The 57,671-nt window shown below is 33.6% G+C and carries 57 protein-coding genes (2 of these 57 cut by a window edge); 23 read left to right on the top strand and 34 right to left on the bottom strand.

The genetic code is table 11. The annotated features are described in order from the left end of the window. The 8 genes from porD to QLS97_RS12475 form a co-directional block, all read left to right on the top strand. On the top strand, positions 1 to 756 hold the 3' portion of the coding sequence (porD, locus tag QLS97_RS12510; RefSeq protein WP_282717089.1) for a type IX secretion system protein PorD. 129 nt of this gene lie to the left of the window's left edge; the window shows 756 of its 885 coding nt (coding positions 130-885); its start codon lies beyond the left edge, outside the window; its stop codon occupies positions 754 to 756. 54 nt (positions 757 to 810) lie between these two features. Then, positions 811 to 2,463: a DNA repair protein RecN gene (gene recN / locus QLS97_RS12505; protein WP_282717088.1), complete on the top strand. Its 1,653-nt coding sequence runs from the start codon at positions 811 to 813 to the stop codon at positions 2,461 to 2,463. 95 nt (positions 2,464 to 2,558) lie between these two features. Further along, on the top strand, positions 2,559 to 3,749 hold the full coding sequence (gene fabV / locus QLS97_RS12500) for an enoyl-ACP reductase FabV (RefSeq protein WP_282717087.1): 1,191 nt from the start codon (positions 2,559 to 2,561) through the stop codon (positions 3,747 to 3,749). Between the two features lie 117 nt (positions 3,750 to 3,866). Continuing rightward, positions 3,867 to 4,676: an enoyl-ACP reductase FabI gene (locus tag QLS97_RS12495; protein ID WP_282717234.1), complete on the top strand. Its 810-nt coding sequence runs from the start codon at positions 3,867 to 3,869 to the stop codon at positions 4,674 to 4,676. 120 nt (positions 4,677 to 4,796) lie between these two features. After that, positions 4,797 to 5,798 (top strand): glycosyltransferase family 2 protein, encoded by a 1,002-nt coding sequence (locus QLS97_RS12490; protein ID WP_282717086.1) that lies wholly within the window; start codon positions 4,797 to 4,799, stop codon positions 5,796 to 5,798. A 1-nt stretch (position 5,799) separates the two neighbouring features. Continuing rightward, entirely contained in the window at positions 5,800 to 6,396 is a 597-nt protein-coding gene (gene coaE, locus QLS97_RS12485) for a dephospho-CoA kinase (RefSeq protein WP_282717083.1), read from the top strand. A gap of 59 nt (positions 6,397 to 6,455) precedes the next feature. Continuing rightward, positions 6,456 to 8,039, top strand: a complete 1,584-nt coding sequence (locus QLS97_RS12480) for a sensor histidine kinase (RefSeq protein WP_282717081.1) — start codon at positions 6,456 to 6,458, stop codon at positions 8,037 to 8,039. Between the two features lie 3 nt (positions 8,040 to 8,042). Further along, the gene (locus QLS97_RS12475) at positions 8,043 to 8,759 is read left to right on the top strand and encodes a response regulator transcription factor (protein WP_282717080.1); all 717 of its coding nucleotides are present in this window, start codon (positions 8,043 to 8,045) and stop codon (positions 8,757 to 8,759) included. Positions 8,760 to 8,810: 51 nt separating this feature from the next. Here the strand turns inward: QLS97_RS12475 and QLS97_RS12470 are convergent, their stop codons facing one another. The 8 genes from QLS97_RS12470 to QLS97_RS12435 all read right to left on the bottom strand — a co-directional run bounded on the left by QLS97_RS12470 (position 8,811) and on the right by QLS97_RS12435 (position 16,908). Then, positions 8,811 to 9,551 (bottom strand): acyl-[acyl-carrier-protein] thioesterase, encoded by a 741-nt coding sequence (locus tag QLS97_RS12470; protein WP_282717078.1) that lies wholly within the window; start codon positions 9,549 to 9,551, stop codon positions 8,811 to 8,813. 40 nt (positions 9,552 to 9,591) lie between these two features. Further along, the gene (gene miaA / locus QLS97_RS12465) at positions 9,592 to 10,512 is read right to left on the bottom strand and encodes a tRNA (adenosine(37)-N6)-dimethylallyltransferase MiaA (RefSeq protein ID WP_282717076.1); all 921 of its coding nucleotides are present in this window, start codon (positions 10,510 to 10,512) and stop codon (positions 9,592 to 9,594) included. A gap of 161 nt (positions 10,513 to 10,673) precedes the next feature. After that, positions 10,674 to 11,504, bottom strand: coding sequence for an ion transporter (locus tag QLS97_RS12460; RefSeq protein ID WP_282717075.1), 831 nt, complete (start codon positions 11,502 to 11,504; stop codon positions 10,674 to 10,676). 27 nt (positions 11,505 to 11,531) lie between these two features. Then, positions 11,532 to 12,893: an exonuclease domain-containing protein gene (locus QLS97_RS12455; protein WP_282717074.1), complete on the bottom strand. Its 1,362-nt coding sequence runs from the start codon at positions 12,891 to 12,893 to the stop codon at positions 11,532 to 11,534. A 96-nt stretch (positions 12,894 to 12,989) separates the two neighbouring features. After that, positions 12,990 to 13,640: a YggS family pyridoxal phosphate-dependent enzyme gene (locus QLS97_RS12450; RefSeq protein ID WP_282717073.1), complete on the bottom strand. Its 651-nt coding sequence runs from the start codon at positions 13,638 to 13,640 to the stop codon at positions 12,990 to 12,992. Between the two features lie 31 nt (positions 13,641 to 13,671). Beyond that, a complete protein-coding gene (locus tag QLS97_RS12445; protein WP_282717071.1) occupies positions 13,672 to 14,892 on the bottom strand; it encodes a DUF1015 domain-containing protein in 1,221 nt (406 codons plus the stop codon). 80 nt (positions 14,893 to 14,972) lie between these two features. Further along, positions 14,973 to 15,860, bottom strand: a complete 888-nt coding sequence (locus QLS97_RS12440) for a 3-hydroxyacyl-CoA dehydrogenase family protein (protein ID WP_282717069.1) — start codon at positions 15,858 to 15,860, stop codon at positions 14,973 to 14,975. Between the two features lie 82 nt (positions 15,861 to 15,942). Next, positions 15,943 to 16,908 carry a Gfo/Idh/MocA family protein gene (locus QLS97_RS12435; protein ID WP_282717068.1) on the bottom strand — a complete coding sequence of 322 codons (966 nt, stop codon included), beginning with the start codon at positions 16,906 to 16,908 and terminating at the stop codon, positions 15,943 to 15,945. A 144-nt stretch (positions 16,909 to 17,052) separates the two neighbouring features. Between QLS97_RS12435 and QLS97_RS12430 the strand changes: the two genes are divergently transcribed. After that, a complete protein-coding gene (locus QLS97_RS12430; RefSeq protein ID WP_282717067.1) occupies positions 17,053 to 17,694 on the top strand; it encodes a protein-L-isoaspartate(D-aspartate) O-methyltransferase in 642 nt (213 codons plus the stop codon). A 38-nt stretch (positions 17,695 to 17,732) separates the two neighbouring features. Here the strand turns inward: QLS97_RS12430 and QLS97_RS12425 are convergent, their stop codons facing one another. Both QLS97_RS12425 and smpB read right to left on the bottom strand, forming a co-directional pair. After that, entirely contained in the window at positions 17,733 to 18,782 is a 1,050-nt protein-coding gene (locus QLS97_RS12425; RefSeq protein ID WP_282717066.1) for a Fic family protein, read from the bottom strand. An 81-nt stretch (positions 18,783 to 18,863) separates the two neighbouring features. Then, positions 18,864 to 19,316: an SsrA-binding protein SmpB gene (gene smpB, locus QLS97_RS12420; RefSeq protein WP_282717065.1), complete on the bottom strand. Its 453-nt coding sequence runs from the start codon at positions 19,314 to 19,316 to the stop codon at positions 18,864 to 18,866. 143 nt (positions 19,317 to 19,459) lie between these two features. On the opposite strand from smpB, the gene QLS97_RS12415 reads away from it, so the two are divergent. After that, a complete protein-coding gene (locus QLS97_RS12415) occupies positions 19,460 to 20,143 on the top strand; it encodes an OmpW/AlkL family protein (protein WP_282717063.1) in 684 nt (227 codons plus the stop codon). Positions 20,144 to 20,240: 97 nt separating this feature from the next. Here QLS97_RS12415 and QLS97_RS12410 read toward each other — a convergent pair whose 3' ends face one another. Beyond that, positions 20,241 to 20,723: a phosphoglycerate mutase family protein gene (locus QLS97_RS12410; RefSeq protein ID WP_282717062.1), complete on the bottom strand. Its 483-nt coding sequence runs from the start codon at positions 20,721 to 20,723 to the stop codon at positions 20,241 to 20,243. 48 nt (positions 20,724 to 20,771) lie between these two features. Here QLS97_RS12410 and QLS97_RS12405 point away from each other — a divergent pair, with 48 nt between their 5' ends. Beyond that, the gene (locus tag QLS97_RS12405) at positions 20,772 to 21,002 is read left to right on the top strand and encodes a VF530 family protein (protein WP_282717061.1); all 231 of its coding nucleotides are present in this window, start codon (positions 20,772 to 20,774) and stop codon (positions 21,000 to 21,002) included. 3 nt (positions 21,003 to 21,005) lie between these two features. On the opposite strand, the gene QLS97_RS12400 is transcribed toward QLS97_RS12405, so the two are convergent. The 3 genes from QLS97_RS12400 to QLS97_RS12390 form a co-directional block, all read right to left on the bottom strand. Then, a complete protein-coding gene (locus QLS97_RS12400) occupies positions 21,006 to 21,557 on the bottom strand; it encodes a DUF3575 domain-containing protein (RefSeq protein WP_282717060.1) in 552 nt (183 codons plus the stop codon). Positions 21,558 to 21,702: 145 nt separating this feature from the next. Then, positions 21,703 to 22,251 (bottom strand): GNAT family N-acetyltransferase, encoded by a 549-nt coding sequence (locus QLS97_RS12395; RefSeq protein WP_282717059.1) that lies wholly within the window; start codon positions 22,249 to 22,251, stop codon positions 21,703 to 21,705. A gap of 15 nt (positions 22,252 to 22,266) precedes the next feature. After that, the gene (locus QLS97_RS12390; RefSeq protein ID WP_282717056.1) at positions 22,267 to 23,118 is read right to left on the bottom strand and encodes an aldose 1-epimerase family protein; all 852 of its coding nucleotides are present in this window, start codon (positions 23,116 to 23,118) and stop codon (positions 22,267 to 22,269) included. A 172-nt stretch (positions 23,119 to 23,290) separates the two neighbouring features. Between QLS97_RS12390 and QLS97_RS12385 the strand changes: the two genes are divergently transcribed. Then, complete coding sequence (locus QLS97_RS12385) at positions 23,291 to 25,558, top strand: M1 family metallopeptidase (protein WP_282717055.1); 2,268 nt, start codon at positions 23,291 to 23,293, stop codon at positions 25,556 to 25,558. Positions 25,559 to 25,640: 82 nt separating this feature from the next. Here the strand turns inward: QLS97_RS12385 and QLS97_RS12380 are convergent, their stop codons facing one another. Then, positions 25,641 to 26,681, bottom strand: a complete 1,041-nt coding sequence (locus QLS97_RS12380; RefSeq protein ID WP_282717053.1) for an agmatine deiminase family protein — start codon at positions 26,679 to 26,681, stop codon at positions 25,641 to 25,643. A 185-nt stretch (positions 26,682 to 26,866) separates the two neighbouring features. Between QLS97_RS12380 and QLS97_RS12375 the strand changes: the two genes are divergently transcribed. Further along, complete coding sequence (locus QLS97_RS12375) at positions 26,867 to 28,393, top strand: choice-of-anchor I family protein (protein ID WP_282717052.1); 1,527 nt, start codon at positions 26,867 to 26,869, stop codon at positions 28,391 to 28,393. 78 nt (positions 28,394 to 28,471) lie between these two features. On the opposite strand, the gene QLS97_RS12370 is transcribed toward QLS97_RS12375, so the two are convergent. After that, entirely contained in the window at positions 28,472 to 29,359 is an 888-nt protein-coding gene (locus QLS97_RS12370; RefSeq protein ID WP_282717050.1) for a carbon-nitrogen hydrolase, read from the bottom strand. Positions 29,360 to 29,670: 311 nt separating this feature from the next. Between QLS97_RS12370 and QLS97_RS12365 the strand changes: the two genes are divergently transcribed. Continuing rightward, a complete protein-coding gene (locus tag QLS97_RS12365; protein ID WP_282717048.1) occupies positions 29,671 to 29,952 on the top strand; it encodes a hypothetical protein in 282 nt (93 codons plus the stop codon). A gap of 70 nt (positions 29,953 to 30,022) precedes the next feature. On the opposite strand, the gene QLS97_RS12360 is transcribed toward QLS97_RS12365, so the two are convergent. The 5 genes from QLS97_RS12360 to QLS97_RS12340 all read right to left on the bottom strand — a co-directional run bounded on the left by QLS97_RS12360 (position 30,023) and on the right by QLS97_RS12340 (position 34,017). Further along, positions 30,023 to 30,463 (bottom strand): putative quinol monooxygenase, encoded by a 441-nt coding sequence (locus QLS97_RS12360; protein ID WP_282717046.1) that lies wholly within the window; start codon positions 30,461 to 30,463, stop codon positions 30,023 to 30,025. 152 nt (positions 30,464 to 30,615) lie between these two features. Further along, positions 30,616 to 30,990 (bottom strand): hypothetical protein, encoded by a 375-nt coding sequence (locus QLS97_RS12355; RefSeq protein WP_282717045.1) that lies wholly within the window; start codon positions 30,988 to 30,990, stop codon positions 30,616 to 30,618. Between the two features lie 170 nt (positions 30,991 to 31,160). Beyond that, entirely contained in the window at positions 31,161 to 31,808 is a 648-nt protein-coding gene (locus QLS97_RS12350) for a hypothetical protein (protein WP_282717044.1), read from the bottom strand. Positions 31,809 to 32,014: 206 nt separating this feature from the next. Beyond that, on the bottom strand, positions 32,015 to 32,671 hold the full coding sequence (locus QLS97_RS12345; RefSeq protein WP_282717043.1) for a hypothetical protein: 657 nt from the start codon (positions 32,669 to 32,671) through the stop codon (positions 32,015 to 32,017). 476 nt (positions 32,672 to 33,147) lie between these two features. Beyond that, positions 33,148 to 34,017 carry a DUF808 domain-containing protein gene (locus tag QLS97_RS12340; RefSeq protein WP_282717041.1) on the bottom strand — a complete coding sequence of 290 codons (870 nt, stop codon included), beginning with the start codon at positions 34,015 to 34,017 and terminating at the stop codon, positions 33,148 to 33,150. A gap of 202 nt (positions 34,018 to 34,219) precedes the next feature. On the opposite strand from QLS97_RS12340, the gene QLS97_RS12335 reads away from it, so the two are divergent. Continuing rightward, the gene (locus QLS97_RS12335) at positions 34,220 to 34,687 is read left to right on the top strand and encodes an OsmC family protein (RefSeq protein ID WP_282717040.1); all 468 of its coding nucleotides are present in this window, start codon (positions 34,220 to 34,222) and stop codon (positions 34,685 to 34,687) included. A gap of 144 nt (positions 34,688 to 34,831) precedes the next feature. On the opposite strand, the gene clpB is transcribed toward QLS97_RS12335, so the two are convergent. After that, positions 34,832 to 37,435, bottom strand: a complete 2,604-nt coding sequence (gene clpB, locus QLS97_RS12330; protein ID WP_282717039.1) for an ATP-dependent chaperone ClpB — start codon at positions 37,433 to 37,435, stop codon at positions 34,832 to 34,834. Positions 37,436 to 37,580: 145 nt separating this feature from the next. Between clpB and ytxJ the strand changes: the two genes are divergently transcribed. After that, complete coding sequence (ytxJ, locus tag QLS97_RS12325) at positions 37,581 to 37,970, top strand: bacillithiol system redox-active protein YtxJ (RefSeq protein WP_282717038.1); 390 nt, start codon at positions 37,581 to 37,583, stop codon at positions 37,968 to 37,970. Positions 37,971 to 38,055: 85 nt separating this feature from the next. On the opposite strand, the gene argH is transcribed toward ytxJ, so the two are convergent. From argH to fahA, 12 genes are all read right to left on the bottom strand, one after another. Next, positions 38,056 to 39,336, bottom strand: coding sequence for an argininosuccinate lyase (argH, locus tag QLS97_RS12320; RefSeq protein ID WP_282717037.1), 1,281 nt, complete (start codon positions 39,334 to 39,336; stop codon positions 38,056 to 38,058). A 49-nt stretch (positions 39,337 to 39,385) separates the two neighbouring features. Then, the gene (locus QLS97_RS12315; RefSeq protein WP_282717035.1) at positions 39,386 to 40,456 is read right to left on the bottom strand and encodes a M20 family metallo-hydrolase; all 1,071 of its coding nucleotides are present in this window, start codon (positions 40,454 to 40,456) and stop codon (positions 39,386 to 39,388) included. Then, entirely contained in the window at positions 40,453 to 41,238 is a 786-nt protein-coding gene (argB, locus tag QLS97_RS12310) for an acetylglutamate kinase (RefSeq protein WP_282717034.1), read from the bottom strand. The genes QLS97_RS12315 and argB overlap by 4 nt, the downstream gene beginning before the upstream one ends. Beyond that, entirely contained in the window at positions 41,228 to 42,175 is a 948-nt protein-coding gene (locus QLS97_RS12305; RefSeq protein WP_282717033.1) for an N-acetylornithine carbamoyltransferase, read from the bottom strand. Before QLS97_RS12305 ends, argB begins: the two co-directional genes overlap by 11 nt. Positions 42,176 to 42,260: 85 nt before the next feature. Further along, a complete protein-coding gene (gene proB, locus QLS97_RS12300; protein WP_282717031.1) occupies positions 42,261 to 43,031 on the bottom strand; it encodes a glutamate 5-kinase in 771 nt (256 codons plus the stop codon). Further along, positions 43,015 to 44,211 (bottom strand): glutamate-5-semialdehyde dehydrogenase, encoded by a 1,197-nt coding sequence (locus QLS97_RS12295; RefSeq protein ID WP_282717030.1) that lies wholly within the window; start codon positions 44,209 to 44,211, stop codon positions 43,015 to 43,017. The genes proB and QLS97_RS12295 overlap by 17 nt, the downstream gene beginning before the upstream one ends. Positions 44,212 to 44,296: 85 nt before the next feature. Beyond that, positions 44,297 to 45,433 carry an aspartate aminotransferase family protein gene (locus QLS97_RS12290; protein WP_282717029.1) on the bottom strand — a complete coding sequence of 379 codons (1,137 nt, stop codon included), beginning with the start codon at positions 45,431 to 45,433 and terminating at the stop codon, positions 44,297 to 44,299. A 75-nt stretch (positions 45,434 to 45,508) separates the two neighbouring features. Beyond that, positions 45,509 to 46,486 (bottom strand): N-acetyl-gamma-glutamyl-phosphate reductase, encoded by a 978-nt coding sequence (gene argC, locus QLS97_RS12285; RefSeq protein ID WP_282717027.1) that lies wholly within the window; start codon positions 46,484 to 46,486, stop codon positions 45,509 to 45,511. Continuing rightward, a complete protein-coding gene (locus QLS97_RS12280; RefSeq protein WP_039110645.1) occupies positions 46,479 to 47,672 on the bottom strand; it encodes an argininosuccinate synthase in 1,194 nt (397 codons plus the stop codon). Before QLS97_RS12280 ends, argC begins: the two co-directional genes overlap by 8 nt. 4 nt (positions 47,673 to 47,676) lie before the next feature. Beyond that, on the bottom strand, positions 47,677 to 48,294 hold the full coding sequence (locus QLS97_RS12275; RefSeq protein WP_282717025.1) for a GNAT family N-acetyltransferase: 618 nt from the start codon (positions 48,292 to 48,294) through the stop codon (positions 47,677 to 47,679). A 469-nt stretch (positions 48,295 to 48,763) separates the two neighbouring features. Next, positions 48,764 to 49,948, bottom strand: a complete 1,185-nt coding sequence (locus QLS97_RS12270; RefSeq protein WP_282717023.1) for a hypothetical protein — start codon at positions 49,946 to 49,948, stop codon at positions 48,764 to 48,766. Between the two features lie 155 nt (positions 49,949 to 50,103). Further along, a complete protein-coding gene (fahA, locus tag QLS97_RS12265) occupies positions 50,104 to 51,387 on the bottom strand; it encodes a fumarylacetoacetase (protein ID WP_282717021.1) in 1,284 nt (427 codons plus the stop codon). A gap of 108 nt (positions 51,388 to 51,495) precedes the next feature. On the opposite strand from fahA, the gene glyA reads away from it, so the two are divergent. From glyA to QLS97_RS12230, 7 genes are all read left to right on the top strand, one after another. Continuing rightward, positions 51,496 to 52,770, top strand: a complete 1,275-nt coding sequence (glyA, locus tag QLS97_RS12260) for a serine hydroxymethyltransferase (protein ID WP_282717019.1) — start codon at positions 51,496 to 51,498, stop codon at positions 52,768 to 52,770. Between the two features lie 129 nt (positions 52,771 to 52,899). Next, complete coding sequence (locus QLS97_RS12255; RefSeq protein ID WP_282717017.1) at positions 52,900 to 53,493, top strand: MiaE family protein; 594 nt, start codon at positions 52,900 to 52,902, stop codon at positions 53,491 to 53,493. A 198-nt stretch (positions 53,494 to 53,691) separates the two neighbouring features. Then, entirely contained in the window at positions 53,692 to 54,252 is a 561-nt protein-coding gene (locus QLS97_RS12250) for a helix-turn-helix domain-containing protein (protein ID WP_282717015.1), read from the top strand. 30 nt (positions 54,253 to 54,282) lie between these two features. Beyond that, on the top strand, positions 54,283 to 54,735 hold the full coding sequence (locus tag QLS97_RS12245; protein WP_233206883.1) for a response regulator: 453 nt from the start codon (positions 54,283 to 54,285) through the stop codon (positions 54,733 to 54,735). A 10-nt stretch (positions 54,736 to 54,745) separates the two neighbouring features. After that, positions 54,746 to 56,542 carry an ATP-binding protein gene (locus QLS97_RS12240; protein WP_282717014.1) on the top strand — a complete coding sequence of 599 codons (1,797 nt, stop codon included), beginning with the start codon at positions 54,746 to 54,748 and terminating at the stop codon, positions 56,540 to 56,542. A 27-nt stretch (positions 56,543 to 56,569) separates the two neighbouring features. After that, the gene (locus QLS97_RS12235; RefSeq protein ID WP_282717012.1) at positions 56,570 to 57,067 is read left to right on the top strand and encodes a GNAT family N-acetyltransferase; all 498 of its coding nucleotides are present in this window, start codon (positions 56,570 to 56,572) and stop codon (positions 57,065 to 57,067) included. 135 nt (positions 57,068 to 57,202) lie between these two features. Further along, on the top strand, positions 57,203 to 57,671 hold the 5' portion of the coding sequence (locus tag QLS97_RS12230) for an efflux RND transporter periplasmic adaptor subunit (RefSeq protein ID WP_282717011.1). It continues 626 nt past the right edge of the window; the window shows 469 of its 1,095 coding nt (coding positions 1-469); its start codon is at positions 57,203 to 57,205; its stop codon lies off the right edge, out of view.

The following is a 57,671-nucleotide window of genomic DNA, read 5'->3' as shown; positions in this document are numbered from 1 at the left end:
CAAACTTCCATAAGTGAGTTTGTAAATAAAACGGATTGGACGGGACAAGCGGTAAAGCAAAACGAAAAAATTAATTGTTCGATGTACATAACCGTTTCTTCGAATAACTCAGATCAATTTACGGCAACTATTCAAGTGCAATCTTCAAGACCTATTTTTAATTCCTCTTATTCATCACCAGTATTAAATTATAATGATAAAGACTTTAATTTTAGATATACTGAGTTTGAAAATTTAATTTTTAGTCCAACTACATTCGATTCTAATTTAGTTTCTGTTCTGGCTTTTTACAGTTATATGATTTTAGGAATGGATGCAGATACTTTTGTTTCTGAATCGGGAAATTCTTATTTTGAAACAGCTCAAAACATTTCAAATGTCGCTCAACAAGGAGGTTCTAAAGGTTGGAGTCAAGCTGATGGAAACCAAAATCGTTACTTTTTAATAAACGATATTTTATCTCCAGCATTCAAACAAGTACGACAAACCATGCTTGATTATCATGTAGGTTTAGACTTAATGAATCAGGATTTAAAAGCGTCTAAAGAAAAAATAAAAGTATCACTAATCGATTTGGCCAAACTAAATGCTTCCAGACCCAACGCATTTTTAACCCGTGTCTTTTTCGATGCTAAATCAGATGAAATCGTTTCTGTATTTTCTGGTGGACCCAGCATTACAATCTCAGATTTAGTAGATAATCTGAATAAAATTTCTCCTTTGAATTCAAGTAAATGGATGCTGATAAAATACTAATTGATTTCCAATTTTTAGATTAATCCAGCTTCACATCACAAAACAATATAGTAAATGATAACGTCACTTTCGATAAAAAACTATGCCTTAATAGAAAAATTGTCTATCGATTTTTCAAAAGGTTTCTCAACAATCACAGGAGAAACGGGTGCAGGAAAATCAATAATTCTAGGAGCATTAGGACTGGTTTTAGGAAAAAGAGCCGATTTAACTTCTTTAAAAAATAAGGAAGAAAAGTGTGTCATTGAAGCTCATTTTGAAATTTCTAAGTATAATTTACTTCCTTTTTTTGAGGCAAATGATTTAGATTATGAAAATGATACCATAATTAGGCGTGAAATACTTCCTTCGGGAAAATCCAGGGCTTTTATAAATGATAGTCCTGTAAATCTTCAGGAATTGCAGGAATTGAGCTTGTTCTTGATAGATATTCATTCACAACAGCAAACCCAAGAACTTTCAGATGAAAATGTACAGTTTGATATTATTGATGCAATTGCCAATAATAAAGAAACAATTCTGGAATATCAGTCGCTTTTAAAAAGCTATAAATCGGATAAATCCAAATTGAATTCGCTGCTAAAAAGACAAAGCGAATCTAAGAAAGAGCAGGAATACAATACTTTTTTATTGGATGAATTAGTTGCGGCTCAATTAAAAGCTGGTGAACAAGAATCTCTTGAGGCTGATTTTGAAAAATTGAATAATGTTGAGATTATAAAAGAATCTATCGATAGATCTTTGGCTATAACCAATGAAGAACAAATTGGTGTTATGCATAATTTGAATGAAATCAAGGTTTCATTACAAAAAATCGCCTCTTTTTCGACTGAATATCAATCTTTATTAGATAGGATTACAAGTGTAACGATTGAGTTTGATGATATTTCGGATGAAATGAATCGCTGTTCCGAAAAACTGATTAATGATCCGGAACAATTGGATTTAATCAGTCAAAAGCTTCAGGTGATTTTTAATTTACAAAAGAAACATCAGGTTTCCTCTGTGGATGAATTATTGGAAATTCAAGCTAATCTGGAAAATTCAGTTTTAGAATTAGGCAATATGGAAGAAGAAATTGCGGCACTGACGATTTCTATTGAACAAAAAACAATTGAATTAGATGCTTTTTCGACCACAATTCATACTAATAGATTGGATTCGATTCCAGTTTTATCTCAAAAATTGATTACCATTTTAGAAACTTTGGGAATGCCAAATGTTCGTTTCAATATTGATGTTAATACTACTGAAACCTATTTTCAAAATGGAAAAGATGAGCTTCAGTTTTTGTTTTCTGCCAATAAAGGAACAGATTTCGGTTTATTGAAAAAAGTGGCTTCCGGCGGAGAAATGTCAAGGATTATGCTTGCTGTTAAGGCGATATTGGCACAATATTCAAAATTGCCAACCTTGATTTTTGATGAAATTGACACTGGTGTTTCCGGAGAAATTGCCATCAGAATGGGGGAAATTATGAAGGAAATGAGCCAGGAAATGCAAATTTTTGCCATTACCCATTTACCTCAAATCGCAGCAAAAGGAAATGCACATTTCAAAGTATTTAAATCGACTGTTGGTGAGGACACACAATCTGAATTGAAGTTATTAAATGGAGAAGAAAGAGTTGTCGAAATTGCCCAAATGTTATCTGGAACAGTTGTTTCTGATTCGGCCTTAAATCACGCTAAAGCCTTGCTGAACTAATTATTTACTTTATATTTGTTTCCTTTAAAAATAAGACTTTTGCATCGGCAATAAAACGATTACACGAATAAATAAAAAAACGAATAACCAAGAGTATGATTATAGAACCTAGAATGAGAGGATTTATTTGTACGACATCTCACCCAAAAGGATGCGAACAAAATGTTAAAAATCAAATAGAATATATTAAATCAAAAGGACCTATAAATGGGGCTAAAAAAGTATTAGTAATTGGAGCTTCAACTGGTTTTGGTTTAGCTTCCAGAATTACAAGTGCTTTTGGTTCTAATGCAGGAACTATTGGCGTATTTTTTGAAAAACCTCCAACAGAAGGTAAAACAGCTTCACCAGGTTGGTATAATTCTGCAGCTTTTGAAAATGAAGCTCATGCTGCTGGTTTATATGCAAAAAGTATCAATGGAGATGCTTTTTCGAATGAAGTAAAACAACAAACATTAGATCTTATAAAAGCTGATTTAGGGCAAGTGGACCTAGTAATCTATAGTTTAGCTTCTCCTGTTCGTATGCATCCGGTTACCGGTGTTTTGCATCGTTCTGTATTGAAACCTATCGGAAGTACTTTTACCAATAAAACAGTTGATTTTCATTCTGGTAAAGTTTCAGAAATTTCAATTGAACCTTGTAATGAAGAAGAAATAGCAAATACTGTTGCCGTAATGGGCGGTGAAGATTGGGCGATGTGGATTGATGCTTTAAAAGCTCAAAATCTACTGGCTCCTGGCGCTACAACTGTTGCTTATTCTTATATTGGACCATCATTGACTGAAGCGGTTTATAGAAAAGGAACGATAGGTCGTGCAAAAGATCATCTTGAAGCGACTGCATTTGCTATCACTGACAGTTTAGCTAACATAGATGGGAAAGCATTTGTTTCTGTTAATAAAGCATTGGTAACACAAGCAAGTTCTGCAATTCCTGTTATTCCATTGTATATTTCTTTATTGTATAAAATAATGAAAGAAGAAGGAATTCACGAAGGTTGTATCGAACAAATTCAACGTTTGTACCAAGAAAGATTATATACTGGAAATAAAGTTCCAGTTGATGAGAAAGGAAGAATCCGTATTGACGATTTAGAAATGCGTCCTGATGTTCAAGAAAAAGTAGCTAAATTGTGGATTGAAGCTGTAACTGAAAATTTATCTGAAATAGGAGATTTAGAAGGATACAGAAAAGATTTCTACAATTTATTTGGCTTTGACGTAGAAGGAGTTGATTATAAAGCAGATGCAAACGAAGTGGTAAACATCGAAAGTATTGCTTAATCTAATACTAAATTAAATATTTAGTTTCTGTAATGCATCTTAATTTCACAATGGTTTTATTCATTTAGAAATTAAGGTGCATTATTTTTTTTTAAAGAACAGAATTAAATTACTTGTATCATGTATAACTTATTAAAAGGAAAACGAGGAATCATTTTTGGCGCTTTGGATGAAAATTCAATTGCATGGAAAACAGCAGAAAGAGTGTTTGAAGAAGGAGGAACTTTTGTACTTACGAATGCTCCGGCTTCTATACGAATGGGAACGATTGATGAGCTGGCGCAAAAAACTAACTCTCAAATCATACCTGCAGATGCTACATCTGTGGTTGATTTAGAAAATTTGGTAGATCAAGCCATGGAAATTTTAGGCGGTAAAATAGATTTTGTTCTACACTCCATCGGAATGTCAGTAAATGTTCGAAAAGGCAATCATTATGCCAATCAGAATTACGATTATACCGAGAAAGGCTGGAATGTTTCGGCAGTTTCTTTTCATAAAGTAATGCAGGTTTTGTATAAAAAAGATGCCATGAACGAATGGGGAAGTATTGTTGCGCTATCTTATATGGCAGCACAACGCGTGTTTCCAGATTATAACGACATGGCAGATAATAAAGCGTTTTTAGAATCTATTGCACGAAGTTTTGGTTATTTCTTTGGTAGAGATAAAAAAGTAAGAGTCAATACTATTTCTCAATCTCCAACGCCTACAACTGCTGGACAAGGTGTAAAAGGATTTGGCGGATTTATAAATTTTGCCGAGAAAATGTCTCCTTTAGGAAATGCATCTGCTTTAGATTGTGCTAATTATACCCTGACACTATTTTCTGATTTGACCAGAAAAGTAACTTTGCAAAACTTATTGCATGATGGTGGTTTCTCAAACATGGGAGTAAGTCAGGAAGTGATGGAGATGTTTGAATAAAAAGCAGCAAATTATTTATAAAACCATCAATTAATAGTTCATGGTTTTTTTATGGATAAAGATTATATTTGTTAAAATTTTTTGAGTCTAAAAAACATCTTTAATACACATTCTTAACTTATGTTATTTTCCCTAATTATACCAGTTTACAATCGTCCGGATGAAGTTGATGAACTTTTAGAGAGCTTATCTCAATCGGATTATAATCAACAGTTTGAAGTTGTAATTATTGAAGACGGATCTTCTTTACGATGTGATGATGTAGTGCGTAAATATGAAGGTAAATTACACATGTCCTATCATTATAAGGAAAATTCAGGTCCAGGAGATTCCAGAAATTATGGCATGAGAAAGGCCAAAGGAGATTATTTTATCATTTTCGATTCGGATTGTATTATTCCAAAAGAGTATTTATCAGAGGTTGATAAAGCTTTGAAACAAAATTATGTAGATTGTTTTGGAGGACCGGATAAGGCTTTAGATAGTTTTTCGGATATACAAAAAGCAATAAATTTTGCAATGACTTCGTTTCTGACCACTGGCGGAATTAGAGGCGGTTCGGAAAAAATAGATAAGTTTCAGCCAAGAAGTTTTAACATGGGATTATCTCGTAAAGCTTTTGAAGCATCAAAAGGTTTTGGAAATATTCATCCCGGTGAAGATCCGGATTTGTCAATTCGTTTGTGGAATCTAGGTTTTGAAACCAAACTTTTCGCCAATGCATTTGTGTATCACAAGAGAAGAATTGATTGGGGTAAATTTTCTATTCAGGTAAATAAATTTGGAAAGGCAAGACCAATTCTGAATAGTTGGTATCCAAAATACAACAAACTTACTTTTTTCTTTCCTTCGGTATTCATAATTGGATTTTTCATTTCATTTTTATTGATGCTGTTTTTTAATTTTGATTTATTGCTTCAATTGTATTTTGTTTACTTTTTGGTACTGTTTTTGGTGTCTTCCTATCAAAATAAGAGCTTGAAAATTGGGTATTTATCATTGATAGCCGTTTGGAAACAATTTTATGGTTACGGAACGGGTTTTATAATATCTTTTTATAAAATTATCATTTTGAAACAAAATCCTCAAGAAGCTTTCCCTGAATTATTTTTTAAAGTTTAATATGACAAAAATAATTGGTTTAACTGGCGGTATTGGAAGTGGGAAAACCACCATTGCAAATTATTTTAAATCATTTGGTATTCCGGTATACATTGCTGATGACGAAGCCAGAAAAATCATGCAATCTTCAGAAATTACTGATGCTATTAAAAATGTATTTGGTGATACAGTTTTTGAAAATGAGAAGTTGAACCGAGAAAAATTAGCCAAAATTGTTTTTAATAACCCTGAAAAATTAGAAAAACTTAATAAAATTGTTCATCCTGCAGTAAAAAAACATTTTGAACAATGGCTTTTGCAACATACTGCAGCTCCTTATGTTATTTATGAGGCTGCTATTTTATTTGAAAGTGGTAGTTATAAAAATTGCGATTTGATTATAACTGTCACAGCACCAGTAGAATCAAGGATTCAGAGAGTTATTGAGCGTGATAAAACAACACGAGAACTTGTTTTAAAAAGAATAAATGCACAATGGACTGATGAACAACGCATCTCAAAAAGCGATTTCATCATAGAAAATACTTCTATTGAAACTACAAAATTAGAAGTTGTTAAAATTCTTAAAATTTTAAAGATTAGACAAAAAGCCCTATAGGTGTTAATGTTTGGTTAATCTATTATTTAATATATTGTTAAAATACTAAATTTGTTTCGATGAATAAACTTTTTTTTAAATTACTTGTTTTATTGATGAGCCTGTCCTTAATAGGGATAATTCTTGTTCAAGTGTATTGGTTTAATACTTCGTTCAAAAATAATGATGAGCAGTTTAAATTTCATGTGAAACAAGTAATTGGTAATGTAGCAGATAAGATTCAAAAGCAAGAAACATATAGTTTTTATGATAAAATAAATCATTATAAAGACAGTACAGGAAAAGTGCCTGAAAAGGATGATATCTTAGAGTTTTATTATGTTCAAAAAAATCCAAGAACAAATAAAACCATCATATATTCTAATAGTATAATTTCTGAAGATTATAATATTTCACCAACGTTCTTTGATAAAAAATTTGATAGTGAAAAATTTAAAAGCTTTAGTTCCAAACGGGTAACTGAAGTTTATAATAATAATTCGATGGATAAATCAGGAGTGAGTCAAAGTTTGATTCCTGATATTAGAATTGAAAAATCAGGAAATCTTGATATTTTAGATAACGCTCTTTTTGAAATTTCAGCTAAGGATGTTTTGTCAGCAATGCCACTTGAAGAACGCGTTTCCAGTGATGTCTTACAGAAACTAATTAAAAAAGAATTAGGAGAATATGGTATTGAAACAAGGTTTGAGTTTGGTATTTACAGCAATAATTTAGCGACCAAAATTAAATCAAATGCCTTTAAATATGATAAAGATGCCACTTATTCAATTCCAATTTTTACAGATAATGAAGGGAATAGTAAATACCAATTGTTGGTTACTTTTCCACTTAAAAAGAAATTTTTATTGTCAGAACTCGTTAGTGTAACAATTCTTTCTATTGTTTTTACACTGATTATTTTAATAGCGTATACAAGTGCATTGAATCAACTAATTCGTCAACGCCAAATTTCTGAAATCAAAAACGATTTCATTAATAATATGACGCACGAGTTTAAAACTCCAATTGCAACTATAAATTTAGCTTTGGATGCAATTAGAAATCCAAAAATAATAGATGATAAAGAGAAGGTTTTGCGATACCTTCAAATGATTAAGGATGAAAATAAACGCATGCATGCACAAGTTGAAAATGTGTTGCGAATCTCTAAATTAGAAAAGAGAGAATTAGATATTACCAAAGAATCGAATAATATTCATGAAATTATTGAAGATGCAATAGATCATGTGAATTTGATTTTAGAAGACAGGCAAGGAACAATTACTTGCCATTTTAAAGCCATTAGAACCACAGTTTTAATCAATGATGTTCATTTTACCAATGTCATTGTGAATATTTTAGAAAACGCAATAAAATACTCACCTAATGTTCCGGAAATTGAAATTTTTACTGAAAATATCAAAGATATGGTCATTATCAAAGTAAAAGATAGTGGTTTGGGAATGAGTAAAATAGCTCAAAAAAGAATTTTTGAAAAATTCTACAGAGAGCATACCGGAGACATTCATAATGTTAAAGGACACGGTTTAGGTTTAGCCTACGTAAAAAGAATTGTTGACGACCATAACGGTCAAGTATATGTAGAAAGTGAAAAGGGAAAAGGGAGTACCTTCATAATAAAATTACCATTAATAAATTAGAATATGGAAAATGTAAATAAAAAAATACTTCTAGTCGAAGATGACCTTAATTTTGGTGCAGTTTTGAAAGATTATTTAATGCTAAATGATTTTGATGTTACTTTGGCCAAAAACGGAATGGAAGGATTCGAAAAATTCAAAAAGGATACTTATGATTTATGTATTCTGGATGTAATGATGCCTTACAAAGATGGTTATACTTTGGCTAAAGAAATCAGAGAAAAAAATAATGAAGTGCCAATTATATTTTTAACAGCAAAATCTATGAAAGAAGATGTGCTGAAAGGATATAAAGCAGGTGCTGATGATTACTTGAATAAACCTTTTGATTCTGAAGTATTGTTGATGAAAATCAAAGCAATTATCCAAAGAAAATCATCTGATACTAAAGCAGAACAAGTACAATTTGAATTTAATATTGGTAAATTTCATTTGAATTCAAAACTTCGTTTCTTGACTTTTAATAATGATGAGCCAATAAAATTATCTCCAAAAGAGAATGAATTACTGAAAATGTTAATTCTTCACGAAAATGATTTGATGCCAAGAGAATTAGCCTTGACGAAAATCTGGAGAGATGATAACTATTTTACTTCCAGAAGTATGGATGTTTACATCGCTAAGTTGAGAAAGTATTTGAAACTGGATGAAGATGTGGAAATTTTAAACATCCACGGAGAAGGATTCAGATTAGTTGTTAAGAATAAAGCAGCAGAATAAATAGAAAAAAGCCTCAAGTAATTGAGGCTTTTTTTATGGATTTAAAAGACATTATTTCCAGTTCAATTGCAAGGCAAAATTCGTCTTGTCTTCTTTTGTAATGCTAAAAACAGTTTCACTCTCAGAAATACTTTCATGAATAATCACTTTGTCTTTTAGTGATAATTCCTTTAAGAAATTCATCTCAAAACTTTCAATTTTTTGATTGAGAATTAATTTTTCATCAACCAAATCCAAACACCATTCCAGATATTTGACATTATTGACATGATTTACAATGTCTAAATCGGATAAAAATACACTTTTTTCAAAAACTATTTCTTTCTCATGATTGAAGTTGATTTTAGAAAAACCTTCTAGCGTAGCTCTTTTTTCGGGATATAATTCAAAATGTTCAAAGGGTAATGCTAATCCTTCCGGCCGACGCTTTTTAGTGTTAAAAACCGCCCAAAAAGTCTCTGAGCCCACAATTTTTTCTCCATTTACGTGCATTTCCAGTGCCCGAACGGAACGGGAGTTTTCTAAGGAATTGATCCATGTTTTTACGGTTACAGTATCTCCCCATTTTGGTAATTTAGAGATTTCAACACGCATTCTGCTCAAAACCCATGCTTGGTCAAACTCCTGCATATCAGTAAAACTAATGCCGCCAATTTCTGAATGAGCAGCAGCGGTTAACTGCAAGATATTACACAAATCAGTGTATTTTAAAAATCCATTTGGTGCGCACTGTGTAAAATTAATTTCGCAGTCTTTACTTAATACGGAAGTGAAATTTGGAGAGATAGGCATATAATTATGAATTTGTATTCTTAGATATAAGATTTATTGTTTATTTTTTTTTCGAATGGATGTAATCTACAATAGTTTCATACGGAGTTTCAAAATCAAACCATTTGGTGTTTTCATTTCTTTTAAACCAAGTCAATTGACGTTTTGAAAATCGTCGCGTGTTTTTCTTTATTTCTTCTATGGCAAATTCCAATGAAATTTCTCTGTCAAAATAGCTGAATAATTCTCTGTAACCCACGGTTTGCAGTGCATTCAACTCTTTATTTGGGAATAACGTTTTTGCTTCAGCCTGAAGTCCTTCATTCATCATAATATCAACGCGTTGATTGATTCGGTTGTAAATGATTTTTCTGTCAGCTTCCAGACCTATTAAAATTGGAGTGAAGTTTCGGCTGTTTTTTTTCTGCTTTAAAAAAGAAGAATACGGTTTTCCGGCACCAATACAAACTTCTACGAAACGCATCATTCGTTGCGGATTTTGTAGCGTTTGAGAATTTTCGGCGGTCAAACTTTTGTAATAATCTGGATCTAAAACTTCGAGTTTTTGTTGTAAATATCCGATCCCTAGTTTTTCATAATTTGTATTTATTTCAGTACGAACTGAAGCGTCTATTTCTGGAAATTCATCAAAACCTTTTAGAATAGCATCAACATACAATCCGGAACCACCAACTAAAATGGCGTAATCATTGGTCAAAAATAATTCGTCAAGTTTAGCAATAGCTTCTTTCTCGAAATCACCAACAGTATAATTTTCGAATACGGATTTGTTTTGGATGAAATGATGTTTAGCTGCTTCTAACTCGGCTTTGTTAGGTACAGCGGTTCCAATGGTCATTTCCTTGAAAAACTGCCTGCTGTCACAGGAAATAATATCACATTTAAAATAATTAGCTAATACGATACTCAAGGAAGTTTTTCCTATAGCCGTGGGTCCGATAATGGTGATTAAGTATTTCATGTTTTTTAGCCCAGATGGAAACGAAAACCCCGGAGTTATGAAAGTTAGTTTTTCTTGGTGTAAAAGAGCGACCAAAGGAAGCTCCTTTTATGCCTTAGAAAAACAACTGTAATAACGAGGAGTTGTAGTGTACAGCTGGAATTAGCTTCTAATTATTAGTATTATAAATCTGCACCACAATGGTAGCAGTATTTTGCATTATGTTCATGTCCTTCGGTTCCGCAAACAGAGCACGGATTGATTCTTTCGGCCCTTGGTTTTTTACGGTTGTTGTTAGCGAATTCAGCAGAGACTATTCCTGTAGGGACGGCAATAATACCGTATCCCATGATCATTACTACCGAAGCAATTGCTTGACCAAGTGGTGTTATGGGTGAAATATCGCCATAACCTACTGTTGTAAGCGTTACGATGGTCCAATAAATACTGATGGGAATGCTGGTAAAACCGCCTTCTTCTCCCTCAACGACGTACATTACGGAGCCAATTATTACACTGCTGATTAACATGAAGTAGATAAAAATAAGTATTTTACCTCTGCTGGCAATCAAGGCTTCTTTTAAGTGAGTGGATTGACTGGAGAATTTTGGGTGTTTCAGGATCTTGAATAATCGCAACAAGCGTAAAGCCCTAACAACTGTTAAAACGCTTGTTCCAACAATAAATAAGGAGAAATACATGGGTAACGTTGCTATCAAATCAATTATTCCATAAAAACTAAAGATGTATTTCAAAGGTTTTTTGATGGATATAATTCTAAGAAGGTATTCTAAAGTAAAGAAAATGGTTATAATCCATTCCAATACAATGAGTTCATAATGGTACTTTATATCAAAACCTTTTACAGTTTCAAGCATAACTATAACAACACTAACTAGAATAACGCCTAAAAGAATAAGATCAAATAATCTGCCGGAAGCCGTATTGGTTCCGTAAATTACGACATTAGTTCTGTGTCTAAAAGAGTCAAATTTTGACTTTAATCTTTGCATAATTATGTTGTAATTATTAGCATGCAATTAGAATTTTACGATTTTCAACGTTTTGCTTTTTCGAACATGACCTTGAATAATATTGCGTACATCCCTATTGTTTTGCATGGGGATAATAATATTTTTAAGAATTTCGATGTTGTTTATTTGATAGTTTAAATCATAGAAAGCATAGCCTTTATATATTCCGTTTTCAATCAAGACAGCACTGCGTTCATTGATGGTTCTTCCTCGGTCAACAAGCACCATATTTTGATTTTCAAAACTGTTTTTTTCTATAAATCCTAGTACTCTTGCGTTATATTCTTCAGGAGAAACCTCGCCAATGCAAGCACCATCACACTCTTTTATGTTGTATTGAAAACAGTTTGTTTTGGTAACATATAAACCGGTAAGTTTTTGGCACAAATTATAATGAGAAGTTATTTTGAATAACGCATTTTTACCTTCTTGTAAGGAAGTAAAGGAGGTGATTTCTTTTTTTCGACCATCAGCCTTTTGAAGTTTTAGGTTGAGATACCCATTTTTATCTTTTTCTGCATATAAAGCCAATTGGAAAATACTTTTTCGCTGCGCTCTGTTATGAATGGGTTTGTTGATTTTTATTTCTTCACTTTCTTTCAATAATGCAATCAATTCACTTCCGGTTTCATCATACGTAACTGTGAAAACTTCGGATTGAATCTTTTTGCATTTTGTTGAAGTTCCTGTAAAATGCTGATTGACACGTTTCTTTATGTTTCGGCTTTTGCCAATATAAATTAGGTTTCCTTTTTCATTGTGAATGTAATAGATACCTGTTTTTGCAGGTAGTCCAGCCACAATATCCAGTAGTTTTGGTGCAATCCCTTTTTCGATTTCTAGCTTTATAAAATCTTTTACAATTTCTTTCTCTAAATCTTTTTCTAAAAGGATTTTAAATAATTTGACTGTCGCCAAAGCATCTCCACTTGCTCTGTGTCTATCTGCCATTGGGATTCCAAGCGCACGGACCAATTTTCCTAAACTATGAGAAGGTTGCTCAGGCAATAGTTTTTTTGATAATTCAACCGTACAAAGCGTTCGGGCCTCAAAATCATATCCTAATCGTCTGAATTCAGTTCGTAGTATTCTGTAATCAAAAGAGGCATTATGAGCGACAATAACACAATCATTTGTCATTTCAATGATGCGTTTTGCAACTTCAAAAAACTTGGGTGCCGATTGCAACATGGCATTATTTATACCAGTAAGTTTCACTACAAATGGCTGAATTGGAATTTCAGGATTTACCAAACTGATGAATTGATCCACCACCTCATGACCGTCAAATTTATAGATAGCGATTTCAGTGATTCCTTCTTCGTTGAATTGTCCTCCAGTGGTTTCTATGTCTAGTATTGCGTACAAATTTCAGTATTCAGTGTTCAGTTTTTAGTAATCAGTTTTTTAATAGTAATTTTCAAATCTGAAATTAAAATCGTTAATCCTCAATCAAAAATCAAATTATCTTCCTCCAAAGATACTACTTCCAATCCGAACCATTGTGCTTCCGCATTCAATTGCAAGTTGATAATCGCCGGACATTCCCATGGAAATAATGGTAAATTGTGAATTATGAATTGTGAGTTGATCAAAAATTGATTTCAAATGCAGGAATTCTTTCTTGATTTGATCTTTATTGTCTGTAAAAGTAGCCATTCCCATTAGTCCTGCAATTCGAATGTTTTTCATTTCCTGGAATTCGTTTGAGGATAGGAGTGAAGCAAGTTCTTCCTCGTCAAGACCAAATTTAGTTTCTTCTTCGGCAATGTGTATTTGTAATAAACAATCAATAATTCTATTGTGTTTTAGTGCTTGTTTGTTGATTTCCTGTAGTAATTTCAAACTATCCACGCCATGAATCAAGCTCACAAATTGTGCCATAAATTTGACTTTATTTGTTTGAACATGACCTATCATGTGCCATTGAATGTCTTTCGGCATTTGTTCCCATTTCTCGGCCATTTCCTGGATTTTGTTTTCTCCAAAAATGCGTTGACCAGCTTCATACCCTTCCATTAAATCCGAAACAGGTTTGGTTTTAGAAACCGCAACCAAGGTTACATGTTCCGGTAATGTAGCTTTTATATGGAGTAAATTATTTTTTATTGACATTTATATTTTGATTTTAAATCGTTATTGAAACCTAAAGTTCATAAACGATTAATCCGCTTCTAAACTTGGGTTCGATGTATGTACTTTTTGGAGGCATTATTAAATTGGCATCTGCCAAGGCTTTTATTTCTCCAATATTTGATGGGAATAGTATAAAACCAATTTCAAATTCTCCTTGATCAATTTTGTTTTTTACTTCCAATACAGATTGTTTTCCTGAAAGGTATTCTATTCGCTCATCATTGCGTAAATCCTTAATGGCAAGAATAGGCAGTAGTACTTTTTTGTATAAAATTTGAGTGTCTAAACTATCCAAAGCTGTTTTGAAAACTTCATTTTCTTTTCGTAAAATTAAGCTATAAAAGGCATTGTCAAGATACATTCCGAACTGATGCTTTTGAGAAGGCTGAAAAGGTTGTTGGAATTTGTTTTCAAGAATAAAATTCTTTTCTAATTCTTTTATGAAATCTTCTTTCGAAAAACCGTTTAAATCTTTTACTAAACGATTGAATTCATATATTTTGACATTATTTTCAGAAATTAAATAACTCAGAATATGATTTTTTGCTGTGTTTTTTGGATCATCATTTTCTTCGGATAATAATCTTAGTGCTTCGGTACGATGATGACCGTCAGCGATATAAAGATTATCTGTCTTTTCAAATATATTTTGCAACCAATTAATTTCTAACGCATCTTCAATTTTCCACAGATAATGAATTTCTTTTTTTGTGGTTGAAAATTCAAAATCAGCTAATTTTTGGGTACAATTAAAAATCCAGTTTTCGATTGTTTTATTATCTGGATATGTCATTAAAACAGGTTCAGTATTGAACTCTGAATATTTCATGTAGTCTTTGAGTAATCGGACTCTGAAAGCAATAATATCTTCATGTTTTTTGATGATATTATTACAATAATCTGCTACACTTGTCCCCGCAATAATCCCTGTGAATGAATGCGTTTTAGTAACAATCTTATGAATATAAATAGCAGGTTTTTTATCTTTTACTAAAATGATTTCATTTTTGAAATCCTCGTATTTTTGATGTACTTGTCGGTATCTTTTTTCAAAAGAAACGCTTTCCTGATTGGTGTAAGCTGGTTTTAGAATATGCAAAAAAGACAACGGATTGAAATCCAATTGCGCCGCTAATTCAGCATTTACATATTCTTCATAAGAACGGCAAGTAACAAGGCAAACCTTATCACGAGTAGGACGAACTGCTTTGAAAGGAACTATTTTAGCCATAATTATGTCAAAAGTCAAAAGCCAAAAGTCGAGAGTTTAAAGTAATTGACTTTAGACTCTCGACTTTTAAACATTTGAGACTATATAAATTGTTTAGAAATTTTATCTGCTTTTTTGCTTTCAGAATAATCGTAGAAACCTTCACCAGATTTTACACCCATTTTTCCTGCACGAACCATATTTACCAGTAATGGACAAGGCGCATATTTTGGATTTTTGAAACCGTCGTACATTACATTTAAAATGGCTAAACATACGTCAAGACCAATAAAATCGGCTAATTGTAAAGGCCCCATTGGGTGACCCATTCCAAGTTTCATCACGGTGTCAATTTCATAAACGCCCGCCACTTTATTGTATAATGTTTCGATAGCTTCGTTGATCATTGGCATCAAAATTCTATTGGCAACAAAACCAGGATAATCGTTTACTTCGACTGGCGTTTTTCCTAATTTTTCAGAAAGATTCATGATGATTTTAGTCACTTCGTCGCTAGTGTTATAACCACGAATAATTTCTACCAGTTTCATTATTGGCACCGGATTCATAAAATGCATACCAATCACGCGTTCCGGATGTGCCACAACTGCTCCAATTTGAGTAATAGAAATCGAAGAAGTGTTGGTTGCCAAAATCGTATTATGAGAACAAGCCTCGTTTAATTGTTTGAAGATATTTAATTTCAATTCAACATTTTCAGTTGCAGCTTCAACCACTAAATCTACACCTACAACACCATCTTTGATATCTGTGTACGTGATAATATTGGTAATCGTTTTGGCTTTATCTTCTTGGGTAATGCTCCCTTTTGCAATCATTCGGTCTAAATTTGCGGCGATAGTTGCCATTCCTTTATCCAATGATTTCTCAGAAACATCGATTAATTTTACAGTAAAACCACTTTGTGCAAAGGTATGTGCGATTCCATTCCCCATTGTTCCTGCTCCGATTACGGCTATTGTTTTCATATTTTTTATTTTAAAGTTTAAAAGTTTAAAGTTTAAAGTTCTCTCGAGCAACTTTAAACCTTAAACTTTAAACAAATTTTATTTACTTTTTAAAACAATCAATAATTTGATACGCTACTCTTAATGCTTCGGTCGCTTGTTCCAATGTTACAACAGGTTCTGTATCATTGATTATAGCATCTGCAAATGATTCCAGTTCATCCAGAATGGCATTGTTTTGTTCTACATCTGGATTGGAGAAATAGATTTGTTTTTTTACTCCTTCAGCATTTTGTAAAATCATATCAAAATCGCCGGGAACTTCCGGGGCATCTTTCATTTTTACCACTTCGCATTTTTTTTCTAAGAAATCAACCGAGATGTAAGCGTCTTTTTGAAAAAAACGAGATTTACGCATGTTTTTCATCGAAATTCTGCTCGCCGTTAAATTGGCAACACAACCGTTTTCGAACTCTATTCTTGCATTGGCAATATCCGGTGTGTCACTGATAACCGAGACGCCACTGGCATTTATATTTTTCACTTTAGATTTTACAACGCTCAAAATAGCATCAATATCATGAATCATCAAATCCAAGACTACGGGAACATCGGTTCCACGAGGATTGAATTCAGCAAGACGATGCGTTTCTATAAACATGGGATTTTCAATCATGTTTTTGGTAGCAATGAACGCTGGATTGAAACGCTCCACATGTCCAACTTGACCTTTTACATTGTACTCTTTTGCCAAAGCGATAATTTCTTCGGCTTCTTCAACCGTATTTGAAATGGGTTTTTCGATAAAAACATGCTTGCCAGATTTGATGGCTACTTTAGCACATTTGTAGTGAGAAAGAGTTGGTGTAACAATGTCAATTACATCAACTGCATGAATAAGAGTGGCAATTGTGCTAAAATGTTTATAGCCAAATTCTTTAGAAACCTTTTCAGCATTCTCTTGATTTGGGTCATAAAAACCAACTAATTCATATTTGTCAGATTGTTGTAATAAACGCAAATGTATTTTTCCTAGATGACCAGCACCTAATACTCCAATTTTCAGCATAACGATGTAATTTTTACAAAAATAGCAATAAAATGATTAATCTATTATTGATATGAAACAATTATTCAGTTAATTTAAAATTTAAAATCCAACATTTGAATTCAGAAATTCTTTTCTATTTTTACCAAAATAAAATAGTAAATTTTGAAAGACACAGCCAAGCATCAAGGACTTCGGAATCAATTAGTAAGCGTTTTAGAACAAAAAGGGATTACTGATAAAAGTGTTTTGGAGGCGATAAAAAAGATTCCAAGACATTTATTTTTGAATTCCAGTTTTGAAGATTATGCTTATCAAGATAAAGCATTTCCTATTGGTGCAGGCCAAACGATATCGCAACCGTACACTGTAGCTTTTCAATCTCAATTATTAGAAGTAAAAAAAGAGCATAAAATTTTAGAAATAGGAACAGGTTCAGGATATCAAACAGCTGTTTTATGTTTGTTAGGAGCGAAAGTATTTAGCATTGAAAGACAAAAAGAATTGTTTAAGCAAACTTCTGTTTTATTTCCAAAGCTGAACATTCGTCCTAAACATCTTTCTTTTGGAGATGGATATAAAGGATTACCAAGTTATGCTCCTTTTGATAGTATTATCGTAACTGCAGGAGCTCCATTTATTCCACAGCCATTGATGGCGCAGCTAAAAATAGGAGGAAGGTTAGTCATTCCATTAGGCGAAGAGGTACAAATCATGACTTTGCTAATCAGGAAAAATGAAACTCAATTCGAAAAACATGAATTTGGTGAGTTTCGATTCGTTCCTTTATTAGAAGATAAAAATTAAATAAAACCCGTCTCGTTATTTTAAGCGAGACGGGTTTTTTATTGACCAATAATATTTAAATACCGTTCCAGGCTTTCTTTTTCCATTTGAGCGATGAACAATAAAAAATCTTCTTTATTATTTTTAGTTTGGGCTGTTTCCAGTGCTTGGTAATATTGCATTCTACTATCATAATCCCCTTTTATGTTAGCGATAATATAACCGTGTTGTAATAAAATCAAGTTCATAACCAAGCGTGAAGTCCTGCCATTCCCATCAATAAATGGATGGATAGTGACTAATCGTTCGTGTATTTCGGCAGCCAAAACTATAGGATGAAGGATTGATTTATTGGTTTCATACCAAATGAAAAAATTTTCCATTTCTTTGGCAACCAGAAAAGGTTGTGGTGGCATATGGCTGCTTCCTTGAATCATCACCTGAACTTTTCTATAACGACCTGCATCTTCAGGATGAATCCCTCTCAAAATAAGATTATGAATAGACAGTACTTCGCGTTCATTTATGGAACTATTTCTTTGCATTAAATCTTTTATGTAGGCAATCGCTTCTTGATGATTAATCACTTCAAGATGTTCCCGCATACTTTTTCCAGAGATAGTTAGACCTTCATTGATAACTAAATCGGTTTCACGCAACGTCATGGTGTTTCCTTCGATACGGTTACTTTCAAAAGTATATTCTAGCTCTAAAGCTTGTGCAATGCGATAGCTGTCAAATTGAAGAAACCCATCCAGTTTTGTCTTCAAAGTATCTATTTCATCTAAAATTTTCTGAAGTGTAGTAGATAATTTTTTCTTGGAAGGTTTGCTTTGATATCTTATTTCTTCTTCTGCAACCAATAATGCTTTTAGTGCAAATTCATCTTCGCCAATTTCATAAAGAATTTTTTCTTTAAGCCAAACAACCATTATTGTTTCTAAATCGATTTCCAACAAAGATGCTAGTTTCACGACTTGTTCCCTTGTAGGTTTTCTGGTTCCGCTTTCAAATTTACTTATTAAGGCTTGATCAATTCCTAAAAGTTGAGCCACTTCTCTAGTTTTGAGCCCTTTTAGTTCTCTTGCATTTTTGAGTAGTGTTTTCATTTTTAAAAATGTTTTTAATTGTCTTGACAAATTTAGTCATTTTTTAAAGTTAAAAATAATTTATTTCAATTTTCTTTTAATTTAAAATGATTTTTTGATTCTGTCTAGATCGCGTTTGGTATCCTGTTCTTTAAGAGATTCGCGCTTGTCGTAAGTTTTCTTTCCTTTACAAAGGCCAATTTGAAGTTTAGCCATCCCTTTTTCATTGGTAAACAATTTCAATGGAACTATTGTCAATCCTTTCGCTTGAACGCTTCTTGCTAAGCTTTTTAACTCTCTTTTATTTAAAAGTAATTTACGCTCACTTCTAGCCTTGTGGTTAAATTGATTACCAAAAGTGTATTCTTCAATGTAAGTATTTATTGCAAAAAGTTCATTGTTACTAAATTCACAAAAACTCTCTGTAATATTTGCTTTTCCTAATCGAATGGATTTGATTTCGGTTCCGGCTAAAACAATTCCAGCAGTGAAAGTCTCGATTATTTCATAGTCAAATCGAGCTCTTTTGTTTAATATGTTTATTGTTTTTAGCATAGTGCAAATGTATAATAAAATTGAAAATTTATCCAGTAATAAGCCCTAAAATAAGTGTAAATAATTTTCAAACTATGATTTATATCAGTTAATAATGAAAGGCTCAAGCTTAAATTTGTTTAACAATTTAAATCAAAGTTAAAATGAAAAAAATTATCTTAGCCTTTATGGCAGTGTCTTTTTTGACATTAAATGCACAAACCAAAGAACAAAATAGTACTCAAGATTTTAAAAAATGGCAGGCTCGTGTCAGAGGAATTGCGGTTATTCCAGACGAAAGTGCTAAAATTGGAATTATTGGTGGCGATGTTTCTCTTTCAAACACATTTGTTCCTGAATTGGACTTTACTTATTTTTTCACAAAGCATTTTGCAGCCGAATTAATTTTGGCAACTACCAAGCATGATGTTAATACGGTTGGTTCAGATATTTCTGCAATTGGAGGACCAAATAATGTCAACATAGATTTAGGAAATGTTTGGTTATTGCCTCCAACACTAACGCTGCAATATCATTTTACACCTTTTGAAGAAAAAGTATTTAAACCTTATGTTGGTGCTGGAATCAATTATACTATTTTCTATAATGTAGAGGATGGAAATACAGTTAAAAATGTAAGCTATAAAAATAATGTCGGTTATGCTTTTCAAGTAGGTTTTGATTTAATGTTGAACGATACTTTCTTTATCAATGTTGATGCTAAAAAATTATTTCTAAAAACTGACGTAACTGTTGATGCTTCAAATTTATCGCCAGGACTAAGTATTCCTGCAGATGTTACGATTAATCCATTGATTTTAGGAATGGGATTGGGAATGAAATTTTAAAAAAAAATCAGTAGCAATCGTCACTAATAAAAAAAGTCACTATCATACAATAGTGACTTTTTTCATGTTTTCATTTTTACTTCTCGTGAATATTTTATTATAATTTCAGTAATTGGAATGAGATTGTTTTATCAACTATAGTTACAATATAAAGATTACCAAAAGTTGTATCTTCAATATCTGCATATTTTTTTTGATTAATAATTTGATTTACAAAATTAGGTGTAGTGTTACTATGACCTACAATCAAAACTTTTTTACCGAGTGTTTCTTTTTTGAATGAATCTATGGCTGTAGTTTTAGGATTGTACAGTTTAATTTTAATCTTCTTAGCTGTAGCGGTAGGACTTGCGGTTTGTGTTGTTCTTTTATAATCCGTTGAGTAGATTTCATCAAAACCAACTTCTGAGAATATTTTACTCCAAAGATTAGCTCTTTCGAGGCCAATTTCTGATAAATCAGGATTTTGAGAATTATCTACTTTTTCAGCATGGCGTATGAAGTAATATGTAGTTGTACTTTCTTGTCCAAAACTAATTTGTAAAACAAATAAAGCGATTATTAATAGATACTTTTTCATTTGAATAAATTTAAAAATTAGTATTTACGATTTTAATATATTTGCAAAATGGAAAACTCAAAATCGAAAGATCCGCTTCACGGAATTACGCTTCAAAGAATCGTTGAACAATTAGTTGCTTATTATGGGTTTGATACTCTTGGAGAATTAATAAAAATTAAATGTTTTACAGATAATCCAAGTATAAAATCCAGTTTGACTTTTTTAAGAAAAACGGATTGGGCAAGAAAGCAAGTAGAAGATTTGTATATAAAATCAGTGGCTAAATTACCCAAATAGATTTTAGTTTAGCTTATAGGAAACCATAATTCCACCTCTATAAGGCAACCATTCACCACTTTTGTTGTAGTCTTTGGCTCCGTCATAACGTTCTCCTGTACTTATTAAATAGCCTTTGTAAAAACCTTGATGCCAACCGCCACCTAGGAAACAATCCAGTATAAATTTATCATTGATTTTTACTTGATATCCAATAGTTGAACCTATGAAATATCCAAAACCTTTTTCATAGTTGTCAGTGTTTATATAATTCCATTTTTGAAAATTAAAAATACTCGCACCAATATGCGCACCTGCATAAAAACCATTGTATTTCTCTTTAAAATGATATCTATATTCGGGTGTGAAAGTATAAAATTCTCTAGGGTTGCCATCTACTGATTTCCATAAAGAAGCTAAGACATCAAATTGTAAAGTTGATTTTTCTCCAATACTGGTTTCAATCCCAACATTTGGAACTGTCAATAAAGTAGTAAAAGCATTTGCTTTTATATAAGTTTGACTTTGTGATAAAAAGGAAAAGAACAGAAAAGAGGCGATAAATAATTTTTTCATAAGGGAGGTTTCTACTTTTTTTGTCAAATATTGACTAAAAACAGGCGCAAATATAACTATTAATGTTTGATTGCCTTTTATGTTTAAAGTCAATATTGTCAGTTTAAACGTATTTTAACATTATGAAGGAAGACAGGAATAAACACTATTTGTTTAAAATAGAATAAATTACCGTATCCAAAAATCGGCCTTCAAAAAATTCATTTTCTTTTAAATGTGCTTCTTTGACAAAGCCGTTTTTTTCTAAAACTTTTGCAGATCCATGATTTTCAGGATCTAAGATTGCTTCAATGGAATGCAATTTCATTATTTTAAAACCGTAATTTACAGCTTCGTTCACCGCTTCAGAAACAATTCCTTTTCCGTGATATTCTGGAAGTAACATATAGCCAATTTCGGCACGATAATGTTCGGGTTTTATTCTGTAATGACCAATTACTCCAATTAATTTTGGATTATCTTTCAACGTAATCGCCCAATTGATGCCTTCATTAGTTTCTATTTTGGTATCTATCATTGCGATATGTTCCAAGGCGTCTTCATCCGTTTTTACTAAAGGTCTTGGGATATATTTCATCGTTTCCGGATTAGATCGCAATGCAAAAATCTCCTTTATATCATTAGTATCTACTCTTCTTAAAAGCAAGCGTTCGGTTTCTAAATTGGGAAATGGACTGAAATTTATAGTTAACATATTTTATTTTTTTAATTAAAGGATTTCGATACTGAATTTTGAATGGAAAGTTTCATCGGCTTTTAAAATTTGAACACTTTCTTTCTCCAATAGATTTCCGGAGTTTTCATTGGTATCCGAATAACCAAACCAAGGTTCAATACAAAGAAAAGGCGCATTCATTTTGGTCCAAATTCCTAAACTTGGAAAATCTTTAAAATGTACTCTCAAAATTGGAATTTCATTTTCTAAAATCGTCAAGGAATTAGATTGTAATGCTTTGAAAATTAAAGCATCATTTTCGAATAATTCATACGTTAGCGGAATCTGTTTATTATGAACTTCTAATTGCTTCGTATTATTTGAAATTAAATCATCCTCCAAAAGATAATATTCCAACGGTTCTTCTTTTTCAAAAGCAATAGAATAATTTTCGAATTGATTTGGCAAAGCAAAAGCAGGATGTGCTCCAATAGCAAAGGGCATCGTATATTTTCCTTTGTTAATTACTTTATATGCAATGGATAAATTATTTTTGTCTAATGTATAAATCAGCTGTAATTCAAATTCAAAAGGATATACTTTTAAGGTCTCGTCAGAAGATTGTATGGAGAAAGTAGCACTATTTTCTGTTGTATTGATTAATTCAAATTCCATGTCTCTGGCAAATCCATGTCGCGATAAATGATATTCCATTCCATTATGATGAAAGGAATTGTTTTTTAATGTTCCAACAATTGGAAACAAAATAGGAGAGTGCTTGCCCCAAAAATTAGGATTCCCTTCCCAAATGTATTCTTTATTCAGATTTGTTTTTAAGGAAATTAATTCGGCACCAAAATGTTTGATTTCAGCAGTTAGAATTGAGTTTTTTATTGTAGTTATCAAAATTGTTCTTCGTTAGTTTAAAAAATTGATTTTGTATGGTAAATATATTTTATAATTTTTAATTCTAATTAGGTTTAAGCTTGATTTTATTTATTTAAAATGGAATCAATTCTTTCTTAATAGTTTAAAATCCTCTTTTTTTTCATTAATTTGTGATATAAATCATAAGAAAATGAAAAATATTCGCTTCGGAGTCATCTTACATCTGACTTTATTATTGGGAGTTACGTCCATTTGGGCACAACAAAACCCAACAAATGCATCTGGTAATGCAGTTTCAAAATACGATTATCATGATGCTTTTGCTCCACATTTTTACTCTAAAAATGGAACAAGTACACGTTCAGCAAGTGGGCAACCAGGAGCTGAATATTGGCAAAACAGTGCTGATTATAAATTAACGGCAAAATTGGATGAAAAAAATAACGAAATTTCTGGAACAGGAATCATCACGTATACAAATAACAGCCCGGATAAATTGGCTTTTGTTTGGATGAACTTAGACCAAAATTTATTCAAAGCAGATTCCCGTGGAAATGCAGTTGTTCCTTTAACAGGAAGCAGAAATGGGGCTCAAGGCCAAATTTTTGATGGCGGTCATAAAATAAAATCTGTCAAAGTAATTACTACTGTAAAAGGTATTTCTACCGAAAAGGAAGCTAAGTACGTTATTACGGATACTAGAATGCAGGTTTTTCTTCCGCAGGGTTTAAATGCAAAAGGTGGTTCTGTTAAAATCAAAATCGATTTCTCTTTTATAGCGCCTTTTGAAGGTTCAGACAGAATGGGAGTTTTAGAAACTAAAAACGGTAAGATTTTCACCATTGCGCAATGGTATCCACGTATGTGTGTGTATGATGATGTACGCGGTTGGAATACGAATCCGTATTTAGGAGCATCGGAATTTTACTTAGAATATGGTGAATTTGATGTGAGTATTACAGCACCATCGAATCATATTGTGGTAGCTTCCGGTGAATTACTAAATCCTACAGCGGTTTATTCTACTGTGGAGCAAAGTAGATTAGCACAAGCAAAACAAAGTGATAAAACAGTTTTTATCCGTACTGCTGCCGAAGTTGAAAATTCATCAAAAATAGTTTCAACAACTACTAAAACATGGAATTATAAAATTAAAAATGCCCGTGATTTTTCTTGGTCATCTTCAGCGGCATTTATATTAGACGCAGCAAAAATCAATTTGCCAAGCGGAAAGAAATCATTGGCCGTTTCAGTTTATCCGTTGGAAAGTGCGGGAGATGCAGCTTGGGGACGTTCGACAGAATATACGAAAGCTTCTATTGAAAATTATTCTAAAAGATGGTTAGAATATCCGTATCCTGCGGCTACAAATGTTGCCGGAAACGAAGGCGGAATGGAATATCCAGGAATTGTTTTTTGTAGTTGGGAGTCTAAAGGCGAGGATTTATGGGGCGTTACAGATCATGAATTTGGACACATTTGGTTTCCTATGATTGTTGGATCAAACGAAAGAATGTTTGCTTGGATGGATGAAGGTTTTAATACTTTTATTAATTCATTGAGTTCAGTAGATTTTAATAATGGTGAATACAAAGAAAAGCCAGTTGATATGCATCAAAGAGCGGAAGTGTATACAAGTCCGAATCTTGAAACTATAATGAGTTCTCCGGATAATATGAAAGAGACTAATATTGGTCTTTTAGCATATTCAAAACCAAGTTCTGGATTAATCATTTTGCGTGAGCAAGTTTTAGGACCGGAACGTTTTGATTTAGCTTTGAAAACTTATGTTGAGCGCTGGGCGTACAAGCATCCACAACCGGACGATTTCTTTAGAACAATCGAAAATGTTGCGGGAGAGGACTTGAGTTGGTTTTGGAGAGGTTGGTTCCAATACAATTGGCGTTTAGACCAAGGAATTAATTCGATAAAATACGTGAAAAACGATCCTAAACAAGGTGTTGTAATTTCGATTGAAAACTTCGAAAAAATGGCTATGCCAGTAAGTTTAGACGTAAAAACGAAAAGCGGAAAAATAACGCGTGTTAAATTGCCGGTTGAAGTTTGGCAAAGAAACAAAGCTTGGTCTTTCAAACACAATTCGACAGAGGAAATTGAAAGCATCACACTAGATCCAGATCATGTTTTACCAGATACCAATACAGCAAATAACACTTGGACAGCAGATAAAGGTTTGATTGAAAAAGATGTTATTCTGGATGGTTATTTAGGAACTTTTTCAACTAAAATGGCGCCACTAAAAATTACTTTTTCAGAGAAAAATGGTGCGTTAAATGTTTTGATAACCAATTATCCAAGTTTCACAGTGGAACCAACTGGAAAAAACAGTTTTGAATCGAAACAAGCGGGACTTAAATTTGAATTTAATGACAATTTAAACGGATTTGATATGATTGTACCTGAAGGGCAAAAAATTCCATTTACCAAAGACAAATAGTATTTTGGCTTAATAAAATAAAAAAGACTTGTAGCAATTAATGTTACAAGTCTTTTTTTATGGAATCTATTTTTTTCTAAATCTATTCTGGAATTTGCTGACTTAGGCAATGCAATGTTCCAAAACCCCAAATGAAATCAGTAGCGCTAATCCCGATGATTTCTCTGTCAGGAAAACATTCTGCAAGTATGTTCAACGCTTTTCGGTCATTACTGTCGTTAAAAGTAGGTACCAAAACACAATTGTTCAAAATCAGGAAATTTGCATAACTCGCTGGCAATCGCAAGCCGTCAAATTCTAGACGTTTTGGCATTGGTAAAACTACAATTACAGGTGATTTACCATTTTCCAGTTTGGCGTTTTGTAAGCGTTTTAAATTGTCTTGCAACGGTTTGTAGTTATGATCCGTTGGATCTGTTTCTACAATAGTCACAATAGTATCTTCGTTTACAAATCGGCATAAATCATCAATGTGTCCGTGTGTATCATCGCCTTCAATTCCGTCGCCTAACCAAATCACATTTGTAATTCCAAGGTATTCCTTGAAAACCGCTTCGTAATCTGCTTTGGTGAAATTTGGATTCCGAACCTGAATATAAGGATGCATCAAACATTCTTCGGAAGTCAGTAAAGTACCGTGTCCATTGGTGTCAATAGCACCACCTTCTACAATTACCGGTTTTCCTTTATATAGGACTTGAGTCACAGGAATATTTAGAAATTCGCCCACTTTCGCAGGAACGAATTTGTCTAATTGAATGTTTTTATATTTTGCCCAACCATTAAAATTAAAGTTTAACGCTTCTCTTTCGGTTCCGTTTTTAACGATTATCGGACCCGAATCACGCATCCAACTTCTATTGGTTTTATGAATGATGTAGGAAATATTTGTTAGCGCTACATGAGCCGTTTCCAGCATTGTATTGACTTTTTCTTTTTGGTTATCATCGGCAACTACTAAAAAGACTTGTTCGAAAGTAGCCACTTTTTTAATGAATTCCACAAAAGCCCATTGAACTGCTTCGTATTTCCCTGGCCAATCCTTACCGTTGTGCGGAAAACACAGTAAAATTCCTTGTTGCTTTTCCCATTCGGCAGGAAATCTTCTATTATTTGTAGTCATACAGCGTTTCTAATTTTAAAGACTGCAAATATAAACATTCAGTAGGATTTTAAAATAGTTAGCAACCATTCATTTTTGCCAACTCATAAATTTATAAGAATAGTTTTGGTAATGATTATATAATATTGAGTTAATTTTTGTCGGGCTTCAGCTAGTTATTTTTGAAAAAATTTAAAAATACAGTTATGAAAAAATATAGTATTACACTATTAGTGGCAATTATGATATTGTCAAGTTGCGAAAATGACTCAAATAAAGAGGAATCTCCAGAGTTGGTTGTAAATGAAAATGCAGCTACTTTCAAAGAAATTGGTTCCATTACTATTGGTGGCGCCGGAGCTGCTGAAATAAGTGCGTATGATGAAGTTTCTAAAAAATTATTTACCGTAAACAACAGTAATACGAATAGGATTGATGTTATTGATTTGTCTAATCCATCTAGTCCAGTTTTTATAACAAGTATCGATTTAACCCCGTTTAATGGAGCTTCAAATAGTGTTGCTACCTATAATGGAAAGCTAGCAGTGGCATTGGAAGCAAAACCAAATAAGCAAGATGCCGGAAAAGTGATCGTTTTTGATACGGCTAATTACAGTGTAATCAAAGAAATCACGGTTGGTGCTTTACCGGATATGATTACTTTCTCTCCTGACGGGAATTATATTATGACTGCTAATGAAGGTGAGCCAAATGATACGTATTCGATAGATCCGGACGGTTCTGTTTCTATTATTGCGGTTAATAATAATTATGCGGTGACAACTTTAACTTTCGGAAGTTTTAGCAATCAACTGAGTACACTAAAAACAAAAGGATTCAGAATTGCAAGTCCAACTAATAATTTTGCCTCTGATATTGAACCGGAATACATCACGATTTCCTCGGATTCAAAAACGGCTTGGGTGACTTTACAGGAAAATAACGGAGTGGCTAAAATTGATTTGGCAACTAAAACAATCACGAATGTATTTCCATTAGGCTATAAAGATTACAATCTTGCCGAAAATGCTATCGATATCAGCGATAAAGATGGGGGTGTTTTTACTAATGTGTGGAAATTGAAAGGAATGTTTCAACCGGATGCTATCAGTAGTTTTGAAATCAATAAAATCCCTTATTTTGTTACTGCAAATGAAGGAGATGCCAGAGAATATTCTGCTTTTGTAGATGTAAAAAGAATCAGCAGTTCGTCTGTTATTTTGGATCCAATAGCATTTCCAAACGCGGCTGCTTTAAAGGCAGAGGCAAGCATGGGAAGATTGAATATCAATACCAAAATGGGTGATACAGACGGTGATGGTGATTTTGATGAATTAGTTTCTTTTGGAGCCCGCTCTTTTTCAATTTGGAATGGAAACACAGGAGAAATGGTATTCGACAGTAAAAATGAACTAGATAAAAAAGCACAAGAATTGGGTATTTATGATGATGCCAGAAGTGATGATAAATCAGTAGAGCCAGAATCAGTTGTAGTGACTAAAATGGGCGATAAAACGATTCTTTTTGTTGGGTTGGAACGAGTAGATGCCGTTATGGTGTATGATGTTTCGAATCCTGTTGCTCCAAAATTTTTACAGACTTTTAAAACGGGTGATGCGCCTGAAGGTTTACTTTTTATTCCAGCTTCAAAAAGTCCTACCAAAAGAAGTTTAGTGGTGGTAAGCAGTGAAGGCGATGGTGTCGTTAAAATATTCCAACCAGATTTGAATTAGATTTAGAAGTTTACTTTAAATAAAAATCCCTGCTTAGAAATATTTCTTAGCAGGGATTTTTTAGTATCGAAAGGCGACTTAATCAATCGCTCTTTTAGTAATATCTCCAAAAGCGTCTATTCTTCTGTCTCTAAAGAAAGGCCAGTTCTGACGCACATTTTCTTGTAAGTCTAAATCCACTTCAGCAATAAGGATTTCCTCTTTGTCGTGTGAGGCTTGCGCCAAAATTTCGCCTTGTGGTCCCGCTATAAACGAAGATCCCCAAAACTGAATTCCCGCCGTATCTGGCAAGTATTGCTCTAAACCAATTCTATTTGCTGCTGCAACATACACGCCATTTGCAACTGCGTGCCCTTTCATAACACTCATCCAAGCGCCATGTTGGTTTTCACCGTATTGCTCTTTTTCTTGTGGATGCCAACCAATTGCTGTTGGGTAAAACAACACTTCAGCACCTTGTAAAGCAGTCAAACGAGCTGCTTCAGGATACCATTGATCCCAACAAATTAAGGTTCCTATTTTTCCTTTTTTGGTTGGTATCGTTTTAAAACCTAAATCACCAGGCGTGAAATAGAATTTTTCATAAAAATGAGGATCGTCCGGAATGTGCATTTTGCGATACAATCCTGCTTCTGAACCATCTGTATCAATGATGTACGCACTATTATGGTAGATTCCTGCCATTCTTTTTTCGAAGAAAGGAACAATAATCACTACGCCTAATTCTTTTGCCAAAGCGCTAAAAGCAATAAACGAAGTACTGTACAATGGTTCTGCCAAAGCAAAATTATCTACATCTTCGCTTTGACAAAAATAATGACTGCTGTATAATTCCGGTAACGAAATAACTTCGGCACCAAGGTTGGCGGCATCACGAACCCAACTGATACATTTTTTTAAGTTGTTTTCGGCAATATTATTAAGATTCAATTGAATGACCGCTATTTTGTATTTCTTGTTTGGCATGACTAAAATTTTAGATTGCAAAAATAGTGAATTTTATAAAGAGTAGAAAATAGGGGCAATGCGTTTTTTAGGTTTAAAATAGTCTTTGGAAATATTGTTTTAAGAACTTCAATGAAGATGAGAGAAGTGATCTAAAGGGTATAGAGAATAATTGCCGATACTAGCAATACTTTGAGCAGGAGAAAAATTAATATAAAATTGGCATTAACAAAGTCAAGTAGGTTTTATTTTTGTATAGTATTATAGCTAATAAAACGGGTTCTGTTTTACTACAATACAAGTAATTTATAATTAATTAAATTTTTACAATTATGACAGAAGAATTCCAAATCATAGATAAAGAAGACATAGCTCTTCTTAAATTTCCGGCAACAGATGTTCTTGATGATGCTGACGAAATAAAAACGAGAATAAGTGATATCAATAGGGCTTTATCATTGGGTAATCTTGAGCATTCAAAAATTAAAATTTTCTTTGAAGATGACGAATCCAAAAAAATAGTAGATACTACGGTTTGGGGTGTTACAGACAAAAATGTTATGTTAAAGCAAGGCGTGATGATTCCAATTCACAGAATATATAAGTTGTTTTAGTATATATTCTTTAATTATTTGGAGCTGTTATTTTTTCTAACAGTAACGGAAATAGTCATTTTTTTATAGGTTATTTTTTCATTTTATTAGCCGAGCCAATTAGAGTTACATCTACCAGTTCCAAAGATTTGACCATATCTTTAACAGTCTCCTTATATTTCTTAAAATGAGTTGTTTCTATGTGTAATTTGTATGCCGTTGTATCAGCATATATTTCAAGTATTGTGATGTGTGATGGTTCGGTTTTGTCCACAACGGCGTAATAAGTTAATACCCCTGGCTCAAGACGAACTGCAGTAGTCATTTGTTCTTTTAGCGCAATAGTATACTTGTCCAATTGCATTGGATCAACCTTGATTTTTGCCAATCTTACCATTTGAATTTTTTCCTGAGCCACAGTATTTGTACTAAAGGAAAGTATAAATAAAGTGACTATTACAGTCAATAATGTATGGGTTGGTTTAAATGTTTTCATATCTATTGTGTTGAAGTTTAAATTATAATAGGTCAAGAGGTCTTTTTGATATTTATCAATAAGTTGTTTGCTTTTGTATGTTCAGGAGCGGTTTCTAGGTTTTAAATAGTCTGCGGATATTTTTATTTGGGTTTCCTTATGACGACTCTGAAGTCAGGAGACTTTGGAGAGTGGGCTTAACTTGTTTATCAATATTTAGTTTTATCAATATTCTTATAAATATCATCAAGAATATTCAAATTACGATCTATCTCTTTTTGTTCTTTTTCAGATAAATTAGTCAAATTAAGTTCTAAAATTTCTTCGATTCTATTTTGTGCCAGTGGACTTAAAAGCGAGTCATCAAAATCTGAGATTTGAGATTGGTCAAGTTCGTCTTTGATTTTGTTTAAAATAGTTTTAAAGTGTTTATTTTGAATAGTTTCTAGAGATAAGGTTAGATTCTTTTTTTTATCTATAGGTAGCAATTTGATTATTGAATTAAGTTCAACCCTGATTTTTTTATCTATCTCTATTTCTCTATTAATGATTGATATAATTCTTTTTTGGTAATATTCGTTCATTGTTAGGATTTTTTAAAAGCTTGACGCTAAGGTCCCGCCGGCTTGGCGAGATTTGGGTCTAAATTAAGATTTATTTTTTGGTTTATCGCTAATTTTCCAAATACAAGACCAATTTTAAATTAAACCTAAAACCCAAATCTTGCCAAACAGCTGTTAGCAGTAGGCATTTTTTACTTTGAAGATATTAATTGTATTAAAAGCGTTATTATGCTGCCGGCGATTATTCCAAACAATGCTAAGATAATTTTGTCTTTATTCCTATTCCAAAAACCATATTCATGTCTTTTTACTAGAGTTAATCCAACCCATAAATATTTATAAAAATATGAAAATAACGTAAGTAATCCTAAGACTCCAACGAACCATAATAACCAAGGTTGACTTAACGTTTTTGTCTCTTTGTCAATAAATAGAATTAATGATGTCGACGCAAGAAAAGTAATGTATAATAAATTATGAGGTTTTAAGGTTGTGTAGTATTTATCTTCTTTGTTTTTGATGAGTTCAGCAATTTCTAATCCAAATGAATACATTTTTTCAGAACCTCGAGAATAAATAGATACATAATCATTTTTCACATCGAACGAGAAATATTCAAGTGAAAAATCTCTATTTCTTCCAGTAATACTTATTTCCTTTGGATTCTGACCTTTGTGTGTGATAACTTCATCTAGATTTTCATACATGTTGGTTGAATCATGAATTTCTACTTGCTGAAGAGTTTTTTCTGCGAGTGATAGAATATTTTCAAAGTCTTCTCTGAAAAGTTTCACACCTATAAATCTTTTGGAGTAATCAGTATTAATTTTATTTTTCATGTCAATTTAGAAATGTTGTCTTTAAAATTAGGAGTCGTGGATGCTTACTGCTAACGTTCTGGTACTACAGCGGGTTTGGTACTAAATTAAGCCCTATTCTCGGATTTGCCAAATCATCCCAAATACAAAACCATTTTCCTATTAAGCCTATTGCCCAAATCCGTTGTAGTAGCTGTTATGCGGTGTTTTTTTAGCAGGTTTCGTTTTTAAATCATATTAAATTTAAAGTTTAAATCTTGTCTTTCTTGGTGAATATTACGCCTAAACTCTTTCAATATATTTATCGTTTCTTCATTTAAATGCGTTGGAGGAGTAGTTCTACGAATATTAGAAATCGGATTTATTGATTCGATTAAATCATTTTCTACTTCTTCAATAATTTTATTGTCTGTCATTTCAAATGTCGCCCAAACAATATGTGTAGTTCCGTATTTCTTTAGGTTTCGAGGTAATTCTTTATGATATTGCTTCTCCCACATTATTGGAAAAGCTAATGATGATTTAGCTTTAATTTCGTCCTCAGTGTGAAAATGTTTAACGATAAAAGCTCTTTCATCTCTTAACTCTTCTAAAATTCGTTGTTTCAAGGAAGTAATTTTGCCTTCGCCTGATTTTCCGAGATATATATTTGTCCAAAATTTTTTCTCATTAAAATTTCCCCAAAGATAAAATCCTCTTTGAGTCGGAATAGTATCTGCAATTTCTTTTGATATTTTTCGGTATAAAATACCCGCATTTGATTTTACATCGATACAATCGGAAGCAGTTTCCAATTCAAGCATTTTATATAGTTTGGCAAGGCTTATAATTCCACTTTTTTGTATTACAATATCATTTTTATTTTCTATATAATCTACTTTCATTATTGTGTTTTAAATTAGTTTCTTTTGGTTTCGTTCGGCTCTAAAATACCGCATAACTTGTATATATGCGCTACTTTGTAGCGCATATATACATTTCATTTTGGTTGGATAGGCGCTACTTTATAGCGATATAGCAAACAAATATATTAAAATTTTCTTACAAATTATTGATGAATTTTTTTATTCCAATATGATTGATAACAGAATCTAATTTTAATAAAACACTTTTTTCGAAAATTTTATTCTGGAAAAAACGCGTGGTCAAATAGCCCCGATGGGAGCAAGTTTCCTTTTTATAAATGTAACCCGAGAGGGTTGCGTTTATAAAAAGATACTGCGGACAGCGGGACAACTCGTCTTGAAAAATAAGAAATGTTCTGCTCCTAAAAAAAAGGCATAAAAAAACACCAGCCTTTCGACTGATGTTCTCTTTGTTTTTAAATTATGCATATGGCTAAAATGTATTCAATTGCTGCTTACTTTTTGCCAATGATCTTTTTGAACAGGGTTACAATTCCCAAAACAATTCCCCCGAATACAAGACCGATTAAAAATTCTGTTACGATGGCGGGTAATTGGGGTAAAATACCGTGTAAAAAATCAATGTTGTGAACGAATATACCACCTGCCACTAATAATAATGCGATTGTACCGATAAAGGATAAACTCTTGATGACTTTTGGCAAGGCTTGTACTAAAATATTTCCGATAGTCTTTGAGAAGCTACGCTCTTTGGTACTCATGCTTATCAGTTTTAAACCTGCTTCGTCCATTCTTACAATTAGGGCTACAATCCCGTAAACACCTACGGTTGCTATTATTGCAATGATGGAAACAACCATAATCTGAGATAAAATGGGTTTTCCAATTACAGTGCCTAGTGCAATAATTACGATTTCTACTGATAAAATAAAATCGGTTACGATGGCTGATTTTATTTTTTCTTTTTCAAAGGCTAAAATTTGTTCTTCGGTCAACGGTTCCAACGAAATTTCGTGTTTTGCATGCTCGTGCGGAAAGAAGTATTCGTATATTTTTTCGGCACCTTCGTAGGCTAAATAAAGTCCGCCGAGTACTAAGATTATGATAACAGCCACCGGTAAAAAAGCACTCAGCAGAAAGGCGATGGGTAAAATGATTACTTTATTAATGAAAGAACCTTTTGCGATTGCCCATAATACGGGAAGTTCTCTTGAGGAGATAAATCCGGAGGCTTTTTCTGCATTTACGGCTAAATCATCGCCTAAAATACCAGCCGTTTTTTTTGCTGCAAATTTACTCATTACTGCAACATCATCCATAATTGCTGCGATATCATCTAATAGTGCGAAAAAACCTGATGCCATTTTTATTGTTTTAGAAACTGCGTTGATTTTGGTATTGCTTTGCCAAAATCTAATCTGCGCGTTTTGATTGTTTATTGATGCGAATCTAAAACTTTTTTTATTTACTCTATTTATAAAACGGATGAATTTTTAGTTAATATTCACCCAAAACCTTTCTGTAGTAACGATACTGTTTTTAATTACTTTTGAAATAAAAATAATTATGGGATTCAAACATGTATTTAAAGCTAAATTAGATTGGCTTTTTTCCAAAAAGGAAGCGGCAACCTATACTAAAAGTCATACCATAACGATTGACGGTAAGGCTGTTCTACATGTTTCGGCTGCTAAAGCTTTCAAAGGCGATCCGGCTTTGTACAATCCCGAAGACCTATTATTGAGTAGTGTGGTTTCCTGCCACATGATGTCTTATTTATATGTTTGTAAACAAAATGATATCGATGTGGTGTCTTATACAGACGAAGCGGAGGCAACTCTGGAGGTTTCGGCTGACGGTAGCGGTCGTTTTATTGCGATTAAACTGAATCCGAAAGTTCGTATTACTAACAAAGAAAAAATAGAGGAGGCACTTAGTTTGCATAAAAAAGCAAACCAACTTTGTTTTATAGCCAATTCGTGTAATTTTCCAATTCTGCACTTTCCCATTTGTGAAATTGAAGCTATAGATTAAAGAAGATGTACACATTTACTTTTTTTGGATACTGATTGTAAAACAGCAATTAAATCAGAGCTGGTTTACTTCTAAAAAACAGAATGATATAAAAAAAACACCAGCCTTTCGACTGATGTTTTCATTTTTTTTAAATTATTCCAATTAAGAAACTAATTCTGTTTGATTTCTAAAAACCAGTTTTCCATCAAACGCATCTATCAAAACGATGCTGTCTGTAGTTATTTTTCCGGACAGAATTTCTTTGGATAATTCATTGAGAACATCTCTTTGAATCACTCTTTTCACGGGTCTCGCTCCAAATTGCGGATCGTATCCTTTCTCAGATAAATAGGCAATAGCTTCTGGAGTGGCGTCCATCGTGATGCCTTGTTGTGCCAGCATTTTGGTTACATTTTTCAGTTGTAGCCCTACGATTTGAGCAATGTTTTCATTGGTTAATGGCGTGAACATTACGATTTCGTCAATACGATTGATGAATTCAGGACGCACCGTTTGTTTCAATAATCCCAATACTTCCACTTTAGCCAATTCGGTTGCGGCTTCCACGCTTCCTTTCAGGTTTTCGAATTTTTCTTGAATAATTTGGCTTCCCATATTCGAAGTCATGATGATAATCGTGTTTTTAAAATCGGCCAAACGTCCTTTGTTATCTGTCAAACGTCCTTCATCCAAAACTTGTAACAAGATATTAAACGTATCGGGATGCGCTTTTTCAATCTCATCCAATAAGATTACGGAATAGGGTTTTCTACGAACGGCTTCGGTCAATTGTCCGCCTTCATCATAACCTACATATCCCGGAGGCGCACCCACCAAACGGCTTACGCTGTGGCGTTCTTGGTATTCGCTCATGTCAATACGCGTCATCGCATTTTCATCGTCAAATAGGTATTCCGCTAAGGCTTTTGCCAATTCCGTTTTTCCAACTCCCGTTGTTCCAAGGAAAAGAAAAGTTCCCACTGGTTTCTTCATATCCTGCAATCCAGCACGGCTTCTGCGCACGGCATCACTTACCGCTTGAATCGCTTCTTCCTGTCCTACCACTCTGTGGTGCAATTCATCTTCCAGTTTCAATAGTTTTTCTCGTTCGCCCTGAAGCATTTTCATCACTGGAATTCCAGTCCATTTGGCCACGACTTCGGCAATATCTTCGCGGGTCACTTCTTCTTTTATCAATGAAGTTCCAGATTGGTTTTCTTGTAATTCTTTCAGTAAAACATCCAAGCGTTCCTGTGCTTCTTTGATTTTACCGTAACGAATTTCGGCTACTTTTCCATAATCACCATCACGTTCGGCACGTTCGGCTTCGTATTTAAAGTCTTCAATCTCCGTTTTTACCGTTTGAATGTTATCAACTACATCTTTCTCTGACTTCCATTTGGCGTAGATTTCGTTGCGATCTTCTTTGAGATTGGCCAAATCCATTCCCAAAACTTTAAGTTTGCTTTCGTCTTTTTCTCGTTTAATGGCTTCAATTTCAATCTCCAACTGCATGATTTTTCGATCCAAAACATCCAGTTCTTCGGGTTTGGAGTTGATTTCCATACGCAGTTTAGAAGCTGCCTCATCCATTAAATCAATCGCTTTGTCCGGAAGAAAACGGTTCGTAATATAGCGTTGCGATAATTCAACAGCCGCAATAATAGCATCGTCTTTGATTTGGACTTTATGGTGCGTTTCGTATTTTTCTTTGATTCCACGCAAAATAGAAATCGCACTTTCGGTATCCGGTTCTTCGACCATTATTTTTTGGAAACGTCTTTCGAGTGCTTTGTCTTTTTCAAAGTATTTTTGGTATTCGTCTAATGTGGTTGCCCCGATAGCACGCAGTTCGCCACGAGCCAACGCCGGTTTTAAGATATTTGCCGCATCCATCGCGCCTTCACCACCGCCGGCTCCTACAAGCGTATGGATTTCGTCAATGAATAAAACAATATCACCTTCGGCTGAAGTCACTTCTTTAACTACTGATTTTAGTCGTTCCTCAAATTCCCCTTTGTATTTGGCACCGGCAATAAGCGCTCCCATATCAAGGGAATACACGATTTTATCTTTCAAATTATCAGGAACATCTCCATCGACAATTCGGTGTGCTAATCCTTCGGCGATGGCAGTTTTTCCCACTCCAGGTTCTCCCACTAGCATAGGATTATTTTTAGTTCGACGCGTTAGAATTTGCAATACTCTGCGAATTTCCTCGTCGCGACCAATAACAGGATCCAGTTTTCCAGACCTTGCCAGTTCGTTTAGATTTTTTGCGTATTTATTTAATGAATTATAGGTTTCTTCGGCAGAGGCAGAAGTTACTCTTTCGCCTTTTCGCAATTCTTCTATTGCGGCTTTCAATCCTTTTCCGGTTACGCCCTGATCTTTTAAAATTTGGGCCGCTTTGGTTTTAGAATCAAAGATCGCCAAAATTAAATGCTCCACAGAAACGAATTCATCATTCATTTTTTTAGCGATAATTTCGGCTTCGTTAAGCGTTGTGTTTGCGGTTCTGGAAAGCATTATTTCGCCACCGGAAACTTTCGGGAAACTCTGAATCGTGCTATCCAATATTTGAAGAAATAATGGCACATTTACGTTCAGTTTTTTCAAAATAAAAGGAGCCACATTTTCATCGACTTCAAAAATAGCCTTGAAAATATGTTCGTTTTCTATTTGTTGCTGTCCTTGGCTTTGTGCCAATTGTTGCGAAAGCTGAATGGCTTCCTGGGATTTGATAGTGAATTTATTTATGTTCATGATGTTATATTGTTTTGTGGTTATTTGACTAACTTTGCGAATCAATATTCAATTTATATTCCAATACAATATTACCGACAAATTGACAGAAATTTCATGATTTTTATCATATTTTAAAGTCAAAATGTCTTAAAATAAGACAATTATGAGTTTTTTAAAAAATATGTTTAATAGTTCAGACGACAAGGATTTAAATGAAAATAAAATCAACTGGAATGAACTAACCGATTTAGGGCAACTGAATGAAATTATTGCTATTTCGAATGAAAAACCAGTAGCAATTTTTAAACACAGTACACGATGCAGTGTAAGTAGGATGGCACTGAAACAGTTTGAAAATGAGTTTAATAGCTCAGATAAAGTTACGCCTTATTTTTTAGATTTAATAGCATATAGAGCTATTTCTAATGCCATTGCAGATCAATTTGGTATAACGCATCAGTCCCCGCAATTGATTTTAATTAAGGAAGGAAAAGCCATTTATAATGTTTCGCACAGTGATATTGATGCGGAAGAATTAAGTAAAAAGGTATAAGAACCAACAGTTTAAATTTGGAATATAAAAAAATCCATCAGTCGCGGCTGATGGATTTTTTTGTAACAATTATTTTGGTCCTGAATTAATATGAATCGTCCATTTTCTTTTTTATGGCATCCAAACAAAGGTTGTTAATACTTCCTTCGTGCGTATGCTTGGTTTCTTTTGGAGATTGAAAAGTTCCATTTTCCAGTTGTTCAGCAACGGCTTTATACGCATCTCTAAAAGGCATTCCTGCAACCACCATTTCGTTCAAGGAATCTACCGTAAACAAATAGTCGTATTTTTTATCGTCTAAGATATGTTCTTTTACCTTAATGTCCTTGATAGCAAAAATTGCAATATCCAAACAGGCTTTCAGGTTTTGAATCGCTGGAAACAATCCTTCTTTCAACAATTGTAAATCTCTGTGATAGCCACTTGGAAGGTTGTTGGTGATTAATGTGATTTCGTATGGCAACGCTTGAATTTTGTTACATTTCCCACGAATCAACTCAAAAACATCCGGGTTTTTCTTGTGAGGCATAATGCTCGAACCGGTTGTAAGATGCGAAGGCAAAGTGATAAAATCAAAATTCTGGCTCATATACAAACAAACGTCCATAGAAAACTTCGCCAAAGTAGCAGCAACACTACTCATTGCAAAAGCAACCGTTTTTTCTGATTTTCCACGGCTCATTTGTGCTGCTACAGAATTGAATTTTAAGGTCTCAAAACCTAATTCCTCTGTGGTGAATGTTCTGTTGATAGGAAACGAACTTCCATAACCTGCGGCTGAACCTAATGGGTTTTGGTCTACAATTTTCAAAGCAGCATTTAGCATTGTTATGTCATCAATCAAAGTTTCGGCGTAAGCGGAAAACCACATTCCGAAAGAAGACGGCATCGCAATTTGAAGGTGTGTGTATCCTGGCAACAATACATTTTGGTGTTTATCTGCGGATTCCATTAGCAAATCGAACAATGTTTTTACTTGTTCCTTTAGTTCTTTAACTACATCTTTCAGATATAAATTAACATCTACCAAAACTTGGTCGTTACGAGAACGGGCAGTGTGAATTTTTTTTCCGGCGTCACCCAATTTTACTGTAAGTAAATATTCGATTTTAGAATGCACGTCTTCAAAACTGTCTTCGATTTCGAAATTACCGTTTTCAGCATCTTTTATGATTTCTTCCAAAGCCAAAACCAAAGAAACGGTTTCGGAGTCTGTTAAAAGCCCGATTTGTCCCAGCATTTTTGCATGTGCAATAGAACCTAAAGCATCATATTTTGCTAGAACTAAATCCAGTTCTCTGTCGTTTCCAACGGTGAAATGTTCGATTTGTTTATCGGTTGGTATTCCTTTTTCCCAAAGTTTCATAGGTGTTTTTTTTTTGTTGTAGGGACAAGTCGCGACTTGTCCCTACATATTATTGTTTGAAAAAATCAGTTAGTATTTTTATATACAATTGAATTCCTTCTTCTATTTCGTTTATAAATATAAATTCGTCTGCTGAATGTGACCGCAGGGTTTCGCCTGGTCCTAATTTTAAGGACTGACAACTCAAAACCGATTGATCCGAAAGGGTAGGCGAGCCATAGGTGGTTCTTCCCAAGGCAATTCCGGCTTGCACTAAATCGTGTGCAACAGGAATCGATGACGCATTCAAATGCATCGAACGCGGATTGACTTCGGCAGTCAAATGTTTTTTTACGGTATCTAATATTTCTTGATTGTTATAGCAATCATTCACCCTGATATCGACAACCAAATGACATTCCGCAGGGACTACATTGTGTTGTTTTCCAGCAGTCACTTGTGTTACAGTCATCTTTACGGGACCTAAAACCTCCGATATTTTTTCGAATTGATAGCTGTTAAACCATTCCATTACGGGAATTGCATTGTAAATAGGATTATCCAGATTATTATGGGCGGCGTGACTGGCAGTACCTTTTACGATGATATCAAGTACTAATAAACCTTTTTCGGCTACTGCCAATTGCATTAAAGTGGGCTCACCTACAATAGCACATTCCAATTCCGGTAAATGTTTTAAAACGCTGTTTAATCCATTTTTTCCACTGCTTTCTTCTTCTGCTGAAGCGACCATTACAATGTTGTAAGGCAGATTTTCATTCGAATAAAAATGTACAAAAGTGGCTAAAAGCGAAACCAGACAACCTCCCGCATCATTGCTTCCCAGTCCAAATAATTTACCGTCTTTGACGATGGCTTCAAAAGGATCGTTGGTATAGCCTTGGTTTGGTTTTACGGTATCGTGGTGTGAATTCAATAAAAGCGTTGGTTTGGTTTTATCAAAATGTTTATTGAAAGCCCAAATATTATTATTTTCTCTTTCGAAAGAGATACTATTTTGTGTAAACCAATTTTCGATTAAAAGGGCTGTTTTGTCTTCTTCACTTGAAAAGGAAGGCGTTTCAATCAGCGACTTTAATAGCGCAATGGCTTCTTGTGTAAGGATTTCTATACTCTTCATAATGTAATTGTAGTGTACAATGCCGTTTTATCTTGTAACATCCTGTGATGACCAATTTTTATTTTTTGAACTCCTTTGGATAAACTGTTGAAACAGTTGTCTAATTTAGGAATCATGCCTGAATGTATCGCTTTTTCGGCCTTTAATTTGGAATATAATTCTTGATTGATGTTCTCAATTACAGAAGAATCGTCTTCAGCATCATATAAAACACCCGGTTTTTCGAAGCAATAATTCATAGTGACATCAAAAACTTCCGATAAAGCAATCGCCAATTCACTGGCAATGGTATCCGCATTCGTGTTTAATAATTGTCCTTTTCCATCGTGTGTTATTGCGCAAAATACAGGAACTATACCAGTTGAAAGCAACGTTTCCAATAATTGCGTGTTCACTTTTTTGACATCGCCCACAAAACCATAATTGATGGTTGGATGGTTTCTTCTATCCGATTGAATTAAATTCCCATCAGCACCGGAAAATCCCATCGCATTGGTGGAATTTGCTTGTAATTGAGCCACAATATTTTTATTGATTTGACCTGCATAAATCATCACAACTACATCAAGCATAGCGGCATCGGTGATGCGTCTTCCATCAATCATTTGAGGAACTAAACCAATACTTTCGGCCATTTTGGTAGCTGATTTTCCGCCACCGTGAACGAGTACTTTATAGCCTTCAATTTTAGAAAAATCAGATAAAAACTGTGATAATTCCGTTAGATTATCAATAATGTTTCCTCCAATTTTTATTAGCGTTACCGGTTTTTTATTTTCCATTTTCCAATATTTTTTGCAACACTAATTGTGCGGCATAGGTTCTATTGTTGGCTTGCTTGATAACAATTGAATTTTCGCTGTCAATTACTTCGTCAGTAACAATTACATTACGTCTTACCGGTAAACAGTGCATGAATTTAGCATTGTTGGTCAATTTCATTTTATCGGCAGTTACCGTCCAGTTTGGGTCGGAATTCGTAATTTTTCCGTATTCCTTGTAATTGCTCCAGTTTTTGGCATAAATAAAATCGGCGTTTTCAAAAGCTTTATCTTGGTCGTATTCAATTTTGGAATCTTTCGTGATTTCAGGATTCAATTCGTACCCTTCGGGATGCGTGATAACAAAATCAGCATCTTGTAACTGCATCATTTCCACAAAAGAATTAGGAACTGCTTGAGGTAAAGCTTTAGGGTGTGGTGCCCAAGTCAAAACTACTTTTGGCTTGTGTTCTGTTTTGTATTCTGCCATCGTAATGGCATCGGCTAGCGATTGCAAAGGATGTCCGGTAGCACTTTCCATATTGACAACTGGTACCGTGGCGTATTTCAAGAAACCCATAAGAACGGTTTCGGCATTGTCTTTTTCTTTGTCAACCAATCCAGCAAAAGCTCTGATGGCAATAATATCGCAATATTGAGAAACGACGGCCGCAGCTTCTTTAATATGTTCCGAAGCACCCGAGTTCATGATGGCTCCATCTTCAAATTCCAATGTCCAACCTTCGCTGGTAAAATTCATTACCATAACGTTCATTCCTAAATTCAAAGCTGCTTTTTGAGTACTCAAACGCGTTCTTAAACTGGAATTAAAAAACAACATTCCCAAGGTTTTGTTTTTACCCAGTTTTTTGTTTTTAAGTGGTTTTTTCTTGATTTTCAATGCTTCTTTCACCCATTTGTTGAGCGAATCTATGTTTTGTATGGAGATGTAGTTCATTGTTTTATTTGTTTAATCGTTAATTCGTTAATTCGGTTATTTGTTTAATCGATTAACCGAATTAACGATTAACCGTATCAACATTTTATAGAATTTTAGTAAAAGGTATTTCGTTTTTTAAAGCTTTCAAAATAAAATTGTCTTCTAATCCATTGACAATCCAAGTTTCGATAGTGGCGGCTTTGGCAATTGCCGAGGCTTCTATTTTAGATTGCATTCCGCCGGTTCCATGCGAGGATTTAGAATCGCCAATCTCTTTTTCCAATACTTCCAAATCGGTTACCAAAGAAATGGTTTCGGGAACGGCATCATTAATGGATGCTTTGGTGTAAATCCCGTTCGTATTGGTAGCGATGATCAGAATGTCAACATTTAATAAAACGGCCGTTAAAGCGGCTAATTTGTCATTATCGCCAAACCGAATCTCATCCGTAGCCACCGTATCATTTTCATTGATAATTGGAATGTAATTATTTTTGACCAACACATTGATGGTGTTCACGATATTTACTTTGGATTGTTCTTTTTCGAAATCAGAATACGAAAGCAAACACTGCGAAATCAGTAATCCTAAATCGCTGAAGTTTTCATGATAAATCCGCATTAAATGGGGCTGACCAATAGAAGCCAATGCTTGTTTTACAAAAACATCTTTGTCTTGATTTTCCAGTTTTACAAATTGTTTGGCTGCGGCAATCGCACCAGAACTTACAATGATGAACTCATAATCGTCTTGTAAAGCGGCTATTTGCATCCCAATATCTTCAATCTTTCCTCTCGAAATGTGATTGGTTTCTTTGGTTAACGTATTGCTGCCTAACTTTAATAAAATTCTTTTTTTACCTGATTTGTCCATTTCCGTAAATATACCACTTATTAGTAACTAAATGTTGCAGCCCAATTGGCCCACGTTGGTGTAATTTGTCTGTACTTATCGCCAATTCTCCTCCTAAACCAAATTGTCCTCCATCAGTGAATCGGGTAGAGGCGTTTTGATATACGGCTGCCGTATCCACGTTTTCCATGAATTCCTGAGCAATTGCATCATTCTTTGTGATTATGGAAGCCGAATGTCCGCCACAGTATTTATTTATTTTGTCAATCGCTTCTTGATCCGAATTAGTTGTTCCGATGACAATTTTGTAATCTAAAAACTCTTCGTACCAAATTAAATCGGATTCAATCTGAGGAATATTTGTTGCTCTGGAAATGCTTTCATCTCCTAAAACCGTAACATTTTTTTGTTGTAATTCTTGAATTACTTTCTTAGCAAAAGCTTCCCAATTTTCAAGATTTGTATCAATTAAAACTTTATCTAAAGCATTGCAAACAGATATATTTGAGGTTTTTCCATTTATTATGATGTCAAGTGCCTGATTTAGATCAGCTTCCTTATTTACATACACAAAATTATTTCCTCTACCGCTTATAATCACTGGGCAAGTGGCGTGTTTTTTCACAAAAGCAATCAATTTTTCACCACCACGAGGAACGATTAAATCCACTTTTTGTGTTGGTTTCTCTAAAAATGCCCGAGTTTCTTCTCTATTATAATTCAGGTATTCTACCCATTCTGTAGCAACATTATTTTCTTGTAAAGCCTGATGCCACAATTCCACAATTTTTAAATTGGATAATACCGATTCTTTTCCGCCTTTCAATAGAATTTTATTTCCGGATTTAAAGGCAATTCCACCTGCTTCAACAGTAACATCAGGTCTGGATTCATAAATAATCATTATGGTTCCAAAAGCCGCTGTTTTATTGATGATTTTCATTCCGTTTTCATGGTCGAAATTAAAACGTTCTACACCAATAGGATCTTCTTGACTTGCTAATTGTTGCATGGACAAAATCATGCCGTCAATTTTGGCATCATCAACCAATAAACGTTTTTCCATGGCCAAGTCATCCCCAGAATAATTATTGATATCCTGTTGATTTATAGCCTTAAGATTGGCTCTTTCTTCTTCAAGAAGTTCGGCCATGCGACTTAAAACTGCGTTTCGTTTTTCTATTGCTAATAAGTGGTTCATTGTTTTTGGTTTTACTATTTTAGAAAAAAAAATCTAAACATATAAGTCACAAGTTTAAGTGCTTATATGACTTATATGTTTAAAATCATTTCAATTCTGCCAATGTTTCTTTTAAAGCTATAATAAAGGTATCAATTGCTTCCTTGTTGATTGTCAATGGGGGAAGAATTCTTAATAAGTTTTTATTATTTGCATTTCCTGTAAAAATATGTTTGTCAATAATCATTTTTTTACGAAGTGTACTTACGTCAAAATCAAATTCTACACCTAGCATTAATCCTCTTCCTTTTACTTTAATAACTTCAGGAACTTGTTTGATTGCTTCTAAAAAATAGGCGTAAACGTCATTTACGTTATCCATTAATTTTTGGCTTTCAATCACATCCAAAACAGCAATTCCAGCAGCACAAGCCAAATGGTTTCCTCCAAAAGTAGTTCCCAATAATCCATAACTCGCTGTGAATTTTGGAGAAATCAAGATTCCGCCAATAGGAAATCCGTTACCCATTCCTTTCGCCAGACAAATAATATCTGCTTTGATGTCATGATGTTGGTGTGCAAAAAACTTTCCGCTTCTTCCGTATCCTGATTGCACTTCATCCAAAATCAAAACGGCATCGTATGCTGCACATAGTTTTTCTAATGCCTGAAAAAATTCAGTTGTCCCTTGGTCCAAACCGCCAACTCCTTGAATTCCTTCGATAATAACAGAAGAAACATCTCCTTTTTTTAGTTCGTTTTCTACCAACTCGATATTATTCAATGGTAAAAAAGTAACAATTTGTTGTGCATTGATTGGGGCAACAATTTTTTTGTTATCTGTAACCGCAACTGCCGCCGAGGTTCTTCCGTGGAAAGAATTATCAAAAGCAATTACACGAGATTTGTTGTTGTGAAAAGAAGCCAGTTTCAAAGCATTTTCATTGGCTTCAGCTCCAGAACTGCACAAGAATAAAGTATAGTCTTCCAATCCGGAAAGTTTCCCTAATTTTTCTGCCAGTTCTACTTGCAATGGATTCTGAATCGCATTAGAATAAAAACCAATATTATCCAATTGATTTTTTAATTTGGCAACATAATCCGGTTGTGTGTGTCCAATGGAAATTACTCCATGACCACCATATAAATCTAAATATTCCACTCCTTTTTCATCTGTAATAGTACAGTCTAGTGCTTTTACAGGGGTGATGTTGTATAATGGGTAAACGTCAAATAAATTCATTTTTTTAAAGTTTAATCGGTTAATGGGTTGTTTGTTTTATCGATTAACCGAATTAACGATTAACCAAATAAACATCTAGAACCCGCTTGGTTTCAAATGCAATCCTGTGGTTTCATCCAATCCAAACATTAAATTCATGTTTTGTATGGCTTGACCTGAGGCTCCTTTTGTTAAATTATCAATTACTGAAGTAATCAATAACCGGTTTCCTTTTTTCATTAAACTAATGATGCATTTATTCGTTTGAACCACTTGTTTCATGTTGATTCCGGTGGTCGTAACGGTTACGAAAGGTTGGTCTTTGTAAAAAGCTTCATATTTAGCTACTACATCTTCCAAGTTTTCTTCGATTGTTGTGTATAACGTTGCGAAAATCCCTCTCGAAAAATCACCTCTGTTAGGTACAAAAATCAATTCGCTTGTATAATCCGTCTGCAATTGGTTGACACTTTGGTTTATTTCACCCAAATGTTGGTGCTCAAAAGCTTTGTAATGCGACATATTGTTCGATCTCCAACTAAAATGCGTCGTTTCCGAAGGCGTAACTCCGGCTCCTGTACTTCCTGTTGTGGCATTGATATGAACGTCGGTCGTCAGCATTTCGTTTTTGGCCAATGGTAATAACGCTAGTTGAATCGCTGTTGCAAAACAACCTGGATTTGCTATAAATTGAGCGTTTTTGATAACTGCTTTGTTCAATTCAGGTAAACCGTAAACGAAAGATTTATTATCGAACTCTTTGTCTTTTGTCAATCTGAAATCATTTCCTAAATCGATGATTTTGGTATGACTCGCAAATTGATTTTGCTCTAAAAACGATTTTGATTTACCGTGTCCTAAGCACAAGAAAACAACATTCACATTTGGATTTACAGTATCGGTAAAATTCATTTCGATATCGCCCATCAAATCATGATGCGCCACCGAAAGTGGTTTTCCAGCGTTTGTTGTGCTGTAAACAAAATCAAGTGTAGCATTGGGATGAAACATCAATATTCTGATGAGTTCCCCCGCAGTGTAACCCGAACCACCAATTATTCCAATATTAATCATGTGTCAGTTTATTTACAGATGAAAATATGTTTTGGGCATTCCCTAGAATTTTGATAAATCCTTTAGCATCGTCAGATGTCCAAGCGTTGTTCATTTCTCCATATTGTCCAAAACCGGTATTCATTAAATCATTTTCAGATTCAATTCCGTCCAATGTAAAGTGATATGGTTTTAGCGAAACGATAACGGTTCCGTTTACAGTCGTTTGAGTGTCTTCTAGGAAAGCTTCAATGTTTCTCATTACAGGATCTAAGAATTGTCCTTCATGAAACAACATTCCGTACCAGTTCCCCAGTTGTTCTTTCCAGTATTGTTGCCATTTACCCAGCGTATGTTTTTCTAATAAATGGTGCGCTTTGATGATGATTAAAGGTGCTGCTGCTTCAAAACCAACTCTTCCTTTAATTCCTATTATAGTGTCACCAACATGAATATCTCTACCAATTGCATATGCGCTGGCTAATTTTTCAAGCGCAACAATGTTTTTTGTTGGTGTGTCCAATGTTCCGTTGATGCCTACTAATTGTCCTTTTTCAAATTGTAGTGTTACTTTCTCTTCACCCGTTTTTTGCAATTGAGAAGGATACGCTTCACTTGGTAAAGTTTGATTTGAGGTCAATGTTTCTTTACCACCTACGCTTGTTCCCCACAATCCTTTATTAATGGAATATTGTGCTTTTTCCCAAGAATAATGAACTCCATTTTTAGATAAATAATCAACTTCTTCCTGTCTTGATAATTTTAAATCTCTGATAGGAGTGATGATTTCAATTTCGGGAGCAATGGTTTGGAAAATTAAATCAAAACGAATTTGGTCATTTCCTGCGCCAGTACTTCCGTGGGCGATTGCTTCTGCGCCAACAGATTTTGCATATTTAATCGCTTCGATAGCTTGAAAAACACGTTCTGCACTTACGGATAATGGGTACGTATTGTTTTTTAATACATTTCCATAAATTAAATATTTAATGGCTTTATCATAATATTTATCTACAATGGTAAGATTTGCATGCTGGGCACTTCCTAATTCGTAGGCTCTTTCTTCAATAGCGGCTAGTTCAGCTTCGTCAAATCCTCCTGTATTTATAAGAACGGTATGAACTTCATATCCTTTTTCGTTTTTTAAATATTTAAGGCAATATGAGGTGTCTAATCCTCCACTATAAGCTAATACAACTTTTTTCATGATATTATTTTTTTAAGAACAAGGCTTCTTTAATTGATTTTAATCTGTTTAATACTCTGACGTTAAATGGGTGTTTAGGCGGGTCTTTAGGCTTTTCTTTTGGGTCATAAAGCATTCCGGTACACAAGCACATTTTATTGTCTTTACTTTTTAGGATTTCATAATTGGTACACGTTTGGCATCCTTTCCAAAAACTTGGGTCGCTAGTCAATTCTGAAAAAGGAACAGGTTTATAACCCAAATCTGAATTGATTTTCATTACCGCCAAACCAGTTGTAATTCCAAAAACCTTAGCTTCTGGATATTTTTCCAATGAATAATCAAAAACAAATGATTTGATTTTTTTTGCTAAGCCTAAATTTCTGTAATCAGGATGTACAATCAAACCAGAATGTGCCACAAATTTCCCGTGTTGCCAACTTTCGATATAGCAAAAACCAGCAAATTTGCCATTGTCTAATGCAATGACAGCATCTTTGCTTTCCATCTTTTTTTGGATGTATTCCGGAGTTCTTTTAGCAATCCCAGTACCTCTTAATAAGGCGGACGATTCAATAGTATCGCATATTTCCTGCGAATACTTATAATGTTCTTCCTGAGTTACAACGATAGAAATTTTCATTTCAAGAGATTATTTGAGTTAAAAAATGATTCGTGTATTTGTTTTTGAAATGAATTTTCGCCAAACTCAAATATAATATTAAAACTGTTGATTGTTGTGCAATAAATTGAACGACAATGCAATAGTAATAAATAAGTATTAGTTTTTGGATATATTAATCCAATGGAAAATAGCGGTAATTTCAAAACGAAAAAAATGAAAAATGAATAAAGATACGAAACAGCTTTTGGGTACTATAGTTATAGCATCCGTACTTCGGGAGAAGTCGTAGGTCTGTTTGTCCGTGACAAAGTAGTTATATGTAAACTTGTTTTATTCATTGGTGCAAAAGTACACATATTTTTAAAACACAACACTAAATTTGTGTTTTGTAACAAAATTTTAATGTATTGTTGATTTTTTAAATCGAAAAACTCCTTGATAGGTTTAATTATCAAGGAGTTTTATGTAATAGTATTAATTTAAAATATTAGTTTCTAAACCTGTTTCTGCTGATTACATCTTTTATTTTAGCTTTTAAATCTTCTCCTGTATCATAAACCATTTGTTCATTGCTAGGAAAAGCTACCGCTCTTTTGTCAAAATAAGAGTAATAATTATCGTCAGAAGCGCGTCGATCTCCTTTATATGTTGCATAAATATTTTCGAAAATAAACTCACTGGCTATTGGGAAAGATTGTAATGATTGATTGCTTTTAAAGTTGATGTAATCTACTTTAGCAGTAATTTGACAGGATTTAAACTGTCTGAATTCATAAATGCGTACTGTTGCATTTCTCATATCATCCACCATCACCACTTTGCCTTTTTCGTCTAGAACTTCTTTTCCGTTGGCGTCAATCAGTTTTTTGACTCCATCTTTTATGATGCGGTCTTTTACAAACTCTCTTTCTTTTATTTGCTCAGGCGAAATATAAATATGTCTAAAGTTGATTACCATTCCATAATCATAATCAATTCCTTTTTGTTTGTTGCTGTGGTAGACAGTCCATTTGTCGTTCAATCCATAGGTGCTAAAATCCAATAAGTCATTTTGAAGACGAACCGGGATAATCATATTCGTTTCGTTTTTGGTGTAAACCGAAACATAATCAGAACCTTTAAATTTAGCTTCATCCATGAGTTGTAAAACGTTTTTATAATTTGGAGTTATTTGGTTTAAATATTCCATATCATCATACGCTTTTCGGTAATTCATTTTGTCTGAAGTTCCCATTAATTTTTTAACATTGGTATACAAATAAGCTGATAACGCATTCTTGCTGTCAATTATTTGGTCGTTATAATTGTCAAATGGAAAAATGGCATTTCGTCCTTCTTTAATTAGTTTCAAAGGGAGTAACGGTTTGATTTTTTCCTGACGGGAATTCAATTGTAAATAGGTGTTGTACATTTTTTCCAATTGAGCAGGATTAGCATCTTTGGCTAACAAATTTATAGCATTTAAATCGCGTTCTTTTGCTTTGGCGAAAGCCTCCTCAAGCAAGTAAACATAATCTTGTTTGCCTTTTTTATCTTTATTGGTTCGCAAATTTGAAACGGCATTATCAATTGCTTGATCGTAATTTCCAGAGCTTAATAAATTTTGGGTTTGTTTCACACCACAAGAGGAAATAAGAAGAAACAGGGATAATAAAAAAGTAATTTTTTTCATAAGCTTACAGTTAAGTAAATGATTTTTCGAAATTGTTTCTACTGTTTTTAAGCAGTTTTATGGGTTTTTAATTTTAAAATCCAAAAATAATGCCATAAAAAAACCTAACAAAAATAGTACAATTGCTAGGTTTTTAGACGTTATATTTATTCTTTTCATTTTCTAACGAAAGGTGGTAGTAATTTGCTGGAAACTTCACCAAAACCAATTCGGACCTGACCATTTTGGCAAAAACCTTTCATGATAACGGTGTCATTGTCATTGATGAATTTACGCTCTGTTCCGTCGCTCATTTTTATTGGATTTTTTCCGCCCCAAGTCAATTCTAACATGGAACCAAAACTGTCTGGAGTAGGGCCTGAAATGGTACCGGATCCCATCATATCACCAGAATTCACGCGACAACCATTAGAGGTGTGATGCGCTAATTGTTGGCTCATCGTCCAATACATATATTTAAAATTAGAATGAGAAATTACAGTAGGTTCTGCATGTTCGGGCTGAATAGCCACTTCTAAATTAATATCGAAAGAATGCTTTCCTTTCTGCTGTAAATAGGGAAGTGGAGTTGGTTCTTGTTTTGGTCCTTTGGTTCTAAAAGGTTCCAATGCATCCATAGTCACAATCCAAGGTGAAATTGAAGAGGCGAAGTTCTTTGCCAAGAATGGTCCTAGTGGCACATATTCCCATTTTTGAATGTCGCGGGCACTCCAGTCATTCAATAAAACCATTCCGAAAATATAATCTTCAGCTTCGGTTACAGGAATGTTTTCTCCCATTATATTTACATCTGTAGTGATAAAAGCAGTTTCAAGTTCAAAATCTACTGAACGAGAAGGTCCAAAAACAGGTGTTGTTTCCCCGTTTGGTAGCGTTTGTCCCATTGGTCTGTGTACTGGAATCCCAGAAGGAACAATAGTAGAACTTCTTCCGTGGTAACCTACAGGAATGTGAAGCCAGTTTGGCAGTAATGCATTTTCAGGGTCACGAAACATTTTTCCTATATTGGTCGCGTGTTCTTTGCTGGAGTAGAAGTCTGTGTAATCACCAATAAGTACTGGTAATTGCATTTCAACATCTTCCATTTTGAATATTATAATGTCTCTGTCTTTTGCATTATCTTGTAGTTTCGAATTTGTCACATCAAAAAGCTCTGCAATTCGGTTTCGTACCAAACGCCATGTTTTTTGACCATCAGAAATAAAATCATTCAAAGTGTCCTGCATGAACATATCATCCGTCAGTTCAATGCCTTCAAAATAATTTAATTGTTGTAAAGCTCCCAAGTCTATGGCGAAATCTCCAATTCTAGTCCCTACGGTTACTATGTTTTCTTTGGTGAGAAAAACTCCAAAAGGAATATTTTGAATAGGGAAATCACTGTTGACAGGTACTTCTAGCCATGATTTTCTATTGGTATCGTTAGCTGTTATTGGCATATTTTGTTAATTATTTTGTTAAAAAATTACTCATCAAATATATTATAATCTAACTATTAACCAAACGTTTTTTTGTATTTTTGCATCAAATTAACGAAAATCAAAAAAATGCAACGCGACGAACAAATTTTTGACCTTATTCTAGAAGAACAAGAAAGACAAATTCACGGATTAGAACTTATTGCATCGGAAAACTTCGTAAGTGACGAAGTAATGGAAGCAGCTGGTTCTGTTTTAACTAACAAATATGCTGAAGGATATCCTGGCAAAAGATACTACGGCGGTTGTGAAGTAGTTGATATTGTTGAACAAATTGCTATTGACAGAGCCAAAGAATTGTTTGGAGCTGCTTATGCAAATGTACAGCCACACTCCGGTTCACAAGCTAATACAGCGGTTTACCACGCATGTATCAAACCAGGAGATAAAATTTTAGGTTTTGATTTGTCTCATGGAGGACATTTAACGCATGGTTCACCGGTTAATTTTTCAGGACGTTTATACACGCCTTCTTTTTATGGTGTAGATAAGGAAACAGGAAGATTAAATTATGATAAAATTCAAGAAATAGCGACTAGAGAACAACCAAAATTAATTATCGCAGGAGCTTCGGCTTATTCTCGTGATATGGATTTTGAGCGTTTCAGAGTTATTGCTGACAGTGTTGGCGCTATTTTATTAGCTGATATTTCTCATCCTGCCGGACTTATTGCAAAAGGATTGATGAATGATCCATTACCTCATTGCCACATTGTAACTACTACAACGCACAAAACGTTACGTGGTCCTCGTGGTGGTTTGATTATGATGGGTAAAGATTTCGAAAATCCATTTGGTTTAACTACTCCAAAAGGAGAAATCAGAATGATGTCTTCTTTATTAGACTTGGCTGTTTTCCCTGGAAATCAAGGTGGTCCGTTAATGCACATTATTGCTGCAAAAGCAGTAGCTTTTGGTGAAGCTTTGAAAGATGAATTTTTTACATATGCTTTACAATTACAAAAAAATGCTAACGCTATGGCGGATGCTTTTGTAAAAAGAGGATATGAAATCATTTCTGGCGGAACAGATAATCACATGATGTTGATTGATTTAAGAAACAAAAATATTTCTGGAAAAGATGCTGAAAATGCATTGGTAAAAGCAGAAATTACTGTAAATAAAAACATGGTTCCATTTGATGATAAATCACCATTTGTAACTTCAGGAATTCGTGTAGGAACTGCAGCTATTACCACTCGTGGTCTTGTTGAAGAAGATATGGAAACCATTGTTGCTCTAATTGACAGGGTTTTAGTGGATCACACTAACGAAGATGTTATCGAGGCGGTAGCTAATGAAGTAAATGAAATGATGAGCGAAAGAGCTATTTTCGTTTACTAAATAAATACGTTTTAAAGTTTTAAAGTCGAAAGTCGAAAGTCTTTGAATAGAATTTAATATTCTGTCTTAGTTTTGGCTTTCGACTTTTAACTTTATGACTTTTGACTTTCTAACTTTTAGACTAAAATCATGTCTGTACTAAGATTAAAATTACCAACGGATCCAAGATGGGTCAATATTGTAGAAAAGAACATCGAGGAAATCTTGACAGATCACGCTTGGTGCGAACAAAAAGCAGCTACAAATGCCATTACAATCATTACTAACAATTCCGAACATCAGGATTTAGTGAAGGATTTATTGGCTTTGGCCAAAGAAGAAATCGATCATTTTGAGCAAGTTCACAATATCATTATTAAGCGTGGCTTGAAATTGGGACGTGAACGAAAAGATGATTATGTAAACGAATTGTATTTGTACATGAAAAAAAGCAGCGATGGAAGCAGAGTTTCGAGTTTAGTGGAACGGTTATTGTTTTCAGCAATGATAGAAGCCAGAAGTTGTGAGCGTTTCAAAGTGCTTTCGGAAAATATAAACGATGAAGAGTTATCAGTTTTCTACAGAGATTTGATGGAGAGCGAAGCGGGACATTACACTACTTTTATTACCTATGCAAGGAAATATGGTGTAGGAATTGACGTTGAAAAGCGTTGGAGAGAATGGCTTGAATTTGAAGAAAATATTATAACAAATTACGGTAAAAATGAAACAATTCATGGGTAATTTTTTATTAGGGATACTTTGGGGTCTAATTTTTAGTGAATACCGAATTATTTAAGAACCTTAATAATCAGTTATTTATATTTGCTGCATCCAAAAAAGGATACCGTTTTTATATTTAAATTAAATTATTTGTGACAGATTAATGTTTTTTAATTTACATTTATAACTTAATTTTAATCTTAATACTTGTTTATTGATATGAAGCTCAATTTTAATTATGATGGAAATGTTGCTTGTAAGGCAATATTACAAGATCAATTAGAAAAATTTGATATTAAATATCAGCTGTTGGATTTAGGACAAATTGAAATTGGCGATAATGTTTCTGAGAATGTTTTAACAGAACTTCAGGTTTGTTTAACCAAGTATGGTATTCAGATTATTGATAATCCAAAAGGACAATTAATACAAAAAATTAAAGACGCTATAATTGAGATTGTTTATGAAAAAGATAAGTTTCCAAACATAACAATTTCTCAATATTTATCGGATAAACTGAACTTTAGATACGGATATATTACTAATGTTTTTTCGGAATACACATTTACATCTATTGAGAATTTTATTATTATTCAAAAGATTGAAAGAGCCAAAAAACTTATAATTGAAGAGAAACTTACATTAACCGAAATTTCTCATGAATTAAACTATAGTAGTGTTGCTTACTTATCAACTCAATTTAAAAAAGTGACAGGATTAACACCTTCAATGTTTAAAAGGATTGTAGTTAAGAAGAGAGAGTTGTCTAATAACGATTAAATAAAATTATAAAAACATACCCTATATTTTATGATTACACACCAAGATTCAATGCATATTCTTTTAGCTGACGATGACGAAGATGATCGCACTTTTTTTAGTGAAGCTATACAAGAGCTTAAAATGAATAATAAGTTGACTCTATTTAAAGATGGTAATGATCTAATGGATTATTTAGTGCATCCTGAAATTAAGTTGCCTCATGTTTTATTTCTCGACTTGAATATGCCCGGAAAAACAGGGATAGACTGTCTAAAAGAAATTAGATCGAACACTCGTTTTAAAGATGTTTCGATTGCCATATATTCGACCTCTTCATCAGAAAAAGATATTGAAGACACCTTTATTGAAGGTGCAAATATCTATATCAAAAAACCAAATGATTTTTCTAAACTAAAAAAAGTAATCAAGGAGGTTGTAAACATGAACTGGCAATTTCATACTTCAGGTTTAAATATTGAAACTTTTTTCTTTAGTATATAATAAGGAATAAATGAAAATTCTTGGACTATATAAAAACTCTCAAGTGTTTAAAATAGCTTTAGCTATTGCAATTGTTGTTGTTTGTTATATAGCCTCGATGTTTTATTCCCAAATGAAAAAGCTTGATTCAACGGTTGAATTAATCGCAAATTCAAATGAAACGCAACTCGAATTAGAAAAGCTGTTATCCGTAATGAGTAATTACGAAACGAGCTTGCGAAGTTATATTATCACAAAAGATGCAGCGTATATACAAGATCGTTTTTTGAGTAGGGGCAAAATTGAAGAAAGCATAACAAAGCTTAAGTTGTTAACTGCAAATGACACCGCCAGATACAATGATATAGACCGATTAAAAAGGCTTATTGATATTAGATTCAAACTATTTAGGAAGACCTTACTTCTTGCACAAAGTAAAAATTCTGGTCCGGTAGCGATAAATGCGATGTTGTTAGAGAACAGTAATGTTACCGAAATGATGAAATCCTTTGTCACTAAAATAATATTTTCTGAAAGTACAAAAACGAAATTTGAAAACAATAACCATCAATTTGAATTACAAGATTCAATCATTACCGCTTTTTTATTAGTTATACTTTCGCTTCTTATATTACTGCTTTCGTTCCAAAAAATGAATGTTGACATTGATGAACTTAAAAAGGCAAATGATCAATTAAAGCTATTAAATGAGTCCTACAATTCTGCTGAAATGACAGCTAGTTTTGGGCATTGGATGGTTAATTTAGAAAGTAATGCCTATACTTTTTCAGATAATTTATTTCGATTAATGGGCGTTGAACCCAATGCATTCGAACCGAATATAGAAAATTCAATTAAATATATTCATCCGGATGATTTAGAATATGTGACTAAAGTACATGTTGATTCGTTAGTTAATCATCAATCTACATCAATGATATTTCGATTTTTGACACCAAGTGGAGATATAAAATACATTATGGGCGTAGGTAGTTTTACTAAAAACGGGAATGGAGATTTGATTAAGATAGGGGTTAATTATGATATTACAAGCCAGTATAATAAAACACTCGAGCTGGAAAACAATAATAAAGAACTTAAATATATTAATACTGAACTCGAGGCTTTTAACAATATTGTCAGCCACGATTTGCAGGAACCGCTTCGTAAGATTCAAATGTTTATCTCCAGATTAGAAGGAAAGGAATCGGACTTGCTTTCGTCACAAGGGAAAGAATATTTTTCAAAAATCCGTGTAACTGCTAATAGAATGCAGACATTACTGATTGATTTGGTGAATTATTCCAGAACAATAAAAGGCGATAAGGTTTTTGTGAAAACGGATCTAAATAAAGTTATTGAAGAAATACTTCAAGATTTATCTTCTAATATTGAAGATAAAAAAGCCATCATTACAATTGGAAATTTGCCTACAATTAAAGCGATACCTTTTCAGGTTAAGCAGCTTTTTATAAATTTAATTTCAAATTCTCTTAAATACAGTAAAGAAGATGTTGCTCCAGAAATCAGTATTACTTCTAAAAAAATTACAGAAAAAGAAATGCATGATTATAAAATAGCCAATAAAAAGGACTATCATAAAATTGTCATTTCTGATAACGGAATTGGTTTCAAACAAGAATATTCCGATAAAATATTTCTATTGTTCAAGCGTTTAGAAACTGATCCTAAATATTCAGGAACTGGACTTGGACTGGCTATTTGCAGTAGAATTGTAGATAATCACAAAGGATTTATAAAAGTAAAAGCAAAACCGGGCCTAGGCGCTAAATTTTATATTTTTATTCCAAAAGGAGATTTGCTTTAATTTCAATAATTTTACTAATAAATTACAATGTTACTACTAGCTGAAGCTGCAATAGAGGACTTTAAAACTATTCGAGAAATTGCCTATAAATCCTGGCCAAGCACTTACGGTTCTATTTTATCGAAAGAACAAATTGATTATATGCTCGATTTGTTTTACTCAGAGGAAACTCTTCTTGAAAATTTAAACCAAAAAGGACATCGTTTCCTATTGGTAAATGAGGGAGAAGTTTGTCTAGGTTTTGCTTCGTATGAACACAATTATTTAAACCAAAACTGTACGCGCTTACACAAAATCTACTTGCTGCCTGAAGCACAAGGAAAAGGAGCGGGTAAATTGCTGATTGACGCCGTAGAAAACTTAGCCAAGGAAAATCAATCTACTACTATTTCATTAAATGTGAATAAATTCAATAAAGCCATTTCGTTTTATAAAAAAACAGGATTTGAAGTGGTTTCAGAAGAAGAGATTCTATTGGAGCATGGCTACAAAATGGAAGATTACAAAATGGAAAAGAAACTTTAATTATCCTATTGTCCTCATTACCCAACGCTTTTTATCTCATAATTTTACAACAATGAATTTTAACTTCAAAATGGATATTGTCGTATATTTATAGAAAGAATTTACAACAACCTATACCGTTAAATAAGAAGCGAAATGAGTTTGAAATTACGATCCCTATTTTGTTTATTAGTTCTTAGTTTATTTTCTTGTTCTAAAAAGGAAACAGATAGAATTAAGCCAACAGTAGGAGAAGTTACGGAAAGTGTTTATGCTTCCGGAGTTATAAAAGCAGATGGGCAGTACACGGTTTATGCAACCGTAAACGGCACATTACAAAAAGTAAATGTTATCGCCGGTCAATCCATTACTAAAGGCCAATCACTATTTGAATTGGAGAGTGGTAAAGCGGAACTGAATACGGAAAATGCTCGATTAGCGTATCAATTGAGTCTGGAAAGTAGTCGTTATATTCAAGATAAAATTGCCGAAATGGAAATGAAAGTCCAATCAAGCAGAGACAAATTGACTTTGGACGAATCCATTTACAACCGAAATAAAAACATCAGGAATCAAGGAGGAATTTCGGAAGTCGATTTTGAAAGAGTCGAATTAGCGTATAAAA

It is taken from the genome of Flavobacterium yafengii, assembly GCF_030010375.1.
GTDB lineage: Bacteria > Bacteroidota > Bacteroidia > Flavobacteriales > Flavobacteriaceae > Flavobacterium > Flavobacterium yafengii.
Note: the sequence above shows the minus strand (reverse complement) of the source record. Positions and strands in the feature narration are given on the sequence as shown.

Excerpts from the sequence above, each read along its gene's own strand:
- QLS97_RS12340 (WP_282717041.1), bottom strand. The coding sequence starts at position 34,017 with ATGGCATCAGGTTTTTTCGCACTATTAGATGATATCGCAGCAATTATG.
- QLS97_RS12240 (WP_282717014.1), top strand. The coding sequence starts at position 54,746 with ATGAAAATTCTTGGACTATATAAAAACTCTCAAGTGTTTAAAATAGCT.
- QLS97_RS12450 (WP_282717073.1), bottom strand. The coding sequence starts at position 13,640 with ATGTCAATAAAAAATAATTTACTCCATATAAAAGCTACATTACCGGAA.
- smpB (WP_282717065.1), bottom strand. The coding sequence starts at position 19,316 with ATGCTAAAAACAATAAACATATTAAACAAAAGAGCTCGATTTGACTAT.
- QLS97_RS12490 (WP_282717086.1), top strand. The coding sequence starts at position 4,797 with ATGTTATTTTCCCTAATTATACCAGTTTACAATCGTCCGGATGAAGTT.
- QLS97_RS12445 (WP_282717071.1), bottom strand. The coding sequence starts at position 14,892 with ATGGCTAAAATAGTTCCTTTCAAAGCAGTTCGTCCTACTCGTGATAAG.
- QLS97_RS12380 (WP_282717053.1), bottom strand. The coding sequence starts at position 26,681 with ATGACTACAAATAATAGAAGATTTCCTGCCGAATGGGAAAAGCAACAA.
- QLS97_RS12470 (WP_282717078.1), bottom strand. The coding sequence starts at position 9,551 with ATGCCTATCTCTCCAAATTTCACTTCCGTATTAAGTAAAGACTGCGAA.
- QLS97_RS12290 (WP_282717029.1), bottom strand. The coding sequence starts at position 45,433 with ATGAATTTATTTGACGTTTACCCATTATACAACATCACCCCTGTAAAA.
- argH (WP_282717037.1), bottom strand. The coding sequence starts at position 39,336 with ATGAAACTTTGGGAAAAAGGAATACCAACCGATAAACAAATCGAACAT.
- QLS97_RS12435 (WP_282717068.1), bottom strand. The coding sequence starts at position 16,908 with ATGCTGAAAATTGGAGTATTAGGTGCTGGTCATCTAGGAAAAATACAT.
- fabV (WP_282717087.1), top strand. The coding sequence starts at position 2,559 with ATGATTATAGAACCTAGAATGAGAGGATTTATTTGTACGACATCTCAC.
- QLS97_RS12395 (WP_282717059.1), bottom strand. The coding sequence starts at position 22,251 with ATGTTAACTATAAATTTCAGTCCATTTCCCAATTTAGAAACCGAACGC.
- QLS97_RS12405 (WP_282717061.1), top strand. The coding sequence starts at position 20,772 with ATGGAAAACTCAAAATCGAAAGATCCGCTTCACGGAATTACGCTTCAA.
- QLS97_RS12235 (WP_282717012.1), top strand. The coding sequence starts at position 56,570 with ATGTTACTACTAGCTGAAGCTGCAATAGAGGACTTTAAAACTATTCGA.
- QLS97_RS12350 (WP_282717044.1), bottom strand. The coding sequence starts at position 31,808 with ATGAAAAATAAAATTAATACTGATTACTCCAAAAGATTTATAGGTGTG.
- fahA (WP_282717021.1), bottom strand. The coding sequence starts at position 51,387 with ATGCCAATAACAGCTAACGATACCAATAGAAAATCATGGCTAGAAGTA.
- ytxJ (WP_282717038.1), top strand. The coding sequence starts at position 37,581 with ATGAGTTTTTTAAAAAATATGTTTAATAGTTCAGACGACAAGGATTTA.
- QLS97_RS12355 (WP_282717045.1), bottom strand. The coding sequence starts at position 30,990 with ATGAACGAATATTACCAAAAAAGAATTATATCAATCATTAATAGAGAA.
- QLS97_RS12385 (WP_282717055.1), top strand. The coding sequence starts at position 23,291 with ATGAAAAATATTCGCTTCGGAGTCATCTTACATCTGACTTTATTATTG.
- coaE (WP_282717083.1), top strand. The coding sequence starts at position 5,800 with ATGACAAAAATAATTGGTTTAACTGGCGGTATTGGAAGTGGGAAAACC.
- argB (WP_282717034.1), bottom strand. The coding sequence starts at position 41,238 with ATGGAAAATAAAAAACCGGTAACGCTAATAAAAATTGGAGGAAACATT.
- QLS97_RS12425 (WP_282717066.1), bottom strand. The coding sequence starts at position 18,782 with ATGAAAACACTACTCAAAAATGCAAGAGAACTAAAAGGGCTCAAAACT.
- QLS97_RS12315 (WP_282717035.1), bottom strand. The coding sequence starts at position 40,456 with ATGAAGAGTATAGAAATCCTTACACAAGAAGCCATTGCGCTATTAAAG.
- QLS97_RS12370 (WP_282717050.1), bottom strand. The coding sequence starts at position 29,359 with ATGCCAAACAAGAAATACAAAATAGCGGTCATTCAATTGAATCTTAAT.
- QLS97_RS12415 (WP_282717063.1), top strand. The coding sequence starts at position 19,460 with ATGAAAAAAATTATCTTAGCCTTTATGGCAGTGTCTTTTTTGACATTA.
- QLS97_RS12295 (WP_282717030.1), bottom strand. The coding sequence starts at position 44,211 with ATGAACCACTTATTAGCAATAGAAAAACGAAACGCAGTTTTAAGTCGC.
- QLS97_RS12255 (WP_282717017.1), top strand. The coding sequence starts at position 52,900 with ATGTCTGTACTAAGATTAAAATTACCAACGGATCCAAGATGGGTCAAT.
- recN (WP_282717088.1), top strand. The coding sequence starts at position 811 with ATGATAACGTCACTTTCGATAAAAAACTATGCCTTAATAGAAAAATTG.
- QLS97_RS12270 (WP_282717023.1), bottom strand. The coding sequence starts at position 49,948 with ATGAAAAAAATTACTTTTTTATTATCCCTGTTTCTTCTTATTTCCTCT.
- QLS97_RS12475 (WP_282717080.1), top strand. The coding sequence starts at position 8,043 with ATGGAAAATGTAAATAAAAAAATACTTCTAGTCGAAGATGACCTTAAT.
- QLS97_RS12365 (WP_282717048.1), top strand. The coding sequence starts at position 29,671 with ATGACAGAAGAATTCCAAATCATAGATAAAGAAGACATAGCTCTTCTT.
- QLS97_RS12410 (WP_282717062.1), bottom strand. The coding sequence starts at position 20,723 with ATGAAAAAGTATCTATTAATAATCGCTTTATTTGTTTTACAAATTAGT.
- proB (WP_282717031.1), bottom strand. The coding sequence starts at position 43,031 with ATGGACAAATCAGGTAAAAAAAGAATTTTATTAAAGTTAGGCAGCAAT.
- QLS97_RS12480 (WP_282717081.1), top strand. The coding sequence starts at position 6,456 with ATGAATAAACTTTTTTTTAAATTACTTGTTTTATTGATGAGCCTGTCC.
- QLS97_RS12305 (WP_282717033.1), bottom strand. The coding sequence starts at position 42,175 with ATGAACTACATCTCCATACAAAACATAGATTCGCTCAACAAATGGGTG.
- QLS97_RS12440 (WP_282717069.1), bottom strand. The coding sequence starts at position 15,860 with ATGAAAACAATAGCCGTAATCGGAGCAGGAACAATGGGGAATGGAATC.
- QLS97_RS12335 (WP_282717040.1), top strand. The coding sequence starts at position 34,220 with ATGGGATTCAAACATGTATTTAAAGCTAAATTAGATTGGCTTTTTTCC.
- QLS97_RS12245 (WP_233206883.1), top strand. The coding sequence starts at position 54,283 with ATGATTACACACCAAGATTCAATGCATATTCTTTTAGCTGACGATGAC.
- QLS97_RS12280 (WP_039110645.1), bottom strand. The coding sequence starts at position 47,672 with ATGAAAAAAGTTGTATTAGCTTATAGTGGAGGATTAGACACCTCATAT.
- QLS97_RS12400 (WP_282717060.1), bottom strand. The coding sequence starts at position 21,557 with ATGAAAAAATTATTTATCGCCTCTTTTCTGTTCTTTTCCTTTTTATCA.
- clpB (WP_282717039.1), bottom strand. The coding sequence starts at position 37,435 with ATGAACATAAATAAATTCACTATCAAATCCCAGGAAGCCATTCAGCTT.
- miaA (WP_282717076.1), bottom strand. The coding sequence starts at position 10,512 with ATGAAATACTTAATCACCATTATCGGACCCACGGCTATAGGAAAAACT.
- QLS97_RS12345 (WP_282717043.1), bottom strand. The coding sequence starts at position 32,671 with ATGAAAGTAGATTATATAGAAAATAAAAATGATATTGTAATACAAAAA.
- QLS97_RS12460 (WP_282717075.1), bottom strand. The coding sequence starts at position 11,504 with ATGCAAAGATTAAAGTCAAAATTTGACTCTTTTAGACACAGAACTAAT.
- argC (WP_282717027.1), bottom strand. The coding sequence starts at position 46,486 with ATGATTAATATTGGAATAATTGGTGGTTCGGGTTACACTGCGGGGGAA.
- QLS97_RS12250 (WP_282717015.1), top strand. The coding sequence starts at position 53,692 with ATGAAGCTCAATTTTAATTATGATGGAAATGTTGCTTGTAAGGCAATA.
- QLS97_RS12275 (WP_282717025.1), bottom strand. The coding sequence starts at position 48,294 with ATGAAAATTTCTATCGTTGTAACTCAGGAAGAACATTATAAGTATTCG.
- glyA (WP_282717019.1), top strand. The coding sequence starts at position 51,496 with ATGCAACGCGACGAACAAATTTTTGACCTTATTCTAGAAGAACAAGAA.
- QLS97_RS12375 (WP_282717052.1), top strand. The coding sequence starts at position 26,867 with ATGAAAAAATATAGTATTACACTATTAGTGGCAATTATGATATTGTCA.